Here is a 56,772-nt window from a genome sequence, read left to right as displayed (position 1 = left end):
AAACGCCGTACTCATCACAAAATGACGATTACTGGATTGAACGAATGTCCAAATTGTGGTGAAATGAAAAAAAGTCATCATGTATGCGCAAATTGTGGCTATTATGATGGTAAAGACGTTACCGCAAAAGAAGAAGCATAGATTCATTTAAATAGAAAATGAGCAAAAACCTTAGGCTGACCATGGTGCCTAAGGTTTTTTGTGCAATAAAGATATTTTAAAAAGTAGTATGGGGAAATAAAAATAAACGATTAACCTTAGGCTATTTTGCCGAACTTATTTTAAATAACGAAATGTTTTTCATAAGAGCAACTTACCATCTTGATTATTATAATTTTTACCTGTTAATGGTTTAATTGAACGATAATTCCCCTGAAAATAAATAAAAAATGATTTATATTTATTTTGTTCGTTTTGTTTTTTTATAAAAACATCAATGTTATTTTAAAGAATAAATTGTGGCTGTTTTATACAATCGTTTATTGTTTGTGTTCTGACATGTAGACATTTTATAAAAAAATGAGGTATAATAGGACAAATGAAGTGTTTGTTTTTATTTTATTTATTATGTTAGGGGGCTGTTTTATATGAAGAAAAGAAATGTTATTAAGTTGGTTATGTTGGCAAGTACATTAGCGTTGGCTGGTTGCGGTGGGAGTGACAATAACGCTGAGGAAGATAATTCCGAAGGTAAAACAGAGGATGCTACAGTTAAAATTAATCAAGGAGACTATGTTTTACAAGACGGCGAAACAGTTGAAGATGGAGAAGGTTATCTAGCTCTAAATGTGGGCATTAAGAATAATACCGAAGAGACCTTACAGGTATCAGCAAGCGAATTATCGCTTTATGATAGTGATGATAATCAGATTTCTAATGCTGATATCTATACAGATGATGATGACTTTGAAATGTTTCGAGGAACAAACTTATCTGGAGGAAAAAGTACTTCGGGTTATGTAGTATTTAAAGTAGATAAAGATAAAAAATATAATTTACAATATGCACCAACAGCTTCTCAAGACGAAGAAGCCGATGCAGAAGAAGTGGAAATTGCATTAGATCCATCAGATTATAATGATCCTTCAGAAGATGTTCAAGAAGTGATGGATCAGTATATTTCTCAAGTATTTTTGGCTGATGAAAATACAGAAGATTCAGACAGTGATACGCAAGTACAATTAGAAAATAATACTGAAGAAGAACATGCAGATTTTAACCAAAGTTTTATTGATGAATTAAAAAATGAATTTGATGCTTACTCTCCTTCAGATGGTGAGCTACAAAAAGCAGTTGAAGCATTTGAAAAGACGAATCAGGAAAAAGCAAATGTTGAATATACCATGGCCTCCTTGACGCCTACTCATGCATCTGTTTATGTAAAACCAGAAGTGATTGATTTTAATAAAATTGACTTTGAAGCTATTACGAATAAATTTGTTGACGAAAACAAAGGGAAATATGACGATTATGAAAAGGCGCAACAAGATGCCGAAAAATATATTTTGCAGGAGCTTCCAGAACAACTTAACGAGGAAGATGTAGAACAGCCGCAGTATATGTCTGCAGATGGTTATAAAATAAATTTAACGCAAGAAGATGGTACGTGGACAGTCGATACTTCAGATTCAAATGATAATTATGATTATAAAGGGTTAATATCTGGTTTTATGGGAGGATTAGGTGACCAATAAAATAAAAAAGATCATCTTAATATTTGCTGTGCTATTGAGCGTTGTTATCGTCATGTTAGGGTGGAACTACTGGAAAAACTCTACAAAACATCAGGTGAAAATACTGACAGAGGCGATTGAGAAAAAAGATTATGAACAGTTTAAAGAAGTTGTTCCAAGCTTTGCTGATGGAAAGAAAATAAATAAACGGACTTTTGCGATTTTTGCGGGTAATTTTTCGGGTGAGAGTAAAAAAAGAATATAGAGAAATATGTGACTAATTCGAAAATTTTTACTCCTAAAAATCAAGACGATTGGATGAAACCCACACAATTTTTGCCATACCCACGTTATGTAGACTTAGAAATAGCAGATACAACAACGGCGACATTATCAGTTGGAAGCCATTTAGTGGAAAATAAGAATGAAAAAGCGGGGCCATTAATTGGTGCTAATTATGAAATTTCTTATGGTATTAGCAGTTCAATCTATGGAAAATCAGAAGAAAAACATAAGGAAAACCTTATTAGTGAAAATCAAACCTTTGATTTTGATGAACAACAATCTTTTGTACAAAGTAAAGATTTTCAAGAACAATTACTAAAACAAGTGGTTTCTTATTATGTATCTATGAATCAGGGAATCCAAAATGATTTAAATTTTGAAAATCTTGACGCGGCTCACAAAGACACGCAGGCATTATTGCAATATACTTTTGACGAATTACGTTCTTACGCTGAAACGATTGAACAATCCTTTCAAGAGTTTATCATGAATACCGAATCGCTTAAAGTTGAAGGAAGTGATGAGCCCACCGTCACATTTGATCTATATACAGACAATACCTTGTCTGTTGATTTAAAAACAGAAGAAGATAAACAAGAAGAAACACTATCTAATTCTTCCCATAATGCCATTGTGACATTACAATTTGATGAAGATATGGAGGAATGGCTGGTCCAGTCAATTGATTTTGAGACTTATGCTCAAGAACCAAATGATTGGCAGCAGAATCGAAAGTTTCAACTTTCAGAGGTAAATAAAGTTACTTGGCAAGAAAAAAAGGGGAAACAGGCCGATCTTTAGAACTAGCTTATAAACAGTCACTTACTTAATAAAAGAAAGAATGTTTTAGTAAAAACTAAATAATAAATCATGAAATCTCGGTGGTTTTCTTTGAATAAGACTATTTTTACGCTATAATATAAATGGTTTATTAATTTAAGTAATCTTAGGAGGACTGTAAATGGCAAAACAAGAAGTCGGCGTCGTCGGTATGGCCGTGATGGGTAAAAACTTAGCCTTAAACATTGAAAGTCGCGGATATTCCGTTGCGTTATATAATCGCACTGGTTCAAAAACAGAAACAGTTGTTGAAGAAAATTCGGATAAAAATTTAAAAGCTACCTATAGTGTAGAAGAATTTGTTAATGCAATCGAAAAACCTCGACGTATTGTATTAATGGTTAAAGCTGGTAAAGGAACGGATGCAACGATTCAATCACTATTACCTCACTTAGACCAAGGCGATGTATTAATCGATGGCGGAAATACCTTTTTTGAAAATACGATGCGAAGAAATGCTGAATTAGCGGACTCTGGAATTAACTTTATCGGCACTGGTGTTTCCGGTGGTGAAGAAGGCGCCTTGAAAGGACCTTCGATCATGCCAGGTGGACAAAAAGAAGCTTACGATTTAGTAGCGCCAATTTTAGAAAAAATTGCTGCTAAAGCAGAAGATGGTACACCATGTGTTACTTATATCGGTCCTAATGGCGCAGGTCACTATGTGAAAATGGTCCATAACGGAATTGAGTATGGAGATATGCAGTTAATTGCTGAATCATACGACTTGATGAAAAATGTATTAGGATTATCTGTTGATGAAATGGCTGATATTTTCTCAGAATGGAATCAAGGGGAACTGGATAGTTACTTAATTGAAATTACTGCTGATATTTTGACACGTAAGGATGACCAAGGTTCAGACCAACCGATTGTTGATATGATTTTAGACTCAGCAGGAAATAAAGGTACTGGTAAATGGACAAGTCAAAGTTCATTGGACTTGGGTGTACCTCTGCCTTTGATTACAGAATCTGTTTTTGCTCGCTATATTTCAGCCTTTAAACAAGAACGTGTACAAGCAAGTGAAATCTTACAAAAAACACCTGAATATTCCTTTACAGGGGATAAAAAAGAATTGCTCGAAAAAATTCGCCAAGCGTTGTATTTCAGCAAAATTATGAGTTATGCACAAGGATTTGCTCAATTGCGTGCAGCATCTGATGAGTATGATTGGAATCTGCCATTTGGTGAAATTGCCAAAATTTGGCGTGCTGGTTGTATTATCCGTGCACAATTTCTACAAAAAATTACAGATGCTTATGATAAAGATCCAGATATCGATAATCTGTTGTTAGATGATTATTTTAAAGAAATTGCGGAAAAATATCAGCAAGCGGTGCGAGATGTTATAGGCGTGGCTGTGCAAGCTGGCGTGCCGGTACCAACATTCTCCTCAGCGATTGCTTATTTTGATTCTTATCGTGCGAAAAGATTACCTGCTAATTTAATTCAAGCACAACGGGATTTCTTTGGTGCTCATACTTACGAAAGAGTAGATAAAGAAGGTATTTTCCATTATTCTTGGTATGATGAAAAATAAGAAAAAATGACGATAAAAAAAGAAAGAGATGAGTCCGTTCTAATTTTTTTTCGGACGAATCTCTTTTTTATTTTGTATGGACATGATAAACTCTGTATAGTGTTTTATTGTTAATACAGTAAATGAAGCCAAAAAAAGGAGAATAAAATTTAATGAGCGGTATTCTAATAATTGAAGACGAGAAAAATTTAGCTCGGTTTGTTGAATTAGAATTAAAGCATGAAGGTTACGATACCGAGGTTCATTATAATGGAAGAACTGGTTTAGACGCAGCGTTAAATAACGACTGGGATGCAATTTTGCTTGATTTGATGTTACCCGAGTTAAACGGCTTAGAAATATGTCGTAGAGTTCGTCAAATAAAAAATACACCTATTATTATGATGACTGCTCGTGACTCGGTGATCGATCGAGTTTCTGGTTTAGATCATGGTGCAGATGACTATATTGTTAAACCTTTTGCCATTGAGGAACTTTTGGCACGGTTACGAGCTTTATTGCGTCGCATTGATATTGAAGGAGACAAAAATTCTGGCAAACAGACGACGCTTAATTATTGTGATTTAGTTATAGAAAAAGAAAATCGTGTCGTAAGACGTGGCTCAGAAGTTATTGAGCTAACAAAACGAGAATACGAACTTTTACTAACTTTAATGGAAAATGTAAATGTTGTTTTAGCAAGAGACGTGTTGCTAAAAAAAGTTTGGGGATATCAGACAGAAATCGAAACAAACGTTGTGGATGTTTATATTCGTTATTTGCGTAATAAGATAGATCTCCCGGATGAAGAAAGTTATATACAAACAGTACGAGGTACAGGGTATGTGATGTGCTCGTGAAAAGAAAAAATAGTAAGAAAAAAGAACTTAGAAAACCTTCTTTGACGTTAAAGTGGGCTTTTGCAAGTTCTTTCTTTATATTTGTAGTCATTACCGCTTTTGCCGTTATTACATATAAAACAGCGGTTAATCTTATGTTTGAAAGAGAGCAAGAAGATGCAGAACAGACCACTTATGAGGCCGTTTCTCATTTAGCTGATGCTAATAAGGAACTAGATAGACAGACTTCTTATGAAAATTTAATTGAATTCCCTGATATAAATAGTAATTTAGAAAAAGACACTCCAGAAAAGAGTAGTTATGTATCTGAATTTGGACAAGTTAATCTGAGCTTATATGTTTATGATCTACAAGAAAAACTAGTTTTTAGGACAAGTCAAGCTGCGCTAAACTTACAATCACAAAACGCTCAAGGGCCTACACTTGTAAGAAATAAAGGGCAAGCTGCTTTCTTATTGATACAGCCAGTTTACTCAAAAGATACGCGAGAAAAAATAGGTTATGCGCAGGCCTTTTATAATATTTCTTCGTTTTATGATATTCGAAATCACTTGCTTATCACCTTGATTATATTAGAAATTCTGTTCTTAGTTGTAAGTAGTATTCTGGGGTATTTATTATCTGCTCATTTTTTAAAACCATTGAAGACACTACGTAATACAATGGAAAATATTCAAAAAGACCCTCAAACAACAATTCATGCTCCTGAACCAAAAAGTAAAGATGAACTGGCGGACTTATCAGATATATTTAATGATATGCTAGATCGGATGCGTTCTTATACTGAACAACAGGAACAATTCGTTGAGGATGTTTCACATGAATTACGTACACCTGTTGCTGTTATTGAGGGACACTTAAAGATGTTGCAGCGATGGGGAAAAGAGGACCCAGAAGTGTTAGAAGAATCAATAGAAGCAAGTTTACAAGAAATTGCTAGGATGAAAACTTTAGTTCAAGAGATGCTGGATCTTTCGCGTGCGGAACAAGTCGATATCTATTATAAAAACGAAACTTCTTCAGCTAAAGAGATTGTCTACCAAGTCTTTAACAATTTTAAGATGTTATATCCAGAATTTATGTTTACAATTGATGATGATTTAAATGAAGAAGAAACAGTGAAAATCTATCGTGATCATTTCGAACAAATTTTAATCATTATCATGGATAATGCAATTAAGTATTCTACCCAACGCAAAGAAATCCACCTTTCCATTTCTCGTAACCAAACAGAATTAGAATTGGCTATACAAGATTTTGGTGAAGGTATTACGCAAGAAAATCTCAATAAAATTTTTGATCGTTTTTATCGAGTGGATAAAGCAAGAGCCAGGGATAAAGGTGGAAATGGTTTAGGTTTATCGATCGTTAAAAAATTATTAGATAATTATAAAGGTACAATTGTAGCGGAAAGTAGTTTAGGTCAAGGAACGGTTTTTAAAATAAGTCTTCCTTTGGCTTAAATAAAAGGGCGAATTATTTACTCGGTTTTTTCTGGAAATTTTAGAAAATAATAACAAATAAACGAACTTTGAAAATGAACTGAGCATAAAAGTTCGTTTTCAAAGTTTTTCTTCATTTCATTAATTTTTATCATTGATTTTTACTCAAAGAATTGCTATATTAATAGATGTGCTTAATAAGCCAATACATTTTTTTGAGATTTATTAATAAAAAAAGTTGTTGACGAGTTTAAGAACAAATGATATTATAACAAAGGCGTTAAATTAAACGTTATTGTGGTTTAAATGTTAACCACATGTTTGATTAAATATTTTGTCTCAAACTTGCAAAAAGATATTGACAAACACTTGTCGAATTGATAAGATATAAAAGTTGCTACGGCAACAAGCAGTAGACCTTTGAAAACTGAACAAAGCAAGCAAACGAACCAATGTGTCGGGCGCTTCTTTGAAAGAAGAAGCAACCAAGCAATAAACGCGAACAACACGCGAGCAAAAAGTTGAAGAGCTAAGTACGATCAACGGTGTTGATCGATCAAATTCAAGATGAGAGTTTGATCCTGGCTCAGGACGAACGCTGGCGGCGTGCCTAATACATGCAAGTCGAACGCTGCTTAAGAAGAAACTTCGGTTTTTTCTTAAGTGGAGTGGCGGACGGGTGAGTAACACGTGGGGAACCTATCCATCAGCGGGGGATAACACTTGGAAACAGGTGCTAATACCGCATACGGCTTTTTTTCACCTGAAAGAAAGCTCAAAGGCGCTTTACAGCGTCACTGATGGCTGGTCCCGCGGTGCATTAGCCAGTTGGTGAGGTAACGGCTCACCAAAGCAACGATGCATAGCCGACCTGAGAGGGTGATCGGCCACACTGGGACTGAGACACGGCCCAGACTCCTACGGGAGGCAGCAGTAGGGAATCTTCGGCAATGGACGCAAGTCTGACCGAGCAACGCCGCGTGAGTGAAGAAGGTTTTCGGATCGTAAAGCTCTGTTGTCAGCAAAGAACAGGAGAAAGAGGAAATGCTTTTTCCATGACGGTAGCTGACCAGAAAGCCACGGCTAACTACGTGCCAGCAGCCGCGGTAATACGTAGGTGGCAAGCGTTGTCCGGATTTATTGGGCGTAAAGCGAGCGCAGGCGGTGATTTAAGTCTGATGTGAAAGCCCCCAGCTCAACTGGGGAGGGTCATTGGAAACTGGATCACTTGAGTGCAGAAGAGGAGAGTGGAATTCCATGTGTAGCGGTGAAATGCGTAGATATATGGAGGAACACCAGTGGCGAAGGCGGCTCTCTGGTCTGTAACTGACGCTGAGGCTCGAAAGCGTGGGTAGCAAACAGGATTAGATACCCTGGTAGTCCACGCCGTAAACGATGAGTGCTAAGTGTTGGAGGGTTTCCGCCCTTCAGTGCTGCAGTTAACGCATTAAGCACTCCGCCTGGGGAGTACGACCGCAAGGTTGAAACTCAAAGGAATTGACGGGGGCCCGCACAAGCGGTGGAGCATGTGGTTTAATTCGAAGCAACGCGAAGAACCTTACCAGGTCTTGACATCCTTTGACCGCCCTAGAGATAGGGTTTCCCCTTCGGGGGCAAAGTGACAGGTGGTGCATGGTTGTCGTCAGCTCGTGTCGTGAGATGTTGGGTTAAGTCCCGTAACGAGCGCAACCCTTATTGTTAGTTGCCAGCATTGAGTTGGGCACTCTAGCAAGACTGCCGGTGACAAACCGGAGGAAGGCGGGGATGACGTCAAATCATCATGCCCCTTATGACCTGGGCTACACACGTGCTACAATGGGAAGTACAACGAGCAAGCCAAGCCGCAAGGCCTAGCGAATCTCTGAAAGCTTCTCTCAGTTCGGATTGCAGGCTGCAACTCGCCTGCATGAAGCCGGAATCGCTAGTAATCGCGGATCAGCATGCCGCGGTGAATCCGTTCCCGGGCCTTGTACACACCGCCCGTCACACCACGAGAGTTTGTAACACCCAAAGTCGGTGCGGCAACCCTTAGGGGAGCCAGCCGCCTAAGGTGGGACGAATGATTGGGGTGAAGTCGTAACAAGGTAGCCGTATCGGAAGGTGCGGCTGGATCACCTCCTTTCTAAGGAAAAATACGGAAGGTCGACACATCGTTTGCGCTTTGTTCAGTTTTGAGAGGTTTACTCTCAAAATTTGGTTCTTTGAAAACTGGATAGAAAAACAACAATCAACACCAACCGAGAATCCGCGTTGAACACGTTTTTTAACGAAGTTTACGCACATGTTCGAAGGGCTTTGATCGCTCAAAGCAAGAACCTTCGAGAAACCCTTGACCGCAAGGTCAAGTCAGGTTAAGTAAGAAAGGGCGCACGGCGGATGCCTTGGCACTAGGAGCCGATGAAGGACGGGACCAACACCGATATGCTCTGGGGAGCTGTAAGTAAGCTTGGATCCAGAGATTTCCGAATGGGGAAACCTCGCATTTTTAATAGAATGCGGCTTGATCTGTGAATACATAGCAGGCAAGCGGAAGACGCAGTGAACTGAAACATCTTAGTAGCTGCAGGAAGAAAAAGAAAAATCGATTCCCTGAGTAGCGGCGAGCGAAACGGGAACAGCCCAAACCAGAATGCTTGCATTCTGGGGTTGTAGGACGTTTATGAACGGATGGGAATGTTAGCCGAAGGCTTTGGGAAAAGCCGCCGGAGCGGGTAAGAGCCCCGTAGGCGAAAACAATCAAGTCCGTAAACGGATCCTGAGTACGACGGGACACGCGAAATGCCGTCGGAAACCGGGAGGACCATCTCCCAAGGCTAAATACTCCCTAGTGACCGATAGTGAACCAGTACCGTGAGGGAAAGGTGAAAAGCACCCCGGAAGGGGAGTGAAAGAGAACCTGAAACCGTGTGCTTACAAGGAGTTAGAGCCCGTTAATGGGTGATAGCGTGCCTTTTGCAGAATGAACCGGCGAGTTGCGCTGGCTGGCGAGGTTAAGTCTGAAAAGACGGAGCCGCAGCGAAAGCGAGTCTGAAATGGGCGTTGAGTCAGACGGCGCAGACCCGAAACCAGGTGATCTACCCATGTCCAGGTTGAAGGTGCGGTAAAACGCACTGGAGGACCGAACCCACGTACGTTGAAAAGTGCGGGGATGAGATGTGGGTAGCGGAGAAATTCCAAACGAACTTGGAGATAGCTGGTTCTCTCCGAAATAGCTTTAGGGCTAGCGTCAAGGAAGCAATGATGGAGGTAGAGCACTGTTTGGACGAGGGGCCCGTCTTGGGTTACCGAATCCAGATAAACTCCGAATGCCATTGATTGAGCCTTGGCAGTCAGACGGTGAGTGATAAGATCCATCGTCGAAAGGGAAACAGCCCAGACCACCAGCTAAGGCCCCTAAATGTATGTTAAGTGGAAAAGGAGGTGGGGTTGCTTAGACAACTAGGATGTTGGCTTAGAAGCAGCCATCATTGAAAGAGTGCGTAATAGCTCACTAGTCGAGTGACCCTGCGCCGAAAATGTACCGGGGCTAAACATACTGCCGAAGCTGTGGAAAACACCTTAGGTGTTTTGGTAGGAGAGCGTTCTAAGGGCGGTGAAGGTCGACTGAGAAGACGGCTGGAGCGCTTAGAAGTGAGAATGCCGGTATGAGTAGCGAAAGACAGGTGAGAATCCTGTCCACCGTAAGACGAAGGTTTCCTGGGGAAGGCTCGTCCGCCCAGGGTTAGTCGGGACCTAAGCTGAGGCCGAAAGGCGTAAGCGATGGCCAACAGGTTGATATTCCTGTACCTGTTATCTTCATTTGAGTGATGGAGGGACGCAGGAGGCAAAAGAAAGCAGACGAATGGAAAGGTCTGTCCAAGCAGTAAATCGGAGAAAGAGTCAAAGGCTTTTTCTTGTCAACGACAAGCTGTGACGGGGAGGGAAATTTAAGTACCGAAGTTCTGGCGTCACACTGCCAAGAAAAACTTCTAGCAAGAAGGTAATGGCCCGTACCGCAAACCGACACAGGTCGTCGAGGAGAGTATCCTCAGGTGAGCGAGCGAACTCTCGTTAAGGAACTCGGCAAAATGACCCCGTAACTTCGGGAGAAGGGGTGCTGCTCTAACGAGCAGCCGCAGTGAATAGGCCCAAGCGACTGTTTATCAAAAACACAGGTCTCTGCAAAATCGTAAGATGACGTATAGGGGCTGACGCCTGCCCGGTGCTGGAAGGTTAAGAGGAGTGCTTAGCGTAAGCGAAGGTACGAATTGAAGCCCCAGTAAACGGCGGCCGTAACTATAACGGTCCTAAGGTAGCGAAATTCCTTGTCGGGTAAGTTCCGACCCGCACGAAAGGCGCAACGATTTGGGCACTGTCTCAACGAGAGACTCGGTGAAATTTTAGTACCTGTGAAAATGCAGGTTACCCGCGACAGGACGGAAAGACCCCATGGAGCTTTACTGTAATTTGATATTGGGTGTCTGTGATGCATGTACAGCATAGGTAGGAGCCGTAGAATTCGGGACGCGAGTCTCGAAGGAGGCATCCGTGGGATACTACCCTTGCATTATGGCCACTCTAACCCGCGCCACTGATCGTGGCGGGAGACAGTGTCAGATGGGCAGTTTGACTGGGGCGGTCGCCTCCTAAAAAGTAACGGAGGCGCCCCAAGGTTCCCTCAGAATGGTTGGAAATCATTCAAAGAGTGTAAAGGCAGAAGGGAGCTTGACTGTGAGAGCAACAACTCGAGCAGGGACGAAAGTCGGGCTTAGTGATCCGGTGGTTCCGCATGGAAGGGCCATCGCTCAACGGATAAAAGCTACCCTGGGGATAACAGGCTTATCTCCCCCAAGAGTCCACATCGACGGGGAGGTTTGGCACCTCGATGTCGGCTCGTCGCATCCTGGGGCTGTAGTCGGTCCCAAGGGTTGGGCTGTTCGCCCATTAAAGCGGCACGCGAGCTGGGTTCAGAACGTCGTGAGACAGTTCGGTCCCTATCCGTCGCGGGCGTAGGAAATTTGCGAGGCGCTGTCCTTAGTACGAGAGGACCGGGATGGACCTACCGCTGGTGGACCAGTTGTCGTGCCAACGGCATCGCTGGGTAGCTAAGTAGGGCAGGAATAAACGCTGAAAGCATCTAAGCGTGAAGTCCCCCTCAAGATGAGATTTCCCCTTTCTAAAAGAAAGTAAGATCCCTGAGAGAAGATCAGGTAGATAGGTTCGAAGTGGAAGACCCGCGAGGGTTGGAGCGGACGAATACTAATCGATCGAGGACTTAACCACAAAGGTTTGTGGGTTTTCGGTTCATTGACGTTGTTTTTCATCCAGTTTTGAGGGAACCAAAAGGTTCACTCAACGTCAAGTTGTGTGGTGATGATGGCAAGAAGGAGACACCTGTTCCCATGCCGAACACAGTCGTTAAGCTTCTTAGCGCCAATTGTAGTGAGGGGCTTCCCCTTGTGAGAGTAGGACATCGCCACGCATTATTCCGGCATAGCTCAGTTGGTAGTAGCGCATGACTGTTAATCATGATGTCGTAGGTTCGAGTCCTACTGCCGGAGTTTTATAAAACAGTGAAAGTGGTCAAAGTACATAAATACTTTGACCACTTTTTTTAGGGAAAAATTATTTTAATTTATGACTTTTTTATTTATATATACCTTTTAGTAAAGGAATAATTTGTTTAACAAAGTCTTCTTTTGTATAAGTGTTGTCTGAAATATAAATTTCAATAAATTCAATAATACCACTGGCGAAAAAACGCAAAAAAAGCTGGAAATCTAGTTGCTGATCTTCAATAAGTTTTTGATCAATGTTTTCTTTAAGTTGGTTAATAACTAATTCTTTTAACTGTTTTTTATAGCTATTTGAATTTGGAATTTTGAATAAACGTTCAAAAAATAAACGATGTTCATTAAAGTAATCGAACCAAATTTCACTTCCCTTTTTAAGTCCTAACCCCTTTTTTCTTTCACAGATCACTTCTAATTCCGTAAATGCCTTTTTTACAATTGAATCAACTAAATCATATTTATCTAAATAGTGCAGATAAAATGTTTTCCGACCGATCTCGGCTTCTTCAGTAATACCTTTTACTGTGATCTGTTCGAAATTATAGTGATAAAATAACGTCATAAAACTTTCCTCAATGCTACGTTTGGTTTTTTTTACGCGTAAATCTTCTTTTTCCATTATTATCTCGTCCTTTTTACAACCCATTTTTCAAAGACTGTGTAATAAAACACATATCTGCTGAGATATGAATTGAAATCTATTGTTTAACTGTTATTATTTGATTATACACTTAAGAGTTATAAAACTCTAGAGTGAATTAAAAGAGTGAGGTTGATATTATGAATGAACAGAAGTTTACGTTTCCTATAAGAGAAGTAAAAACGACTGGAATCTTAAGAACACCTGATGATGTACAAGGGGCGCTTCCAACAATTGTGATAATGCATCCTATTAGCAGTGTAAAAGAACAAACTTCAAGTATTTATGCTAAACGTTTAACAGAAGATGGGTTTGCTACTTTTGTATTTGACGCAAGTCATCAAGGAGAATTACATGAAGCACCCGAATATATTGAAGTACCTTATTATCGTGTAAATGATGTAAAATGGGCGATTGACTTTTTGAATACTTTAGATGTTGTTGATAATGATCGTATTGGAATTGCTGGTATTTGTGGCGGCGGTGGCTATGCAGTTAATGCTGCATTGACCGAAAAACGTATTAAAGCCGTTGCTTCATTAACAGGAGCAAATTATGGCATGTTGACACGCGAAGGTGACATGTCTCCACAATCAGCGCTAGATAGTTTACACATGGTTGCAAAACAACGTGAAGCTGAAGCTATGGGAGCTGAAGCAGCATTTACGCAATACTCACCTAATTCCCATGAAGAACGGAAACATGCCGGCACGGAAGATATCGATATTATTCAAGCTGTCGATTATTATGAAGAACATGCTCCTCATCCAAACCGTACAAACAGATATCATGTAACAGATATCGGAGAAGTAGCAGGTTGGGATGCTACCCATTTGGCAGACGAGTTGTTGGATCAATCATTAATTATTTTTGCAGGTAAAATTCCAGGGACTTTTGGTGCTTACCGTACAGCTTATGAATTATACGATAAAGCTTTAACGACCGATAAACAACTAAAAATATTACCACAAACCACCCATTATGATATTTATGATAAGCCGGAAACCGTAGATACCATTATGAAAGACTTAACGCCTTTCTTTCAAGAAAAATTATAATATAAGTATATAAATTTTTGCTTCCCTTCAGTTTTTAAGATGAAGGGAATTTTTTTATTTGAATGATAAAAGTTCCGTAATTGAAAACATAAAATGATATGCTAAAATAAAAGATAACAAAAAGGAGTTGAAATACTTTTGAAAAAACAGAAAATTCTATTTGATCTAGATGGGACGATTATTGATTCAAGTCAAGGAATCTTTGCCTCGCTTAACTATGCAATGAAAGAGATGAATCGTAATCCTCTCGATTCAAAAACATTAAAATCATTTATTGGTCCACCTCTAGTTGAGTCTTTCATCAAAACTGGTATGACAGAAGAAGAAGCCAAAGAAGCGGTTGATCATTATCGTACTTTATATAAAAAAGAAGGAATGTATCAAGTTACGCTTTATGATGGTATACAGGAAGTTTTGACTCAATTAGCTGAGCGATACGATTTATTTCTCGCTACATCAAAACCAGAATTTTTTGCAGTGAAAATTATTCATCATTTAGAGCTTGCGGAATTTTTCGAAGGAATTTATGGAGCAGACCTAGACGGTATCCGTTCTGAAAAAAGAGCAGTTATCCATGACGCTTTAAAAGCAGAAAAAGTGGAAGAACTTTCTACTGTAGTGATGATTGGAGACCGAGCGCACGATATAATAGGAGCAAAAGAAAACAATATTGATAATATTGGCGTTCTTTATGGCTTTGGTGATAAAGAAGAGTTAGTGAATGCTGGGGCACAGAAGATAGTAGCGAAACCTAGAGACTTACTAGATGTTTTTCAATAGAGGTACAATTTTGTAGAAAAAAGATGGAATGTGGTTGACAAGTACAGTTCTTTTCGGTAAGCTGTATTTTGTGTTAAATAACTGCCGTCTTAGCTCAGCAGGTAGAGCACCACCATGGTAAGGTGGGGGTCGCCGGTTCGAGTCCGGCAGACGGCTTGGCTTGGGAACCTTGATATGTCAAGGTTCTTTTTTTACTTTCTTTGCCATTCATTCATTTCTCTATGGAAAAAAGTGACGAAAAAGGGACGACTTTTTATTTTTCAAAAAAATCCGAAAAACGTTGGGCAGATTTTTGATGAACTTGTGGGCGAACATGGGAGTAAATATCCAATGTTGTTTCCACTTTAACGTGACCGAGTCTTTGTTGTACGATTTTAGGATGCTCATTCATTTCAAGCATTAGTGTAGCCTGTGTATGACGTAGTTCATGAAAAGTTACGTTAGGAACTTCAGCACGTTTGCAAATTTGAATTCTTGCGCGCTTGATGTTACTTTTCATTAGAAAGCCACCTTTTTCATTAGAAGCAACTAATGTACTTTGAGGAAACTGATTTTGTTTGTAATCCTTTAAGAATTCGCTTTGCTGCTGTGAAAGAGGAATTGAACGCTCAGATGCTTTTGTTTTTAAGCGTCCTAATTCTTTTGTCTCTTCGTGATAGGCTTGTCTGATATAAAGGACATTATTTTTCAAATCAACATCTTCCCATTGCAAACCTAAAGCTTCTCCTAATCTTAAGCCAAACTGTAAAGCTAACCAAAAAGCCATATAACTTTGATAGTTTTTTGCAAACAATAAAAATTGGTGACATTGGTCTTTAGTTAATGTCATTTTAGGTTTATATTCTATCTTAGGTTTAGAAACACCCTGTAAAGGGTTAGCCTTTAATTCATTCCAACTAAGCATCATTTTATAAATCTGGTTTAACAAAGTATAAAATTTTATAACAGTGCCACCGGTTAAATTAAGTTCCTTTTTATTCAAAAATTTTTGTATTTCTAAGGGTCTCAATTCGTTTAATAAACGATGACCTAGTTCAGGTTGAATATGATTTTTATAATTTGATTTGGCGATTTTTAGAGCTTTAATGGACAAATTTTTTGGTGCTATTAAAGTAATATAATCATCAAACCCATCATCCAATGTTTTATTTGTTTCTTTTGAATATTCCCCAGTTAAAAATTCTTTTTTCTGATTTATCTCATCTAACTCAGCTTCTTTCTTTGTTTTTCTATGGACACCGAGATACCGTTTCCCTTTGAAATAAACTTTAGAACGGTAGGTGGCTTTAATATTTTTATGCTTTATTTTTTCAATTGCCATTTTCTTTCAAACCTTTCAAATGAATTGAAAGAGAACAGCTACATACACGCTTACCATACCAAACTGTCCTCTGTTTTTCAATTTTTATTCGTTCGGCTGTTCTAATATCCACTGCTTAAGAAAAGTATTTGTTTCTTGCACCGGGAAAACCCATTTGCGTCCAACTCTTCTTCTAATTTGTCTAAAACGTGGATCGTTGAAGAAAGTATTCATAATATGTCCTTTAGAAAAAGAAGTGATAGTGACTAAATCGTCAAGGTCGTAAAAAATTTTATTGTCATCAAACGCTTTTATTTTTAACTTAATTTGTTCGATTATTTGACTTTCCAAGGCTTCCTCATTGATTTGTATATTTAGAAAATCTATTTCAGACATTATGAATCCTCCATTTAAAAAATTTGAGTTGATTATGTATTTAGTTTTCAAAGAGCAGGTGAGTGAAAGATTAGCACTATACTTATTATTTACTGGTACTATAAGAACTACATAGCTTTAAATTTAGGAGAAAACCTCCTTTCATACTAAGTCCCGACTCGAAAGGGGATTTTGTTGCATTTTTTGGAAATTTTGTTAAACTTTTTTGTTTATTGAGAATGTTAACTTTATGAATTAGTAGAAAAGATCTCAAATAAATAGTTATTTAGCATATCTGACAAATGGAAAAAGCAGAAAAAACGTCTCTTCATTCTAAGTCCCAATTTAAAAAGTGGATTTGTTGCAACTTTGGATTTTTTTGTTTAATTATGGCGTTTTTTTATAATAAACTGTAAAGATATGAATTTGTAGGCTCTTTCGAATTGAATAACAAAATTTGTTGTGTTATTCTGCTTATATAAGGAAGAATAGTTAGCGGTTTATTTATTAAGTTTATATAAGGTGAATTTATGGAGATTCAGTCTATTGTTAATGATACTTTGTGCAACCTTTTAATAGCCAGTGATTATATTGAAAATTATCTATTAGAAGACCCGCATTTAGCTAATAACTTTGTACAAATAATAAAAAATTTAAAGAATAGATTTATCATAAAAAATAATAAGTTGTGTAACTCAGATGGCAGCGTAGCGAAGTTACCAATAGAACTATCATTAAAAAATAGAATGGGAGCTTTACAAAGATCAGAAATTGTTAAAGTTTTAAATAATCATTTTTATAGTTTTGAAATTAGAATGGATGATTCTTATGAGCATCAAAGAATTATCTTTTTTGTGTATGATAAAACTTTTCAGTCTATTATAATGACATATGGGTTTACAAAACAAAATGGAATAAAAATTACTGATACAACCAATTTTGCTGGTAACAAAACCGATTTTATTAGAAATGATGTTTATATAAATGATAATGAAGAACTTTGGAGGGGGGATGAGGAACATGCAATTAAATATACTGGATAAACTTCTACAAAAAAAACAGCCTCAGATATACGAAAAAGTTCATTCACCCCAATATGATCTTTCTACTGAGTTATTAAAATTACGTACTGAAAATAATTTATCCGTTGAAGAATTTTCAAGTATGATAGGAGTAACGGAAAAAGAATATTTAGATTTTGAATTTGGTGAGTTAAATAAAACAATCGATGAATATAATCAGCTTATAAATAGCGCTAAAAAAAAGATTGCTTTTAGGAACTATATTGGGTCTGAGCTAAAAGATTTTGTTTTAACTGGCGAAATAAGAACAAGTGCAGGTTATAAATGGCCTGAGGAGGAACAAAGTTGGGACAGAAAAGAGACTATGAATTCGAAAGGTTTAGCCTTGGTAAACTAGAATTCGCTCCGCATCCTTTTGAAAAAGGATTAACGTATGAAGCTTCATTAATTCCTGAGATAAACGAAGATAATGAAAATAGCGCTAGATTGACTATGAATTTTAAATTGTCAAATAGAGAAAATGGAAGTTGTATGTTTTATATAGAAGATACCGCTTATTTCACTATAAGTGATGAGTTCGGGGATTTTGATGTAAGAAATAAAAAAGTACAAGAAATGATAGATATAGTTACCAAAGACATTGTCAAATTGGTATATGATATATCAAGCAAAGCTTTTGACCAACCGATATCTCTTAATATTAACGCGCAAAGTTTTATTGAACAAATGGAGAACAATTGAGAATAGCCCCCCTGTCGGAATGACAAGGGGGGTTTAATAATGACTCTAACTTTTTAATAATACGCCAAATGTTTATTTATCTTCATAAAATGCTATAAAGAAGTCATCAGTGTGTACTCCTTTCCCTATTGTAAATACTTAGCAATTTCTTCGGATGTAAATGTATATTTTTTTCCGCATAAGGGACAATGCGCTTCTAGGACTTCATTGTTTGAAAATATTTCGTCCAGTTCTTCTCGTGATAAAGAAAAGATTAGTCCTAGAAACATATCTTTTGAACAGCTACAGCTATAATCAATGTCCACACTTTCTAAAAAAGTCCAATTGGAAAACAACGAAGATAATTGGTCAATAACATTTTCGAAAGTATCATGAGCCATAGCTGATTTTATTGACGATGTCGTATCCAATACATTCGTTATTACTTTCTGATTAGCAAAAGGTAAGGGTTGTATAAGTAGGACAATATTTTCTGGGTTCTTTCTACTTGATAAAGGAAAAACATAGGTGGGAAGCTGCTCGCTTTGTGTGTAATAATCTTCTATATTTTGATATAAATCATCAAAATATAACAGTGAGTGAGAAGTATGAGAAGTTCCCAGTTGTTCGTCACTCGAAGTCACACTTTGTAAGGTTCCTCCTTTGAGAGTATCGTTATTATCTAATATCTCTGCTGTTCCAGTAATATTATGATTAGAAAAAGATTCTGTAGAAAGTTTATTCATCCCTTGAGAGGACAGAAAAGTAAATGAAGTCCGCTGGTTACTCGTATCTAATGCATTTAATAGCGCTGTAATATTTAAAGCGTCGGTAAAGTATTCTTTTGAAAAATTATCTAAATTTAATTCGTTTACTTTTGTATAGATTTGGGTTCCTTTTAATAAATAGATACGTATTTGTTTATTTTCTATTACGTATTTCTTGACTTGATTTTTCATATATATCCTCCTCGTTTGTCATATTCTCATGCAATATGATAAGATTACTATAAGGTATAACGTAACGTGAGGGGCAAGAGATATGTTTAAAATAAAAAAATTTTCAGAGTTAACTGGACTGACAGTACGAACATTACAATATTACGATGAAATTGAATTGCTTACTCCAACGAGGGATAATAATGGGCACAGAATGTATTCTGCAGAAGACTTAATCAAAATAAATGAAATTATTCTTATGAAAAATATGGGATTATCTTTGGAAAATATAATAACGCAAGTGAATAATAAGGAAAATAAAAGCTTGGAGGACTCTCTTATTCGACAAGAGGCTCTTTTGAAAAGACAAATGGGTGATATACAGAATCAATTACATCAGGTTAGGGAACTCATCCAATCTTATGATGAACATAAAACAATTGAAGATGAAGCAATTCGACAAGTATTTATAGAAAAGAATCCGTTTAAAGATAAAATAAATGATATATGGAATTTAGATCTCTCTGAACCTCAAACATTGGATTATCTAAGGAATTATAGTAAGGAAATACATTTTGATGAATATTTCCAACAATTGGCAAAATTTCAAACAATGCCATACAAAGATAATAGAGTACAAAAGATAATAGAGTACAAAAGATAACAGCGAAATTTGCTCAATTATTATTTAAAAGTTACGGTAATTCATTGAACAACCAAGGGATTTCAGAAATTGCTTTGTTATATAGAAATAATCAGCAAGCCAAAGATTATTTATCAAAATATGGAGAGAAATTTAATGAATTTTTATCAGATGCTCTTAGGTATTTTGTTAAAAAGGAGAAACATTTAGAATAAATCTATTATTAATTGGACTTATGTGTGTAAAAATCTAATGGAAAATATACATATAAAGGATGTCAACTATTCGAAAAAAGTTGACATCCTTTGTTTTTTAATAAAGACTACTATACCAACGTTTATTGTACCTTATTTCCAGTTTTCCGTGTTTTTCTACCCCCCTGTTAGAGAGAGGGGGTAGATGATTGGCGCGGCTTACGCCACGCCAATCAAAGCTTGTCAGAATACGCGACTTTCACTTCGTACGTCGCGCATTCTGACAGCTTTTTTTGAAAAGACAGGCTAAATTGATTTCAATCTTAACGGTTAAACTAATTTCGTATATAAATGTATGGGAACAAAAACGGTTTTCTGTTTTAAATAAATTGTATGTAGCTATTCTCTTTTTTGGGACGAAAAAGGGACGATTTCGTGTCATTATATGTGTTTTATGTTTGTTTAAATTTTTAAAATACTGATTTAACAGCTCTTATGGTGCTAAATATCCCTTATATTTTTCAGGAATTTTCATGGTAAGGTGGGGGTCGCCGGTTCGAGTCCGGCAGACGGCTTCAATGGTAAGGGATAAACATTGGTTTGATAGTGTTTATCTCTTTTTTTGTGCCGAAAATGTGTCAAATGCTTTTTATTTCAAGTATTAGAGTAGTATTAGGTCTGACGTAGTTCATGAAAAGTTATTTTGAGGGCTACAACTTGTTTCTATGAAAGAACGCAGTTACTAAAAATCATTTTAACTTTATTAAATGAACTGTTCTTTCGAATTAAATTTGTTATGAAAAATGATAATTATATAGAACTTAATCTCGATCAAAAATGCAAACGTATTCATTTGTGCTATGATGGTTATATAAGTTAGAGGGAGTTGATTCTATGCCTATTACCACAGTGTGTGTGCCTGAAGAAGCATATAAAAAAGTGAAAGCTATGGCTGCTTTTGAAGGAATGAGTGTTTCTGAATTTATGCGCAAAACGATTTTAGAACAGGTTGAAGATTCGCAAAATTATGAAGTAGGTATTAACATTTTGAATGAGCATAATGAACGCGTTTCTCGCAAAGACGTGTTGAAAGAAGTATTTTCTAACTAATGTATATTTGAAGTTTTGACAAAAAAGCACTCGAAGAATTTAAGAATGATATGCATTTGTTTTGAGATAATTTTTTATATAATTAAATAAGCATATTGGAAGGATCCGAAACCCCATGAAAATGGATAAAGTAAAAGCTAGAAAGCAGGGCGACGTAGTTACAGTCACATTATCTAAAAAATTTAATATTGTTGAAGGACAAGAATTTTACATTACACAAGAAAAAGATGGAACAATCTCGCTTATTCCTAAAATTGGAGATTATTTTGCTGATGTGGGAGAAGAAGAATTTGTTGATGACGATGACGAATTATCCCAAAGATTTTTCACTACGGGAAGTGAATTAGATGAATGACCTCGAGTAAGAATCATTATAAAAAATGGTTATAAAACACGTTAAGAATTTGAAATATTAAAACTTTCAATTGACGTATGGTATTAAATACTTTGTAATTAATTACAGATTTGATGACTATTTTAATTATAGGAGAAGAAGAAAAGTAGCCTATGGAACAAACACCAATAAACGCTAATTAAGCGCGTAAAAAGTTTTATCGTTTATTAAAAGAAGTGAATGAGAATCATAAGGAAATTGAGATTGTAGATGAACAAAATAAAAATCATGCTGTTCTGATGAGTTTAGAAGATTGGCGCGCGATCCAAGAAACTTTGTATTTAGAAAAAACTGGAATTTTAGGTAGAATTCGAGAAAGAGAACAAGAGCCTAGTGAATTTATCGATGCCAACGATATCGACTGGAAGAAGCTTTGAGTCAGAAATAACCGCCAATATCGCACCATTTATCAATAACAGCAAAATAACCGATACCACCTTCTAACATAATAGTTGTATTACCAATAATGTATTAATCTAAAAAATTGCTTAATTAACTTTTTCTTGATATATTGGATATACCAGATATACGAAAGGTGGTAAAGCAAGTGGCAATTCGAGAAAGAAAATTGAGAAAAATCGGGAATTCAGTTGTAGTTACTTTATCCAAAGACTTATTAGAAAGCATTGGAGCAAAGGAAACTGATACAGTTTATGTTGATGAAGATAAATTAAAAGAAATTCTTGTTAAGAAAGAAGAAAAAGATGAACATCAAAAAAGATTAGAAATGGTTATGGCTAAATCTGTACAAAAGCATGATGAGTTATACAAGTCTCTGGTAACAAAATGAGCATCTATTATTTAACAGTGGAAGATATATCTAAAATGAATGCTTTTCAAATAACAAACTATTCTCCTGAAGAACAAATGGGCATCAAGGATTTGACTGCTTTAGAAATGGCTGTTCATCAACCTTCGCAGAATATATTTAATCAAGAATTATATCCTGCAATGGAAGAAAAAGCTGCTATTTTAATGATTAATATAGTCAAAAGGCATCCTTTTTTTAATGCAAATAAAAGAACGGCAATTATGGCGATCGATTCGTTTTTACAATTTAATGGATATGAAGTTCAATTTGAATTGGAGGAAGGCATACAATTAGTTATTGATATAGCTACTTATGAAACAGATGATTTTGAAAATTTAAAAGGGCATGTATCGAAGGTAATAAAATCGAAAATTATAAAATAAGGTCCAGCAGATGCTTTCAATTATAAGCGATAAACATTGATTTTTATGAGTGTTTATCGCTTTTTTGTGTCCAAAATGTGTCAAATTTATCTTTATGTGAAACTTAAGGAGAATTCTTTAGATTGTTGCGCAACCTTACTCTTACTTTCTTGTAACAGGATGATTGTCTTTAATTAACTATAGTGAGGCTATAGAGCTTGTAAAGGAAGTTCTTTGGTTGGTATTTACCGTTATGTCTTATACTAAGAGCTTAATTACTTTTGAAAATTATAAAGGAATTACTCAAATTTCCAGCTTTAAACGAGCGAAGAGAAAATAAATCGAGATATAGTACTGGGGATATAGATACTTTATTTGTTCTTTTCTTAACGGAAAAGCATAAACATTCGTTACTCTATTGTTTTAAAAGTCCTAAACTAGTTGAGTAAGTTTTCCATTTAGTTCTAGCCAATTTAATATCATGATTTTTCGTAAATTCTGAAAGAAGAAAATCGATAAAGAGTTCTTGTATGATGAGTTTTTCTTTTCGTGCTTCTTCTTTTGCGAATGCTAATATTTTCTTCGCTTCTTTTTCCTGATTATATTCCAGTAATTGAATGCCAAAATTTATGGATAAGTGTACTTTATATCTTTCTGAGATAGAAGGGCAATCTTCAGTACTTAGTTTTCTTAATACTTTGTTATAAAGTGTATAGTTTTCTGAATAATCGAATAAAAACAAAAAATTATTATAGAGCCTCAATTCATGGTTGAACCATTGCTCGCTTTCAAATAATAGGGGTTTTATATAATCCTTAATTTCTTTTAAACTAATCACGCAAGGTAACTGATATAAGATTAAAACATATTGCGAAAGCAAGTAAAGTTCATAATATTTAGGAGATTTTAGCTTAAAATAGGAAATTTGAGTATTAATATTGATTAATTCATCACGTGTTCCATAGTTTTCTGTTTTCACTAACTCTTGGTATAAAAACTGATATTGTATGTCGGTTTGTTTTGATAAAGAAAGATATTCTTCTACAGTGATGTTAAGTTTAGATAATAATAATATAACTTTATCAAAGGCAGGAATGTATTGTTCATTTTCAAAGTTGGACAAGTTAGAGCGAGACATAACACCTGTAGCAAGCTCATTTTGTGATATCCCTTTAGACTTTCTGACCAGTTGCATTACTTTGCCATACATCTAACCCTTCCCTTTTTGTCAGTATACTAACAAATTAAAACTATTTTGACAACGTTGTTTTAAAATTTATTTTATTAAAAACTATAGATGAAAGAACGTGAGTGTAATGAAAAATGTTTCAAATTCAGCAATTATTTTATTATTAGGGACTCTACTTACCAGAACAGCAATGTTCATGAGTATTCCTTTTTTAGCGATTTACCTTGATAATGTTGTGAAGCTCTCTTCGACACAAATCGGCTATGTAATAGGCATTCAGCCATTTGTAGGTGTAATTTTTTCTTTATTTGTCGGAAAAATTATTGATTACTGTCAAATAAAAAAAGTACTGATAATTGTCCCAATAATTTGGGGAATTGTATTTATTTTATTTGCTTATACTAATTTTTTTATTGGGTTTCTTATATTAAATGGTTTAAGCGGGTTAAGCTATGTCATTTATGAGCCAGCTTGTAAAAAAGCGTTAAGTCAGTACGCGGTTACACAATCAAAACTATTTATTTTTAACCTACGCTATGCTGCAATCAATGTTGGAGCAGTCATAGGCCCGCTGTTAAGTGTTTTTCTAGGGTTTAAATATACGATCAAACCCTATATTATTTTGGGGTTCATATATATTCTTGTTGGTTTAATGAATCTATTTTTAAGAAAATCTACGGTTATAACCAATGGTAAACAAAACGATTTATTGTTCCATCCATTATGAAAAAAAGTATTTTAACCAAAAAAAGAATTTCTTTCGTTTAATTTTGTTAATAGTAGGAGTATCATTTTCCTATTTTGGTTATTCTTTATTTAATTCAACAATCTCTCAATATTTATCTCGGTTAGGTGAAAATGGGGTGGAAACTTATAGTTCGCTATTGTCGCTTAGCGCGTTAGCCATTATTATTTTTCAATTTCCTATCATTCATTTGACACGAACGATCCAGTCCAACTGTATTTTGGCTGTTAGTAATCTTTTATTTTCCAGTTGCCTATTTATAGTTAACTTATTTCCTAACTACCTGGCATTGATAACTTTTACCCTATTTTACTCGTTTGGGGAACTGTTATTAGGTTCTCGATTGGATTATACAGTGGATCAACTAGCTAATGAAAATAATAAAGCCTTGTTTTTTAGCCTAGCTGAATTAACAAAAATAGGCTCGACCATGGGACCTATAATTGGAGGTGTATTGGTAAGTTATCTAGGATGGAATAATCATATAATTATTTTTTGTATGCTAGGAATCATTACACTATTAGGTTCACCTTTATTATATTTTTCTAGACAGAAAAAAGCAGAAAGTGTTCACCCTTCATTCTATGATTCAACTTGAATAGAGGAATGGTTTCACCTTTTAGTATTTTCATTAAATATATCTAGAAAGTACGCCAATAATTTGAATGTTCAAAACTTTTAATTGATGTATGTAATTAAGTATTTTATATTGAGTTATAGGTTTGAAGACTGTTTTAACTATAGGAGAAGAGAGAGTAATTCATGGTACACGCACCGATGAGTCATAGTTCAGCGCGTAAAAATTTTTATTGTTTATTAAAAGAAGTGAACAAAACGAAAATCATGCTGTTTTGATAATTTTAGAAGATTAGCGTGCGCTCCAAGAAACTTTATATTTGGAAGAAACTGGTGTTTTAGGTGAAATTAGAGAACGAGAACAAGAATCCAGTGAATTTATCGATGCTTTCTTTTAACATAATATACAAGGTGGTAAAACAAGTGACAATTCGAAAAAGGAAATTGAGAGAAATCGGGCATTCAGTTGTAGCTACTTTGCCCAGAGAATTATTAGAAAGTATTAAAGCAAAGAAAATTGATACAGTTTATGTTGATAAAGCTCAATTAAAAGAAATTCTTGTTAAGAAAGAAGAAAAAGATGAACAACAAAAAGGGTTAGAAATGATTATGGCTAAATCTGTACAAAAGCATGATGAGTTATACAAGTCTCTGGTAACAAAATGAGAAACTATTATTAAAAAAGAAAAGGTGCTACCATTTTAATTTATGGTAGCACCTTTTTAAATTAGCTTAGTTCAATTGATATTGTTTTATTTGTCCATATTCGTCTCCGTTATTTTTTTCTGCATTACGAATATCAATATCGTTTTGCAAGTTCAAAAAGTAACGATCAGAGATACCAAAAAACCTTCCTAATCTGACAGATGTATCCACAGTTATTTGTCGACGATCATGTAAAATATCTTGAATTCTTGATATAGGAACATTAATATGCTTAGCTAATGAATATGCTGAAAGATTCAATGGATCCATAAATTCTTCTCTTAAAATTTCACTAATTTTTGGTGTTGGAATTTCGTTCATAATTATTCCTCCTATCCACGATGATAATCCACAATTTCAACATGATTAAAATCGTTTTGATTTTCTATCGAAAAACATATTCGATATTGAGCATTAATTTTAATGCTATACTGTCCTTGTCGACGCCCTGTTAATTGCTCTAGATGGTTTGCTGGTGGAATTCTTAAATCATTAACACTTGTTGCATTATCAATCATCAACAATTTGCGCAAAGCCACTTTTTGTATAGATTGCGGTAATTTCTTTGAAAACTTTTGTTCATATACTTTTTCTGTTTCCTTATCTGCAAAACTCTTTATCATACTCTTTCCTCTAGTTAAGTTTAGTTTTATTATACCTGCAATGCATGTATAAGTCAATGATGTTATATACCCAATTTCTATTAAAGTTTCCTAAAACCTATGTGAATAATTTTTCCAAGAAAATTTTTATAAAAAAATGTTTCGAAGAAGTGTGATTCACTATATAAAGTTATTGTTGTTTACAACATGAAAGAAATGAATTAAATTTTATTGGACTAATCGGTACAATTGATGTATACTCGTTTATGATTAGGAGGAATTTATATGACACGCTCTGTTGTTTTTAATCAGGAAGAAATTCTAGATAAAGCTATGCTAGTGTTTTGGAAGCAAGGTTATGAAAAGACTAGTTTACAAGATTTATTACAAGCTACAGGTATTAGTCGCTCCAGTTTATACAATACTTTTAAAGATAAAGCGAATTTATTTACTGAATGTGTGGCGTATTATCGTCAAAAAACGGCTTTTCGTAAAGAGATTTTATTGAATGCAAGTAGTACAAAAGAGGGTTTGAGAGAGTACTTTCGACAACGGATTTCAGCTGCTTACGATTCGCCCTTAGGGTGTCTAATAACAAACACAGCTATGGAAGATATTTCATTGCCTGAGGATTTAGAGTCTGAAGTAGACGCTTTAGTTCAAGATCAGTTTACAGAACTAGAAAAATTATTTTTCGATTTATTAGAAAAAGGTAAACGAAAAGGAGAGATTACATCATCAGTGGATATAAAGGCACAAGCGTTTTTATTTTTAAATTTGAACCATAGTATTAATGTCATGGCAAAAGCTGATATGGCTCGATCTGACGTTGAACATATGGTTGAAAGCGTCATTTATAGTTTGTAATAACGTTCTGGTTTTATCAAACGTTATTTTTTTAATATCATTTTGCACTGATTGGTACAAAAAAGGAGGGCTAATGTGAAAAAAACAAATAAATTCCAGAAAACCTCAAGTAATTGGACTTTAATTGGGCTTTGTATCGGCTCAGCATTGGTTGTGCTTGATGCTAATGTATTAAATGTTGCCTTGCCTGAAATTAAGACCGCTTTTTCTGCTTTAGCTACCGATTTTTTGTGGATATTGAATGCATACACCTTAGTATTTGCGGTAGGTTTATTACCTGCTGGAATTTTTGCAAGTCGCTTTGGGGGGGGAATTTACTTTTTTATTAGGACTTGTCATCTTTGGTTTTTCTTCTTTAGCTTGTGCTTTAACAATGACAGCGAAATTTTTAATTTTTATGCGAATATTTCAAGGAATTGGCGCAAGTTTGTTAGCTGTGACTGGGTTATCTCTGATTAGTAGTCAATATCCAGATAGCAAACAGCGTGGGTATGCTTTAAGTATTTGGTCAGGCGTTTCGGGTGTTGGCTTTGCTGCGGGTCCTTTAGTTGGTGGTGGATTGATCAGTTTGTTTAACTGGCGAGCGGTATTTTATATCAACATTCCCATTTGCCTATTAGTAGGAATCATTTCCTTTTATTTTGTTATTGAACAACAGATTTCTAGGAGTAAAAAAAGCTATTCGATGCTTTCACAAATTGCTGCAATATTGGGACTAGCCACTTTTATTTATACAACAATCCAAATTAGTAATACTGGCATCACACAAAATTCTATTTGGGGCTATCTTACAGCTGCCGTTATTTTAGTCTTATTACTACTTTCTGAAAGAAAAGTTGCTCATTCTACAAATAAAACAAATTTATTTCCACCCAAGCTTTTAGCTAATAATGTAGTAGATAACGGCCTTTTTGCTAGTTTTGTTTATAATTTTGGTCTATATGGAATGCTTTTTGTCTTTACACTTGTTTTCCAGCAAACATTAAAAAATTCAGCGTTAGAGACCGGACTACTGTTACTCCCTCTTACTTTGGTCGGTGCATTTACGTCCTACTCGATTGCTGGCAAGCTATTGCTAAAATATACACCGCAAAATGTCTTGTATAAAGGAATGTTTTTCTCATTTATTGGTAGCGTAATCTTACTCTATTATACAGTAAATATCCATTACGTTATTGCGGTTCTGGGCTTTATTTTCTTGAGTTTTGGTACGGGGCTGTCGGCGCCATCAATGACAGCTTTAGTTTTAAATAATGCTCCGGTAAATTATCAAAATGTATCAAGCAGTTTAGTGAATGTAGCTAGACAAACAGGGGGTGTTGTCGGGACTTCCTTATTAGGCGTGATTGTTGCTAAAGCAGCTATTGCTCCTTACACGACAATAGCTATGGCCGTTATTGCGGTTATCTTTTTATTGTGCACACTAGTTAGCAAAAATACAGATAAGATCGAAAAAGGAAAAAATCAATAAAAAATTTTACGAGAAGAGATATCAAATGAAAAAAATTTACACTTCATCTGAATTACTAACAGCAGTTAAACAAAATCAATCATCTACTTTAGAATTACAAAACTCTATGACTTTTGATAGTTCAATCATACTTCCAGAAGGAATGCAATTGATAGGCACCTCCGAAGCTACTATCTTTCTGAGTTTTACTCATAGTGATGGTTTTGCTTTAACAGGAAATAACACTTTATCCAATCTGATCATACAAACTGTTCCAACCAACCGTGCAATTTTTATCCAATCTATTCAAAAGGATTTAGGAGAAATTACGTTAAATCGTTTAACTGTTACAGGGCAAATCCAACTAATCACTCGAGAAAATACTTTAAAAGCAAAAATAATAGCTGAAAATGTTGATATTGTTGCTAGTGATAGTCGTAAATTTTCTGAGCAACCACATAAATATGGTGCTAATGTTTATCAGGGTGCTCTAACTATCTATAATTATAATAGTCATCCGGATAGTAAAATTGAAGCAAACTTAGAAGATATTTCGGTTGGAAGAGCAGGGGCGCCGGTTATTGGTTCTGGTATTTTTATCGCTGGATTTAATGAAGAAGGTGGTAGTGTACTGGTTAACAGATTGACAACTAAAGCAGTCTATACAAATGGGATGATCCCTCAAGGACAACCTAATTTAATCACAGGTGCTATTTTTATATTAACAGGTGCAAAAGCTAAACAGATTGTTAGTCAAGAAAATATTGTCACTTACGGAACGAATGATATGGTATTAGATGTGTGGGGTGTAGTTATTGATTGGTTAGTTAAAGCACCTATTCTTTCTTATGGTCCAAACGGCATTGGTTTTGTCAATTTCGGTATTGTCCATAATTTTAAAGCCAAAGATAAAATTGAAACATTTGGTCTTGGCGCACGTGGCTTCAATCAATATGATGGGACAATTGAAAATGCAACCTTTCATTCAATTATGACTCACGGGAATGGTTCAATCGGGATTCAAATTAGTAGAGCTATTGGGAAAATAACCGTTGAAAATAGCGTTGAGACATATGGTACACTTGGAGAAACTCTAGTTAAGGGTGTTCTTGTCGATCTAGCCGCGGATGGTATTAATATACAAGAGGGTGGTAGAATTAAACAACTCCATGTGGATAACAACATAGTAACAAACGGGGATACGGTAAGTAGCTATCATATAGACGGCGACATGGTTGAAACTTTTACAATAGACGGTGAAATTGTCGCCAATGGTAAAGACTCTACGCCAATGATTGTGGAAAATAATGGGTACTCGCCTACAAAAGATATTTAACTTGTATAAAATTAATGACGAAAAAGGGTAAAAGAACTATCCCCCCTTTTTTCGTTGTCCATAGTATAAGTTATTTTACCTTAAATAGTTTTTAATAAAGTGTTATAGTATATTCAAATAGAAACATATCACAATAAGGGGAGATGCTTGTGAAAAAGCTATTCACTAATTCATTTACTCTTGCAGTTATTTTATTAATAGCTTTTCGTATTTGTTTGTATTTTATTGACTGGAAGGAAGATGGAAATTTCTTGATCCTAGTCGTACTTCCTCTACTAGTTATCTGGGGAATCATTCAGGTAATTAAAAACATTTATAGGCATAAAAAATCTTCATGATTTGGTAGCTGTTACAAATAAAGTTAGAAACGTTTATTAGAAGCGTTTCTAGCTTGTTTTTTTATGTTTCAAGATAACAAAACTCAATACTAATAAAATTATACTATAAAGAATGAAGCCAAAATAAGAAAAATTTAGGCTGACATTTGTCAAAATGGGGAAAATGAAGCTTGTCATAGGAGGCGTTAAAACTAAGAGAGAATTTACAGTAGTAACGATGCCACCTAAGTGTTCTGTGGGATATTTATTTATAATTTTAGCAGAAAATCTGGGGGAAACGATACCTAATAAGAAAGAAACAACGCCTGCACTGACAAAAACTAGATAGAAATTATTTAAAAGCAAGGCAATTCCTCCTAAACTAATAAATGAACTAGCAATATTATTTAATTTTCCTATTGAAACATTGAGAAATAATTTAGTGTTTAAAGCATTGCCAAATACCATAGCAACAGTAATTAAAGCTGATAACAAAGAAATTTTTATCGGACTGGGAATAAACATTAAAGATTGATTTGTCTGGATAAAAAGAACGAAAATTGGAGTCAAACCCCCGAAAAAACCATTTAGTAAAGAAAGTTGGAAAAGATTATTTAAAATGGACTTGTTATGAAGTAATAATTTGAAATTTTTTTTGATTGTAGGTAATGTATTTTCATTATTGTTCACAGTTATCTTTTTTTCTACAGCACTCAACTCAGGATATATGAAAAAATATCCTATTCCTACGATAAAGAAAACCGAAGCATTAATATATGCTAAGGTACTTCTATAAAAAAATGATAAAAGCGTTGCACCTGCAAAAGTTGCGAGTACATTAATTAATTGTGTAGTCATACTGATTATTCCTTGTGCTTGTTCCATATCTTCAGCTTTAACTAAATTTTTGGTAAATGGAGTAACCAAAGCTGAGGAGTAGTTTCCTGCTAGGTCAGAGATAAAGTTGAAAGAAGCCATTAAAAAAAGCAAAAATAATGTATGTGGATAGTTGAATAACAAACCAATAGATAGATACATCACCGTTCGGACGAAAGAATTTTGAATAAGAAGATGGATTTTTCTTTTCTTTTTGTCAGCTAGTGTACCCAGAAAAAAACTCAACAAGATGGGTAAAGTTTCTGAAATAGAGACCATCATGACAGCTGTGTTTCCATTAGGTAACGAAGCAGCAGTCGTTAGCATTGCCGTATAAAATAAACGATCTCCTACTTTTGAAAATAGGCTAATACCGGCAATTTTTGAAAATATAGGGTTATTTTTTAAAAAAGTAAGCATAATTTTCCTCCTTTGTAGGGAAATTATGAAGGAAAGTAGTGTATAATGATCGAAAAGTAAACTTTAGTTTACTAAAGAGAGGAAGTAAGCTTTTTGTACGGGGAGACAATAAAAACTATTCGTTTAAACAAGGGGCTACCATTAAAATCAGTGTATATCGACGTTTGTTCAAAGACCAATGCGATTAAATTTGAAAATGGCGAGCGTATTTTAGCTGTCGATAAATTTAACCAAGTGCTTTCTAATCTTATGATCACAATGGATGAATTCCAATGGATAAGAAATGGCTATAAGCCACAAAAAGATGATTATTATAGCTATCGGATCAGTAAAGCTTGGAATGCAAATAATCTAGTAGAATTTGAAGAAAATGTACAGCATGCTGAAGACGACGCCATTGGAATTGAAAGAATACAATTAGCCAGTTACCGTCTTTTAAGAAGTTATAACAATCAATTAGAACCCAATAAGGAAGAATTGGAAAGTGTAGTGAACTATTTCTCTAATTTATCTTCATGGACATTAAGTGATATAAGATTTTTTGCGAATAATTGTTATGTGTTGCCTTATTCCTTAATGATTATTTTATTGCAAGAAGTATTAAAAGCGCAGAATAGGTACACATTTTATCGTAATAGCGATTTTATTTTTGCTATGGCATTAAGTAATTGTATTGATCGTATGATTATAGAAGGGGATGTAACTAACGCAATCAAAAATCTAAGGTTATTGAATAACTTAACTATCGAAATTACGATGGACGGTTTTCGACTTCTAGCAAAATACTATGAAGCAAAGGTTACTTTTTTATATCTAGATGAGATAAAGGGAGAAGAAGAGCTTTTGAATGTATTAACTACAGCTCAATTTCTTGGTAATGGACAATTGGTAGATGAGATAAAAGGACTTATAGATTAAAAAAGAGACTTTGCCAAAGTGTCTAGCTGCTTGGTTAACTATTAGTAGCTTTATTCTACGAGCTTTCAAGCAAATTATTTTATATTTTCTCAAAAAATAAAAAACTAGCATTGGTGCCCAAGAAATGGTTTCTTGCGACCAGTGCTAGAAATGATAAAGCATAAAATGAATTTTCATTTTTCAAGTTTATTTTTTACGATAAATTGTGATTATCTTCTTCTTCACTGATAGAAAAGGAAGGTTCGTTTTGTTTTTTTAACAGCGAATCAGAGAATGTTTACACAAGTGAATTTTCTATGCTGGGTCATTATTTGGCGCATGGCCAAGTTCAGCTTGAATCATCCATATATTTTTTTCGATATCTCTTTTGTAAGCAATAAAGATATCTTGTGTGGAATCATCGCCTTCTTCGCCAGAAATTTCAATTCCCTTTTGATAAAGGTCTGCTAAATAGCGATAGCCAGATACCAAAGTTTCTAATCGTTCGCTCATCGAACGATCCCAAGTACCAACTTCATCTTTGATGCCAGTGTGATCCGCAAATTCTTGTAGGGTGGAATAAGGCGAGCCATCTAAGGCAACCAAACGTTCTGCAATTTCATCTAATTGATCGTTAATTTCATCCATATAATCATCCATCATTGGATGTAATGTTAAGAATTCTGGTCCACGCATGTACCAGTGGGTTTGATGGATAACAGCCGCGAACTGACTTAAATCTGCTACTAATTGGTTTAATGTTTCTTTTGTCTTTTCAAATTTCATTGAAAATGCCTCCTCTTTTTTGTAAATTAAACACACCATCTAATTGATAATAGTTATCAACTATTCTTTACGACTTCCGCCTAACCTGCGATCTATAAATCAAAGAAATATTTCCTAGAATCACGCTCCTTTAATAAAGATAAGAAAGACAGATTATAATTATTATAATCTAATAAATATTTTAAACGATTTTATATAAAATTACAATCCTTTTTTGAAGAATTCATTGACTTATTTATTTAAAAAAATAGCTTTTTCCTCTGTACTTAAAAGCATGTTCATCCTAGTTCATGCGTTAAATTTCTTCTAAACCTTCGTAATCAAGAAGCTGAATGGTTTGTTTTTCTCTTTTAATCAATTGTGCGCGTTCCAAGGATTTTAATTTGCGCGATAATGTTTCCGGGGTGGTTCCAAGAAAAGCAGCCAATTCTTTCATCTTCATAGGAATTTTTACTTGAGAACTTTCTTCAGCTTTCGCTAAATCTAAGAGATAGGTAGCCAGCCGTTCTTCAATTTTTTCCATCGTGAGAAATTGAGTCTGCTCTTCAACTTTGGCATTTTTTTGGGCATTAATGGTTAAAAGTTTTAAACTTAATTGCGGATAATCTGTTAAAAGCGCTTGGAAGTCACTTTGTTTTAATAGACAGACTTCTGTATTTTGCAAAGCTTCACCAAAAAGATTGCTATTCTCAACGCCAAATATGGCATTTTCTCCTTCATAGCCACCAGGTTCCACTACTCGTAGCAATTGTTCTTTGCCGCTGGGGGAAAGCTGATAAACTTTTAAGAGACCTCGGGCGACAATTACAAGCTGTGGATCGTCATAAGGAGAAAGAATGGTTTCTCCTTTTTTAAAGGGAATATGTCGAACAAGCTGGTGAATCTTTTTTTGATCTTCCCAATCCAAATGATTAAATAAGGGAACTAAGGTGACACATAAATGTTCTTTTTGACTCATAATCAACCTCTTTTATTCGTCGTCATCTTCGTCTTCTTCCAAACCTTCAGTGACTTCATGCCCTAAATAACTTTGGATGACAAAGATTTGATGTTTTATCCAAGTATTTAACTTTTTCAAGAAATCTGCGATCCCCCATTTATTTTCATTTTCTGCTAGGGTAATTCCTCGAGTAATGAACAACAGCTGCGTAGCAAAGTCTTGAACAGTTTCCATCAATCGATCATTGACTGGTTCATATTTTAGACGGCCGCTTTCTTCCAACATACTATATTGAGTAAATTCTTCGGTCGTTGTGGGGATCACTTCTCCCTCATCTAACATCAAATGGTTCAATTCGTCAAATAATTGACTTTCCTGGTCGATGATTGTAGAGAATACTTCTTGCACAAAAGTTTGTTCACTGCCTTTTACATAGTAAAGCAGCTGTCTTAACTTGTTTTGTTGGATGACAAGATTGGATAGGATGTGACCGACCAAAGCACCGGCAGTTGGTGTATGATGATCGATTTCACTTTGTTTTAATTCTTCTTGATATTTTTCTTTTGGACTCATTAAGAAAGCTCCTTTGTTTTTGTGTTTTCTACTTTATAGCCGACTTTTTCGATGGTCTTTTTGAGCGCTTCGGCATTTGTGAGAGCTGGATTGATCTCCACTTTGACCTTACTTGCATTGAATAATACCTTCACTTTTTCTACACCGTTTTCCTTTTTCACTGCTTGTTCTATTTTTTGCATACATGAAGGACAAGTTAATGTTCCTAATTGAAGAATGACTTTTTCCATAATAAAATTCCTCCTTTTTTATTTCTATTGCTAGTTTAAAATAGATTGTCAGAGAAAAAATTGATAGCTATCAATTTTTATGCTTTTTTCTTCGTACCGAGTAAGAGCCTCATCCCATTAAAAATGACAATCAAAATACTTAGTTCGTGAACAAACATCCCACTTGCCATATAAATATAGCCGAAAATTAAACCAATAAGCAGCAATAAGACAGTGGCAAGTGCAATCATAATATTTTCTTGCATGTTAAGGGCGATTTTTTTCGTAAGATGGTAAGCTTTGGCGATTCTTTCGAAATTTGATTGTATCAAAACAACATCAGAGGTCTCAATTGCAACTTCTGTTCCGCCGCCCATGGCTATTCCCACATCACTTAAAGCAAGGGAGGGACTATCATTTACGCCATCACCGACAAAAGCAACTTGATGCCCCTCTTTTTGTAACTGACGAATATAATCCGCCTTGTTTTCTGGCAGTAGGTTGCCGTAGACTTTGGTGATCCCTAGCTCTTGGGCAATATTTTCTGCAGTCTCTTGGTTGTCGCCGGTTAACATGATGAGCTCTTTGACGCCCGTTTGTTTTAAATGGGCAAGAGTTTCTTTTGCACCGGGCCGAATTTGATCTTTAATGCCTATTAATAAGGATAGTCGACCATTCATTGCAACCATCACTAAAGAATGTCCCGTAGATTGCAGTTGATGAATGTCTTTTTTGATAGATTTGGAGAGGGGGACATGGTGATCTACCATTAATGACTGGTTTCCAATCAACACCTTCTTATCGGATAAAGTTGCTATAATACCTTGACCTTTAACCACGTTGGTTTGCTCAACAGAAACATAACTAGAAACGTTCGCATAATCGACAATTGCCTGACCTAATGGATGATCGGACTCTCTTTCAATGCTAGCAGTGATTTTTAAGCTTTCAGTGAAATTATCAGTATAATTTTTGACGGCAGCCACACTGGGTTTCCCCATGGTTAAAGTCCCTGTTTTGTCAAAGACAAAAGTATCTACTTTGCTAAATTTGTCGATCACTTCGCCCCCTTTGATTAAAATGCCGCTTTTGGCACCACTTCCAATTCCTGCGACATTTGAAACAGGAACACCGATCACTAAAGCGCCTGGACAACCTAAAACTAAAATGGTGATGGCTAAGCGAACATCTTGAGAAAAAATCCCGACAATAAAAGCTAAGAGTAGGACCGCTGGTGTGTAATATTTGGCAAATTTATCGATAAAACGTTCTGCATTCGATTTACTATCTTGTGCTTCTTCCACTAATTCGATAATCTTTCCAAAAGTAGTATCTTCGCCAACTCTTTTTGTGACAATTTTTAAGGTGCCATTATCTAAAAAAGTTCCAGCAAAAACATCGTCGCCTTTTTCTTTTTTTCTTTGCTGCGATTCACCGGTTACACTGGCTTCATTTAAATAACCCTCGCCTTCATCAATAACACCGTCCACAGGAACTTGAGCGTCTGTTTTTACTAACAAATGATCTCCTTTATCAATATCATCAATGTCAACCGATTCTGTGCGACCATTGTCTGTGATCTTTAGCGCACTTTTAGGGGCCATTTGAGTTAAAGAGTGAATGGCTGTCCGTGTTTTCTCTAGCGTTTTTTGTTCTAAAAAACTACCAAACAAAAACAAAAAGGCGACAATAGCTGACTCATTATATTCACCAATCAATAGTGCGCCTAAAATGGCGACACTCACTAATAAATCGATACTGATAACTTTTACCCTTAATGCTTGATAAGCTTGTAGAAAAATTGGTAGCATACCAATCACAGAAGCAATCAGCATGGCAAGCTGATAACCGAATATCCATGTGAATAAAAATTTTGAAACACCAGCCAAAAGAATCAATAGACCATTAATCAATGTCAAATGATTCTTATGCTGCATAATCCACTGTTGTAGCTTCATTTTTACATCTCCTTTCTTTGAACAACTACAGTGTAGCTAAAAAAAACGAAAAAGAAATTGATGGTTATCAAGAAATGAAACTTTAACACGTATAACAAAAATAATTGCTACAGTCCACTAAGCTGGATATTTATTGCGATCGAGGGAAGGCTTTTGAAAAGCTTACTCACTAATTTATTTATTCTTGCAGTTGTTGTATTAAGCGTTTGTAACTATAAAAACTTTCTTAAAAGTGTGAGATTCACTAGAGTTACACTTTAAATAATTTAAAAAATGAGCATAAGTTGGTCATTTATTCTTTTAATGGTAAACTATTCACATAAAGGAACGGAGGCGATTGTTTAATGAAACAAGCCATAGTATTTTTATTAGATGAATATGCTGATTGGGAACCCTCATATATTGCTAGTATACTTAACAGTGATACAACTTGGAATGTTAAGACGGCTTCAATCAAACCTAAAGTTACTTCCATTGGTGGATTTCAAGTAGATGTAGACTACTTAATAGAAAATATTCCGCAAAACATTGATCTTTTGGTTTTAATAGGTGGTAATTCATGGGAAATTACAAATTCAAGCATAGTAAAACTGGTTACTTATCATTTAAAACAAGGAAATATTGTTAGTGCTATATGCGGGGCAGTAGATTTTCTAGCACAAAATGGCCTTTTAGAGGGATACAAACATACAGGCAACACTCAATTTTTATGGACAGATTTTGAAAGTTATACGAATGCGGCTGATTTTTGTGAAGAGCAAGCGGTAAGGGACCGCAACTTGATCACAGCTAATGGTACTGCGCCGTTAGAATTTAGCCAACTGTGTTTAGAAGCGGTTCGTTTTGATGAACCAAAAGAAATCACGAAGACAATTGATTTATATAAAATGGGCTATTATGGGTATGTTGAAAAATATGGAGATCCGTTCTCGTAGCTTTGCGGTCTGATTAAGACCGTTTTTCTTTATCTTCAGACCTAATTAAACTCATATAGTTCACAAAATAATAAGCGCCCTTTACAAGGATTAGTTATGTTAGAATAATGTTTTTTCCTCCTATGTTATTTACAATCAGAGTGGTCAAATAAACAGGTGCAAAATTTGTGATTGAAAGGAAAAGAAGAATTAGGTATCACAGATATTAAATTGAATTCAGCGTTTCTTGAACTTTTAGTGATGAAAGATGAGTTTCTACCGGCCTATCTTATGGATAAAAAGTATTGGGTTACAATTTTACTGAGTGAAGTAAGTGTTGGTGAACTATTCGCATTAATTGAAGATAGTTTTTATATGATAAAAGTTTAATGAATAGTAAAAGGAAGTTGAACATGTCAAAACAGTCCTAACTTCACTTTTTTGTTGTACATTCCTTTTATTCTTGGTATTCGGGATAAATTTATTTTAAAAGCTTTTGCGAGAAGCTCTTCCTTACTTATTTTTTGGCTCTTTTAATAAACAAATGGGTAAAAAGAGTGATGAATAATAAGCTAGTAGTTAACCCCCATCCGATCGTCAGATTTGTCCTTAATGAAAATGGCAGAATCAAAATGCCTGAGCCCACGGTGGTGCTTATGGCGATTCCGATATTTTGAATCATCCGTTGTAAAGAACCGGCCTCACTTTGCATTTTTTGCGAAGATGACTGCATGATAAGCGCAATATTGGCTGGTTGAAAGAATCCAGCGCCTGCACCATATATAAATAACAAAGAAGTGACTAAAATAGGCGTCCATAACTTTGAAGTGAGTGCTAACAATATAAAAGAAATAAACATTGTCCATAAGCCAATTCTGACAAATTGCTGATGTTTTGTTCCATCATTTAGATTTCCGCTGATTTTAGAAAATACAACCAATCCGATAGGCGCTCCTAATACATACAAGCCGGTCTTTCCTGAACTAATGTGTAAAAGTTGTTCGAGTAAAAAAGGTGGTAACAAAAATATCATTGAAGTCGCAAACCCTAGAAGCGCTGTTTCCAGTAAGTCTAAAGCGATTTTACTTTTCCGATAATCTTGTAAATGAAAAAGCGGATTTTCTTGCTTTTGTTCCACTTTAATCAGCATAATGAAAACAATCATTGCACCCAGAATAAAGATTGTTCCTAAGGCTAGTTGACTTGGTTCAACGATGAAATTTAATCCGCTAAGCAACAAAACAATGGCAGTTAAGCATAAACTGGTTCCTTTATAATCGAAAGAATTGATTTTAACTGGGGAGCTTTTTATTTGTTTTAATAAAAAGAGATTAACAAATAAAGTTACTAAAACTAAAGGAATATTGATCCAAAAAATCCATTGCCAGGCACCTAAGGATAGAAACATTCCGCCGATAGATGGACCTAAAACAGGACCTAACCCAATGGCAATGCCCAACGTACCTAAGGCTTTATTAAGTTGTTCTTTTTTTACATAAGAAGTAATCAAAGCAGAGGAAGTCGCTTGTAAGGCAGCAGCTCCAATGCCTTGAAAAACTCTAAAAATAATTAGAAATAGGATATTGGGTGCTAAACCGCATAACAGTGAACTTATGCCAAATAACAAAAAGCCGAAAAATGAAATTTTCAATTTGCCTATTCGATCGCTTAGACTGCCTAAAGGCATAATAACGGCGGCTAAGCTGACTGTGTAACCTACAACACTCATTGCGGCAATATTCTCATGCGTGTTAAAAAATTGGGTGAAAAAGGGCAGTGCTACGTTCATAATCCCTGTATCTAAGGTGGATAAAAACATTCCCATACAAGCAACAAAAGTCAGGGCGTGACTGAGTTGTGGCTTTTTGCCATTCGTAATTTTCTCATTCATAAAAACATCTCCTTTGCTATTATTTGACTATAACAAAGATATATTTCGTCCTCCGCCGAATGATATAAATGCTATACTTAAAAAAAGGCAAGGAGGGAGAGTATGTCTATTTATAAGAACTTTTATAGCACTAGTGCTCTATTTGGCCATCCGACGCGTATGGCGATACTCGTGGCTTTAAGCGATGGCAAAGCCTTACCTGCAGGTGAAATTGCTAAGATGGTCAAAGTATCTCCCCAAACAACAAGTGAGCACCTAGCAAAATTAATGAAGGCGGGGTTTCTTAACCAACAGAAATCAGGGAAGTATCGTTATTATTATATTGCTAATCCAAAAGTCGCAGAAGTAGTGGAAGGAATGCTTGCGCTTTCCCCTGAGATTGAAGTTTGTTCGATGAGAGATTCTTTAGATAAAAGGGCGCTCTCTTATGCACGAACTTGCTATGGTCATCTAGCAGGAAATCTGGGAATTCAGTTAACCAAGGCGATGAACAATTTAGGTTATATTAAAGATTTAGGAAATTCCGCTTTATTAACGCAGAAGGGGTATGTGTGGACCCAAGAATTTGGTCTAACATCTACAAAAAAGTTTTTAACACAAACGATTCCTTATCATGTTGACTGGACTGAACGCAAGTTTCATATTGCGGGGCCCTTTGCTTTACAGTTAACGAAAAAATTACTTACTTTGCAGTGGTTGGAAGAAGGGACGATTCATCGTTCTGTGAGGGTTACGCCTCAAGGATATCAGGGCTTTGTCGCTGAGTTTGGATTTAAGCCTGCAGAAAAAGAATAGGAAAAAATTTGAGCCAATTCTCAGAAGCTAGACTTAAAATCTAACTTTGGAGGTTGGCTCAAATCAACTCGTGTGTTTTTTATTGTTTTTCTTCCAATCGTTCTTTTATAAATTGTTCTTTTTTATTTGTCCAATAGATAGGGTTGAGTTCATCAGTTATTTCTCCATTAAGAATTTGGTCAAATTGTGTCAGTTTTTCATTTAGAAAATTCAAGCGCGTTTCTGCGTCAGATATTTGTTGCTTTGTTTTTTCTCGTAAGCTTGTGATAATTTTATATCGTTCTGTGATCGTCGGATTTCCCTTTAGGCATAATGAAATATAATGACGAATCTGACGGATGGTCATCTGACATTGGCGTAAATAGTAGATAATAATCAACCAATTGATAGATTCTTCATTAAATTTTCGATAGCCGTGTGAGTCTCTTTTGAGATTAGGAATCAATTCTTGGTTCGTATAATAACGAATGGTGTGAACATTCATATTTAGGATATCCGCAACTTCTTGCACACTATAGAGCACTAATCATCACCCTCCAAAATATTTTTTATAAACGCTTGCTTTAGAGTTACTCTAAAGCATTACACTAAAATTGTAAATCATCAATTTTAGAAGGGAAGATGGATTATGGAATATATTCGATTAAATAATGGGGTAAAAATGCCTATGTTAGGTTACGGTGTCTATCAAATTGAAGAAAAAGAATGCGAACAATGTGTATCTAAGGCTTTAGAGGTTGGTTATCGGTTAATCGATACAGCACAAGCGTATTTAAATGAACAAGCCGTCGGGCAAGCTATTGCACAAAGCGCAGTTGCAAGAGAAGATATTTTTCTGACAACCAAAGTTTGGGTGTCTAATGCGGGTTATGAAAAAACGAAATTGTCGCTTGAAAAATCTTTAGAAAATTTGCAGACGGATTACCTTGACTTAGTATTGATTCATCAAGCATTAAATGATTATTATGGGACCTATCAGGCACTGACTGAATACTATCAACAAGGCAAAATAAGAGTGATCGGTGTAAGTAATTTTTATAGTGATCGACTTGTGGATTTAGCGGAATTTTCTACAGTTACACCTGCGATTAATCAAGTGAAACTACATCCTTTTTACCAACAAAAAGAACTTAGAAAAATAATGACAGAATATGATATTACACCCGAAGCGTGGAGCCCCTTAGCCGAAGGGAAGAATGATTTATTTAACCATAAGCTTCTGTCAACTATCGGACAGAAATATCATAAAACAGCAGCTCAGGTAACCCTTCGCTACTTGACTCAGTTAGGTGTTGTGGTTATTCCTAAAACAGTACATCCAGAACGAATGGTAGAGAATTTTTCGATTTTTGATTTTCAATTAACAGAAATAGAACTAGAGCAATTAGCTCAACTAGATAATCATCAAACGCTATTTATGGACCATCATAATCCTGAGGTAGTAAAAGAATTGACAAAACTTGGTAAAGTAGAAACTATGGATAAATAGCAAGTTAAGGGAGACTTCCCAAAATAATTGATACTTCTTTTTCATATTTATTGTAATTGTCAATATCATTCAAGAAAAAAAGCAGTAGCTATGATAATTTAAAAGCGAGGTAGCAAAATCACATGAGTAAAGACTTTCGAGAAATTTATTTTGACAAGCAGTTAAAGCTAGAAGGGTATTATTTTGAAGGTGTCTCTCAAAGTTTTCCGAATCATTTTCATGACTATTATGTCATTGGTTTTGTCGAAAAAGGAAAACGAAATTTAACATGCAATACGTTGGAATATGAGGTAAATCCAGGAGACTTTCTGTTGTTTAATCCTTTTGATAGCCATGGATGTACACAAGTTGAGGCGTTGGATTTAACTTATCGACTAAAACTTGAAACCTATTTTTCGATACGTATCCCTTGGTATACCAAGCATCTTATGCACAAAAGTTAACTTCAACCTGCTTGCTTGAGCTGTTTTTGCATGGAGAAAGGTAGTTTTTCAAGGAACTGTTCGATAATGTTATTTAATACGGCTTCATCCAAAACATATTCATCCGCAAAAGCTTCTTGGAATAAAACGAGTAATTGCAAAATGGCTTCCGATACAGAAAGCTCGGAAAGCTCATCAATGAGAAGATAAAATAACTCGCCAAGCGTTCGGTCGTCTTTACTTTCACGTTCTTGCACCGCTAGGATCATATAACCGATAGCTACCAGTGTCGTATGCGCAAAGATCCCGTCATAAGAAATCCCTTGGTACTTGGCTAATTTTAAGTATTGTTTGCACATCTTGAAGTAGACTTCCACCGACCAGCGTCTAGCATAGAGCTGGATGATTTCGTCTTCGGTTAGATCGATATCGGTCGAAGCTAAGACCAAATAGTCGTTTCGTTTATTGCGATTGCGAATATATACCAACTTAATAGGAAAAACTTCCCCTTCTACGACAGCTTCTACTTGGACACTCAAAAGATAGCGAGAACGACCGCGGCGCTTTTTATTTCGTTTGAAGATTTCTTTGACATCCATCTTTTGGCCTTGATAACGATAGTAGATCTTTTGACTACGTTTAACCATCGCTACGCAGTGGCATTTCAGGTCACGGACCTGTTGGAACATTTTGGGACTGGAAAACCAGGTGTCAAATAAAACATAATCTGCAGAGATCCCTTGGTTCAAAGCCGATCGAAGCAGTTCCAGTGTCACTTCCGTGCCTTTACGAAGCGCTTGAGCTTTACGTTTCCCCCTATTCGTGCGTTGATCCCCGATATCAAGATCAGATTGGAGCTTTCTTTTCCCGGAGAGCAACGAAAAAGCAACAGGGACAAAGCTATTGCCATCACTCCAGCCTAATTGTAAATAACGAAATCCTTTGAAATATTTTTTCTTGGCATGGTCGTATTGTAAAGCGGCACACGCCACTTTTTTCGCATTCGAGCGGGTATACATGGAGTCATCCACGATAAACGTGGTCTTTCGGGCATCATCCGTCAATGGACGTAGGAAAGTAATGACGGATTTAGCCACTAAGATCAGTAATTTTTGCCAATGAATGTGCGGATCATTCAAGACATTGCGAAAGGTCTTATCCGAAAAAGGCAACTGTTCCTTCTGCTTTTGGTAAAACCGATAGGTAGAACCGTTGGTAAAGATCGAGGCCAATAAAAACGAAAAAATAACAGGAACCGAAAAACCCCTTTTATGGACTGCGTTTGCCTTTTTCAACGCAGAAGCCACATGGAATCGATGAAAAAAATCACTCACAGAGTTGGAAATTTTTTCTGAATTTGACGTTTTTTGTGTTATAATTGACATGGCATGAACACTCCTTGGTTAGTGGTTTTTTGGTAATTCTATTATACCAAGTTTTGAGTCGTTCATGCTATTTTTGTATCAAAAAACGTTTATTTATCAAGGGATGAACTGTATTTTTGAACTTTCAAGTTTTAGTTATCGAGCAATAAATATTTCAATTGAACGTATGAGAGAAATCATCACAACGATAACAGGCAAAGAGGAACTTGTTAAATTTACCAAGCCTATTTTGAAATTACCTAAAATCGATGAACTCTTTTTGATCTTACACCAATTGATATTGGAAAATAAAGATGGTTTGAATAGAGAAGAACTTCTTTATTTTTTTATCGACGCTTTGATCGCCCATGCCGCCGATATTAAAATAGAGGAAATTGCTTTTAGTGAAGCTTCAAAAGAAAATTTGCTTCTTGCTAAAAGCTATTTAGAAAAAAATTTCGCTTCTACTGTGTCATTAGAAGAGTTAAGTAGGCGATGTCATCTTAATAAATACACGCTTATTCGCTATTTTACTAAATATTTTGGTGTTGCCCCTTATCAGTATTTACAGACAATTCGAATAAAGGAAGCTAAAGAATTGTTATCTAACGATAAAGAGTTACTTTCTATTAGTTTAAAAGTGGGATTTTCTGACCAGAGTCACTTTACTCGTGTATTTAAATCACTCATTGGTATCACTCCGAAACAATACCAAGGTATTTTTAAACAATAGGGAGGAAAGATATGTCAACTGAAAATAAATGTGTTATTTTGATTGATGATGCTTTAAGTTTAGGGCTAGTTGCGAATACTGCAGCCATTTTAGGAATGAGTTTAGGAAAAAAACATCCAGAATTAATAGGTCCTGACACTCTTGATGGCGACCAGTTTTTACACTCAGGGATTATCTACATTCCTGTTCCAATTTTAAAATCAAATAGAGAAAGCCTTTTTGACTTACGTAATAGACTTTATCAAAAAGATTATAAAAATATTGAAACGGTAGACTTCACTAATCTTGCTCAATCTTGTAAAACCTATGAGGAATATATGGATAGGTTTCAACAAGTGAAAGCTACGGATTTACAATACATGGGCATTGGCTTGTATGGGCCTAAAAAAATAATCAATAAATTAACAGGGAGCTTACCACTGCTGAAATGAGTAGCTATAACACGTAACTTGTTTGACATAATATAAGCGTCAATTAATAAATGTTGTATGAACTATTTTTAAAAGAAGTATGCTTTACGAATATTAAATGCCCCAATGACCTAGTTAATAAAATATAGCAACCAAAGCTTTTTCTATTTAAGTTAGTGGAAATCTAAAGGGATAGCTAAAAATAGTAGAGTAACACCTACTGTGATCGAGCTAGAGAATTGTTTATTTGGATAGGATAGAAAAATATATTTTAAATCACTAGTGGTGCATGAAACATTTTAAATTCACTCATTATGTTTCACACTATTTCCATCCATAAAAAAATCCTTTATACTGGTCTTGGATGACTTATCCAAGACCAATACAAAGGACAAACACATGGATAAGTATAAAACAATTTCAGCTTTTAATAAATGGTTTTCGAATATTATTTTAAAAAAATTACCTTTTTCTATTCGTGAGAAAATTTCTCAAGCCGACAAGTATCATAAAAAGTTTGATTTTGAACACTTTTTGAAAGTGTTTCTCTATGGCATCGACAATGAGTGCGAAAGTTTACGTGAAATAGATACAGCGTTTGTTTCGCCTGATCTACAACAGACCATGACGTTAGATGCCATTAGTCATTCGCAGCTTTCCCGTGAGCTCGCCCAGATGGATGACGAAATTTTGTGGGCGATTTTCGCGCAGTTACTGGAAAAAACACGGTCAAAAATACCGGTGACCAAACGAAACGCACTCTATCTCGTGGATTCTTCCACTTTTTCGTTAAATACCACTCGGTACCCTTGGGCAGACTTTCGCTCAACCAAAGCAGGGATCAAACTGCACTTAAAACTCTGTTTTATGGATAAAGAACACTTGTATCCGGATCAGTTTGAAGTCACGAATGCGGTTGAACATGATGACAATCACTTAGAAGTTTTTGTCAATCAACCGGAAGCGACCTATATCTTTGATCGTGGCTATATTGATTACGAGCGACTGGACGAGATGGAAGCTGACGGCTACTTTTTCGTCACAAGAGTGAAGAAAAATGCCAAAGTTCATGTCCTAGAAACTTATGAACCTTCTCAGAGTAAAAACATTTTGCGTGACCAAATGGTAGTGTTAGGCACTCAGGTTTATTTCACTTCCCGTTTCGCTTGGTCACGATTCAGGATGAAAAAGGAAAACAATTACGCTTTGTCACCAACCGTTTTGATGTGACCGCCCAAGAAGTGGCCGACATGTACAAAGCGAGATGGCAAATTGAACTATTTTTTAAGCATATCAAGCAACATATGACGATTAAAAAGCTATTTTCATACAGTGAAAAAGGGGTAAGCAATCAAATCATTCTCGCCATGATTGCCAGTCTATTGACGTATTTACTCAAAGTAGAGACAGGAAGTAAGAAATCCCCGTTCCAAATCAAGCGCCTATTAAAACATCTGCTTTTTCAACCTTTTGAAGAATTGTGGGTATTACTCGTTCCTACGTGACGAAATAGCATTTGTCGTCGTTGCAACAGTATTCAGATAAATAATGAAAAAATTTTTTCTGGAAAAGTCATCCCTTGCGTAAGCATTTGATTTTTTGTCATTTTTTAGAAAAAGTTAAAATCTGAATATTCTGATTATATTAATGCACCACTAGTGATATAAACTGTATTTTATACTTTTTAATCAATCAGAGCAAACGCTTTTTGGGTCTTTAACAGATTCAAACGTACTCGGATTTTTTATGAACTTCTATTTATTTTTTAAGGGAATAGATTGACAAAGCGATAAATTAAAGTTACTCTTTAGAAAAGAATCTAATTAGATATTTTTCTAAATAGTTGATTGGAGCTAAACAAATGAGTTTTGAAGCTAGTTTTAAGGCGCTTTCGGATCCTGTGAGAAGAGAAATTCTACAAATGTTAAAAGATGGGCGTTTATCGGCTGGAGAGATCTCCCGTCATTTTGATATGACAGCTGCTACTGTTTCTTATCACTCAAGTTTCGCACACCAAATTCGGTAGATAAGCCTTGATATAATTGGGCAGCGTATCGATCCAGAGCTGCAGTTGACTTTCAATGAAGTCTTGTAGTTTATGACTCGCTTTTTCACTGACTGCTTGCAAAATGTCCATTAGTTCTAATAAAGCCACCGACCAGTCAAGTTCTTTTATTTGGTCAGCAAGTTCATAAAATAAGCCGCCTAAGGTCCGCTCGTCATTGGCACAGCGTTGTTGCCAACTTAATAAGATGTAGCGCGTGAACACAATGGTGGTATGACAAATCAAGGCTTGATAATTGCGCGTTTGGGTTTCTTGTGACAAATGAAGGAGAGATTTGGAAACTTTAAAGAACGTTTCTATGTCCCAGCGAACCGAGTACGTCTTCACGATTTCTTGGGATGACAAAGTCAGGTCATCTGTCATAAGGGCTAACCAAGCACTTTGGTTATTCCGATTTTTGACAAAAACGATTTTGACGGGGGTCTTCCCGCTGCTTGGCTGAACAATAATAGAGGAAATGATGGCTTCTTGACAGTATTCCTTTATTGACTTTTGGTAGAGTTCGCTTAATTTATATAAACGTCTTTGATAAAAATATTGGGTCTTGCCATTTTTTGCCATACCTAGGGTATGGATGCCTAAATCATGCAAACGATCGATCATTTTAGGAGAGGTAAACCATTTATCCATTAACACATGACTGGCGTAAACGCCTTGATCAAGGGCTCTTTGCACCATCTCAATGGCCACATCAGGCATAGATCGTTGGGCTTCTTTGAAGCGTTTTGCCCCACTCGTTCTTTGATCACTTTCCGCTTGTTTTTGATTGACTTGGTTTTTGCCTGAAAGCAATCCAAAATCAATAGGAATAAAAGAGTACCCATCAGAAAAGCCTAAAGTTAGCATGCGATAGCCTTTATAACCTTTTTGTAAAGCATGATCCCAAAGGCGCGCCAAACCAGGCACTTTCTGACTTCGATTTCGATAGAACGTTGAGTCATCCAAAACAAGCGTACGTAGATGGGTACTTGGATCTGTTAATCGATGGATCTTTTCGATCACAGAAGCACTAAAACGAAGCAGAAAGCTACGCCAATTATTGTGCGGATCGTTCATCAAACGGTAAACGGTATCTTTCTTCATATATTGATCTGCTTCACGTCCGCTGAGGACTTGGTTCAAGGTCTTGCCCTTAAACACTAAACTGAAAAGAAAAGTAAAAATAATGGCGGGAGAATAGCCTTTTTGCTTACAAATAGAGGTTTGTCGTAAACATTTCAGGACGTTCAGTTCAGAAAAAATTGCGTTCATTTCATTTGGTAATTGATTTTTGATGTTTTTTAAGTGTATCATAAGAGCAAGAACTCCTTGTTTTTAGATTTGTCGTTAAATCCATTATAAAACAAAAGGAGTTCTTTTTGTATCCTTTGAACAAAAGTCAAGCGAACCATTATTTTACTATCAGCGTTGTTCTATCAAAGGGACATCATCATTTTGGGTATGCGAAACTTGAGTATATAAGTATACACTTGCAGAACAAGAATACAAATTTTAAAGGTGGAGTGTTTTTAATGTTAGAAAAGAAAACGTATGATAAGCTTTTAGGTCATGCTTTTGATATTCCAGTAAAGGTAGAGTACTGGGACGGAACAAGCGAAGTTTATGGCGAAGGCACGCCTGAGACTGTGATCCAATTAAAAAAGGCGATCCCTATTAAAGAGCTAACTTCACTTCCTACATTAACTTTAGGTGAAGCGTACATGAACGGTGATATTGAGGTGAAGGGTGACCTACAAGAACTCGTTGCTTCTGCTTATCGAAGTGTAAACAGCTTTGTAACAGATAACAGTGGATTTTTGAAGTTCTTACCTAAAATTTCTCATTCAGAAAAAAATTCCAAAGAAGATGTGCAAAGTCATTATGATATCGGTAATGATTTTTATCGTCTGTGGTTAGATAAAACGATGACTTATTCTTGTGCTTACTTTAAAGATGAAAATGATACGCTTGAACAAGCGCAAAAAAATAAAGTACGTCATGTTTTAACAAAATTAAACCCGGAACGCGGAAAAACTTTAGTAGATATTGGTTGTGGCTGGGGCTCTGTACTTTTTATGGCAGCTGAAGAATTTGGACTTAAAGCTACTGGGATTACCTTAAGTCAAGAACAATATGACCAAGTTAAAGAAGAAATTAAAACTAGAGGCCTAGAAGGTCAAGTGGACGTTTATTTAGAAGATTATCGTGAAGTTGAAGAAAAATTTGACTACGCAACATCTATTGGTATGTTTGAACACGTAGGCAAAGAAAACTTACCTAAGTACTTTGAACAAGTGCAAAAACTACTTGTTCCTAATGGCCGTGCGTTGATTCATGGTATTACTGGTCAGCATGAGGGCGTAGGTAGTGATCCATTTCTTTCTAAATATATCTTTCCAGGTGGATATATCCCAAATGTTGCCGAAAACTTGACAAATATTATGAACGCAGGTTTACAATTGACAGATCTTGAACCATTAAGACGTCATTATCAAAAAACACTTGAAATTTGGTATCAAAATTATTTAGAACATATTGATACGGTTGTCGATCGATATGGCGAACCGTTCTCACGTATGTGGTCATTGTATCTACAAGCTTGTGCAGCTTCTTTTGAAGCAGGTAATATTGATGTTATGCAATATCTATTGGTCAACGGCACAAGTGGTTACGGTCTACCAATGACTAGAGAATATATGTACAAAAATTCGTAAGATAGATGTGGTATTAAAATCTAAACAAATAAAAAATTAGCCAGACAGCATGTTGTCTGGCTAATTTTTTATCTATAAATCAAGTTGCATATAAATAGAATTTCCTATTGGATTATCATTATAACTTTCTATTTCATAAAAGCCATGCTTTTTATAATTAACAATTGCTGCTTTTAAGTGAGGCAAAGTATCCAACAATATATGTTGATAACCAATTTGGCGACTTTCTTCAATAATTGTATCCATTAAATGTGTGCCGATATGTTTCCTTCTAAATGCGGGACGAACATAGAATCGTTTTATTTCACAATAGTGGTTGTCCAACTTTTTCAAACCAATACAACCAGCTAGTTTGCTGTTATAGTAAGCTAAGTATAAGCGACCATCAGGCAAACCATATTTCTTTTCTAAATTTTCTAGTTCATCACTATAATTTTGCATTGCTAAATAGTTATTTATTTGTTTATCTTGCGTGATTAACATATTCGTATATTCGTTAAATAATTTTTTTATTTCATAGGGATAATCATAGGCAGATATGATTTTAATTGCCATTTTCGCCACCTCCACTATCTATCGTAAACACTATTCGTTAAATGCATCTAAATAACAAATTGTCCCTTGTACATTTTTTAAGCTGGCCGGATATAATTCTTTAACAAAGTAGGCATCATCAGGAACAGGAAAAGGCGCTTGTATATTAAAATGACTGGCTAATTGATAACCAAATTTTGAATAATATGCTGGATGACCTAAGATACTGATAAAAGGATAATTTTCTTTTTTAGCTCGTATTTCTAGTTCTTCTAACAACATAGCACCGATTCCTTGTTTTTGCATTTCTGGTAGAACAGCAAGTGGCGCTAGGCAGAGTCCTGTGCTAAGAAGATTACTATCTTCATAAACATCTACTTCACTTAAAAGTCCATGACCGACAATAGTATTATCTTTTAAAGCAACTATTTCGAGATAATTTTGGTAAGTGGCATCTTTTCGTAAATTAGCGGCTAGTTCTGCTTCATTTCCGTAACCTTCTTCAGTATTTGTAAATGCTTTGCGAATTAAACTGTCTACCGTTTGGTAATCTGAGTGTTCAATTGTTTTTAATGTAACCATTATTTACTCCTTTATCTAACAACTTTTTGTTCATTTTACTTATTCATTCTACTAATTTTCGGTAAAAAAATAAAGCTACACAACGGTATTTTGCTTATATTTAGTCTTTGTGTTAAGTTGAATAGTATGTGAATGCGAAAATGGCGCATTATTGTGGCACTGCAAATTTGAAACTTTCAAAACTTTTGAAATTATACTAAGTAATATAAAAGATTTATATTACTTACTAAAACTTGAAACCTACTTTTCGATACGTATCCCTTGGTATACTAAGCATCTTATGCACAAAATTAACTTCAACCTGCTTGCTTGAGCTGTTTTTGTATAGAGGAAGGTAGTTTTTCAAGGAACTGTTCGATAATGTTATTTAATACGGCTTCATCCAAAACATATTCATCCGCAAAAGCTTCTTGGAATAAAACGAGTAATTGCAGAATGGCTTCCGATACAGAAAGCTCGGAAAGCTCATCAATGAGAAGATAAAATAACTCGCCAAGCGTTCGGTCGTCTTTACTTTCACGTTCTTGCACCGCTAGGATCATATAACCGATAGCTACCAGTGTCGTATGCGCAAAGATCCCGTCATAAGAAATCCCTTGGTACTTGGCTAATTTTAAGTATTGTTTGCACATCTTGAAGTAGACTTCCACCGACCAGCGTCTAGCATAGAGCTGAATGATCTCGTCTTCGGTCAGATCGATATCGGTCGAAGCTAAGACCAAATAGTCGTTTCGTTTATTGCGATTGCGAATATATACCAACTTAATGGAAGGATTTTCCCTTCTACGACAGCTTCTACTTGGACACTCAAAAGATAGCGAGAACGACCGCGGCGTTTCTTGTTTCGTTTGAAGATTTCTTTGACATCCATCTTTTGGCCTTGATAACGGTAGTAGATCTTTTGACTACGTTTAACCATCGCTACGCAGTGGCATTTCAGGTCACGGATCTGTTGGAACATTTTGGGACTGGAAAACCAAGTATCGAATAAGACATAATCCGCATGGATCCCTTGGTTCAAAGCCGATCGAAGCAGTTCCAGTGTCACTTCCGTACCTTTACGAAGCGCTTGAGCTTTACGTTTCCCCCTATTCGTGCGTTGATCCCCGATATCAAGATCAGATTGGAGCTTTCTTTTCCCGGAGAGCAACGAAAAAGCAACAGGGACAAAGCTATTGCCATCACTCCAGCCTAATTGTAAATAACGAAATCCTTTGAAATATTTTTTCTTGGCATGGTCGTATTGTAAAGCGGCACATTCCACTTTTTTCGCATTCAAGCGAGAATACATGGAGTCATCCACGATAAACGTGGTCTTTCGGGCATCATCCGTCAATGGACGTAGGAAAGTAATGACGGATTTAGCCACTAAGATCAGTAATTTTTGCCAATGAATGTGCGGATCATTCAAAACGTTGCGAAATGTTTTATCTGAAAATGATAGCTGTTCCTTTTGCTTTTGGTAAAACCGATAGGTAGAACCGTTGGTAAAGATCGAAGCTAATAGGAACGAAAAAATAACAGAAACGGAGAAACCCTTCCTGTGCACGGCATTCGATTTTTTAAGAGCAGAAGCTACATGGAACTGATGAAAAAAATCAGACACAGAGGTAGAAATTTTTTCTGAGTTTGGCGTTGTTTGTGTTATAATTGACATGGCATGAACACTCCTTGGTTAGTGGTTTTTCGTTGATTCTATTATACCAGGATTTGAGTGGTTCATGCTATTTTTGTATAAAAAAACGTTTATTTATCAAGGGATGAACTGTATTTTTGAACTTTCAAGTTTTAGTTACTTAGTTGATGGGGGTGGTGAAAGCAAAAAGTTCGGATCCACTAAAATTAAAAATGGCTTCAGTAAGACAATTGTTTTTGAAAGTTTTGTTATCGCTAACACAAGGGGTTATGATGCTAAACCCGATGGATCTGATGATAAAGAAGTCCTAAAAATGTAATATTTTGTTTAAAAAAATAGTAACAAATAACAATCGGAAAGGTGTTGTGTTTTGTGAATAAATTAAAAAAATCATTGATTTTTGGGCTATCGCCTATTTTTTTACTAGCTGCTTGTGATAATGGAGAGACAGAAAATGCTACTGAGGCTCAAGGTGATGTTAATTATAGTGAGGAAGTGGATTATACAATTACAGGGATTGAGCCTGGGGCAGGTATTACGGAAGTTTCTTACGATACAATCGATAGCTAATCTTGCTGGATGGAATCTTGAAGAAAGCTCAACTGATGGAGATAATGGTGAAATTTACGTAGATGTCTACAATAAAGTTAAGACTCTCTCTCGTAAGATCTAGTTTTTTTGTTTTAAATAAATAATCAGAAGTAAAACAGGAAGAATGAAAGAGGTAATTTAATTCGAAACTGTTTTACTCCTGTTTCTTGTTTTTGTTAAAGATGTTTAGACTTCTATCATTCCGGCATAGCTCAGTTGGTAGTAGCGCATGACTGTTAATCATGATGTCGTAGGTTCGAGTCCTACTGCCGGAGTATTTAACAAACAGCGCCTAGGATTTTGGACGCTGTTTTTTTAGTTTTATTTAATTTATCGTTAAAATTTTTGATGTTTTTTCATAAAAATGCAACTGAATTGCAATAATCTTCAGGTATAATAACAAATAGTTTGTAGAGAAGTTGGTGATTGAGTTATATGGCAGAGAAAAAACGGGATCCTTATTTTGACAATGCCAAATTTTTATTAATGATCTTAGTGGTTTTTGGGCATATGATGCAACCGTTTATTGAAAATGAACAATGGAATCATGATTTATATTATACGATTTTTGCTTTTCATATGCCGGCTTTTATTTTCATTTCAGGTTTTTTTGCAAAATCGTTTGATCCACAAAAAAAGCGCCTGTTGCAACGAATTTTCAAAGTTTATTGTACCTTATATATTCTTTCAATGGTTATATTCGCTTTTTAATCGTTTATCAGGAGCAGAGGAGCACTTTACTTTTCAACTTGACGTTCCCAATTGGTCACTGTGGTTTTTGATCAGTTCTTTTTTTTGGCAAATTTCTTTATATTTTTTCAGAAGAATACGTCCAACGGCTGGTATCACAATCAGCATATTAATTAGTTTACTTGTCGGCTATACGCCATTTATTGGTCGTGAGTTGACTTTACAGCGTACGGCTGTTTTCTTGCCGTTTTTTATTATTGGTTATTATCTTCCCAAAGGTTTTTTCGATTGGTTTAAAAACTTTAAATATAAAAAACTATTTGCAGTTGGTTTTGTCATTATTTATGCTTTAGTGAATTACTTGAATGAAGTAAATAAATATATGTTCTTTGGTTCAAAGCCTTATGATGATTTCTTAAATTTCCCAGAATGGGCTTTTTAGTGCGTATTGTTACCTTTATGTTAGCCATTATTGGCATGTTGGCTTTCTTTTCTTTGGTACCGACTAGAGAAACTAGTTACACTAAAGAAGGAAATATACACTAATTGCTTATCTCTTACATGGTTTCTTTATCAGAGGAATGCGCGCTTTTGATTTAGAAAATATCCATTTAGGTTTTCCTGGTTTTATCGTATTAGCCCTAGCCAGTATTTTACTGACTACTGTACTTGCAAGTGAACCTGTAGGAAAAGTTTATAATAAAATTGAACGTTACTTTTTGGGAAATAAGAACAAGACTAAACCAACCTACAACGGATAGTAGTTGTCTTTACTAAAGGGAAAGAGTAGAATAAATAAGTAAGTTTTAAAAGGAGATGAAAGAATGGCTGAAATAACAAATGAATTAACAGCAAAATTTGCTGCAGAATTTAAAGAAAATGATAAGCAACAAGTAGCACAAAATGCTGTAGTTAAAAATGGTATTACCAATTCAGCGGAAAATATCGTGGCTCAAAGCATAATGTACCTGTATTTTCAATTGATTTAAAAACAGGAAATGTATCTAATCAAAAACAATCAGGTCGTTGCTGGATGTTTGCAGCGCTTAATACTTTTCGTCATAAGATTTTAGATAATTTTGATTTAAAGACTTTGAATTATCCCAAAATTATACGAATTTTTGGATAAGTATGAAAAGTCCAATTATTTTATGAAAACATTTTAGCGACAGCAGACCAAGAAGTAACAAGTCGTAGGGTAGCCTTTTGTTAGAACACCTCAACAAGATGGTGGACAGTGGATATGATGTTTCACTTTTTAATAAGTATGGTGTTGTCCTAAAGCAGCGATGCCTGAAAGTAGTAATTCTTCGAACTCTCGTGACTTGAATAATTATTGAACAAAAACTTCGCAAAGATGCAGCAACTTTACGTCAATTAGTAGCTGATGTGCTTCTGCAATGATATTCAAGCTAGCAGAGAGATATGCTACAAGAAGTGTATAATATTTTTAGCTATCTCATTGGCACACCGCCGACTACTTTTGCTTTTGAATATCGTGATGAAAATAGGAATACCATATTGATCGTGATTAACACCGAAGTCTTTTTATGATAAATACGTAGGAGTAGATTTAAATAACTATGTTCCTATTATCAACGCACCGACAGATGACAAACCTTATAATCAATCTTACACAGTAGAAATGCTAGGTAATGTCGTAGGTGGCAAACAAGTGAAGTATTTAAATCTTGATATGGATACCTTTAAAAATTAGCGATGCACAATTAGAACAAGGTGAATCTGTTTGTTTGGTTGTGATGTAGGTCAATCTTCGAATAGACAAAACGGTATCATGTCACTTGATACTTATGACATGAACGAGTTATTGATGTTGACTTTACGACTACAAAAGCACAGCGTTTAGACTATGGTGAAAGTTTAATGACCCATGCAATGGTATTAACCGGCGTAGATATTGTCGATGACAAATCTACGAAATGAAAGTTGAAAACAGCTGGGGCGATAAAGTCGGCGATAAAGGTTTCTTTGTAGCAAGCGATGCTTGGATGGACGAATACACTTATCAAATCGTTGTCAGAAAAGATCTATTGACTGCTGAACAATTAAAAGCTTACGAAAAAGAGCCAACTGTTTTAGCACCGTGGGATCCTATGGGCGCATTGGCGTAAAAACTGATTTAGAATAAAAATTAAAAGCCAAGCGTTTCTTCAGTTGCTGAAAGAAACGCTTGGTTTTTTAACTTTATGAATAGCACAAAGAAAGCAAAAACTAATGTTAAACCTATTCTGATCACTCAAAGGAAGCAGAAAACGCTGTTGAATCTGCTCCAATAAAGCTCACTGATCTTGCTTTTTAAAAACAACAAAGTGGAAAATCATCGCTAATAATTGAAAAGATAGAGCGGTCAAAGTGACGCCAACCCAACCAGCTTGTCCCCACATTGTTGTTCCTAGGAAAGAACCAAGTGCGCCTCCTATAAAATAAGAAAACATGAACACAGTGTTGTTACGATTGCTGACTTGTTCTCCTAAATTCTGTACTCGAGTTTGGTTAGCTACTTGACCAAATTGATTGCCGATATCTAATAAAATAATAGATAGAATTAACGGAAGAATATGCGCAGCAAAAAAGTGTAGAATAATAAAGCTAACTGTCTGCATGATAATTCCCATCCACACGATCGTTCGTTGTGCGTATTGATCGGATAGTTTTCCGACAAGTGGTGCTGCTACAGCTCCGGCTAAACCAAAAATAGCAAGTATTCCTGCTTCAAAAGTTCCCCAATTGTAAATAGGACTACTAATATAAAAAATTAGCGTAGACCAAAGATTGAAAAAGTTCCGAACATAAAAAATCCGGAAACAGCTGCTTCACAAAGGACTCTTTGTTTTTTATTAATAAAGGGATACTTTTCAATGAATCCATATAAGAAAGTGTGGCATTTTTAACTGGATCTTTTGGCATTTTAAATGTAAGTAAAACGGTCAACAGGATAATCAATAGTGGTGCAATGAGGTAAATAGAACGCCAAG

At 35.5% G+C, this 56,772-nt stretch carries 60 protein-coding genes, 3 tRNA genes, 3 rRNA genes and 6 pseudogenes (1 of these 72 only partly in view); 50 read left to right on the top strand and 22 right to left on the bottom strand.

Annotated features, from left to right (window positions below):
• The 11 genes from rpmF to C7K42_RS09915 form a co-directional block, all read left to right on the top strand.
• Window positions 1-141: the 3' portion of a 50S ribosomal protein L32 gene (gene rpmF / locus C7K42_RS09965; RefSeq protein ID WP_014124290.1), read on the top strand. Its footprint begins 42 nt before the window's first position; 141 of the gene's 183 nt are visible here — the last part of the coding sequence; its start codon lies off the left edge, out of view; it ends in the stop codon at window positions 139-141.
• A gap of 446 nt (window positions 142-587) precedes the next feature.
• The gene (locus tag C7K42_RS09960) at window positions 588-1,694 is read left to right on the top strand and encodes a DUF4352 domain-containing protein (RefSeq protein WP_014124291.1); all 1,107 of its coding nucleotides are present in this window, start codon (window positions 588-590) and stop codon (window positions 1,692-1,694) included.
• A complete protein-coding gene (locus tag C7K42_RS09955) occupies window positions 1,684-1,938 on the top strand; it encodes a hypothetical protein (RefSeq protein ID WP_014124292.1) in 255 nt (84 codons plus the stop codon). Before C7K42_RS09960 ends, C7K42_RS09955 begins: the two co-directional genes overlap by 11 nt.
• Window positions 1,939-1,946: 8 nt before the next feature.
• Entirely contained in the window at window positions 1,947-2,759 is an 813-nt protein-coding gene (locus C7K42_RS09950; protein WP_014124293.1) for a hypothetical protein, read from the top strand.
• Between the two features lie 160 nt (window positions 2,760-2,919).
• Window positions 2,920-4,341: an NADP-dependent phosphogluconate dehydrogenase gene (gene gndA, locus C7K42_RS09945; RefSeq protein ID WP_014124294.1), complete on the top strand. Its 1,422-nt coding sequence runs from the start codon at window positions 2,920-2,922 to the stop codon at window positions 4,339-4,341.
• A gap of 152 nt (window positions 4,342-4,493) precedes the next feature.
• Window positions 4,494-5,180, top strand: a complete 687-nt coding sequence (locus tag C7K42_RS09940; protein ID WP_124175427.1) for a response regulator transcription factor — start codon at window positions 4,494-4,496, stop codon at window positions 5,178-5,180.
• On the top strand, window positions 5,171-6,643 hold the full coding sequence (locus C7K42_RS09935) for a HAMP domain-containing sensor histidine kinase (RefSeq protein WP_124175426.1): 1,473 nt from the start codon (window positions 5,171-5,173) through the stop codon (window positions 6,641-6,643). Before C7K42_RS09940 ends, C7K42_RS09935 begins: the two co-directional genes overlap by 10 nt.
• A 542-nt stretch (window positions 6,644-7,185) precedes the next feature.
• Window positions 7,186-8,744: ribosomal RNA gene (locus C7K42_RS09930) — 16S ribosomal RNA — on the top strand.
• A gap of 227 nt (window positions 8,745-8,971) precedes the next feature.
• A 23S ribosomal RNA gene (locus tag C7K42_RS09925) occupies window positions 8,972-11,884 on the top strand.
• 83 nt (window positions 11,885-11,967) lie between these two features.
• Window positions 11,968-12,083 (top strand): 5S ribosomal RNA (gene rrf, locus C7K42_RS09920).
• Together the 16S, 23S and 5S rRNA genes with 1 tRNA gene alongside form the textbook arrangement of a ribosomal RNA operon.
• Before the next feature lie 5 nt (window positions 12,084-12,088).
• Window positions 12,089-12,162 (top strand) — tRNA-Asn (locus C7K42_RS09915).
• Window positions 12,163-12,247: 85 nt separating this feature from the next.
• Here C7K42_RS09915 and C7K42_RS09910 read toward each other — a convergent pair.
• The gene (locus C7K42_RS09910; protein ID WP_014124297.1) at window positions 12,248-12,793 is read right to left on the bottom strand and encodes a TetR/AcrR family transcriptional regulator C-terminal domain-containing protein; all 546 of its coding nucleotides are present in this window, start codon (window positions 12,791-12,793) and stop codon (window positions 12,248-12,250) included.
• A 161-nt stretch (window positions 12,794-12,954) separates the two neighbouring features.
• Here C7K42_RS09910 and C7K42_RS09905 point away from each other — a divergent pair, with 161 nt between their 5' ends.
• The 3 genes from C7K42_RS09905 to C7K42_RS09895 all read left to right on the top strand — a co-directional run bounded on the left by C7K42_RS09905 (window position 12,955) and on the right by C7K42_RS09895 (window position 14,808).
• On the top strand, window positions 12,955-13,872 hold the full coding sequence (locus C7K42_RS09905; RefSeq protein WP_014124298.1) for an alpha/beta hydrolase: 918 nt from the start codon (window positions 12,955-12,957) through the stop codon (window positions 13,870-13,872).
• A gap of 138 nt (window positions 13,873-14,010) precedes the next feature.
• The gene (locus C7K42_RS09900; protein WP_014124299.1) at window positions 14,011-14,652 is read left to right on the top strand and encodes an HAD hydrolase-like protein; all 642 of its coding nucleotides are present in this window, start codon (window positions 14,011-14,013) and stop codon (window positions 14,650-14,652) included.
• Between the two features lie 83 nt (window positions 14,653-14,735).
• Window positions 14,736-14,808 (top strand) — tRNA-Thr (locus tag C7K42_RS09895).
• 97 nt (window positions 14,809-14,905) lie between these two features.
• Here the strand turns inward: C7K42_RS09895 and C7K42_RS09890 are convergent.
• Complete coding sequence (locus tag C7K42_RS09890) at window positions 14,906-15,973, bottom strand: tyrosine-type recombinase/integrase (protein ID WP_014124300.1); 1,068 nt, start codon at window positions 15,971-15,973, stop codon at window positions 14,906-14,908.
• Between the two features lie 84 nt (window positions 15,974-16,057).
• Window positions 16,058-16,348, bottom strand: a complete 291-nt coding sequence (locus C7K42_RS09885; RefSeq protein WP_014124301.1) for a hypothetical protein — start codon at window positions 16,346-16,348, stop codon at window positions 16,058-16,060.
• Window positions 16,349-16,857: 509 nt separating this feature from the next.
• On the opposite strand from C7K42_RS09885, the gene C7K42_RS09880 reads away from it, so the two are divergent.
• From C7K42_RS09880 to C7K42_RS09870, 3 genes are read left to right on the top strand one after another with little or no spacing between them, the layout of a single operon-like run.
• Window positions 16,858-17,370: a hypothetical protein gene (locus C7K42_RS09880; protein ID WP_014124302.1), complete on the top strand. Its 513-nt coding sequence runs from the start codon at window positions 16,858-16,860 to the stop codon at window positions 17,368-17,370.
• Entirely contained in the window at window positions 17,348-17,746 is a 399-nt protein-coding gene (locus tag C7K42_RS09875; RefSeq protein ID WP_103083542.1) for a helix-turn-helix domain-containing protein, read from the top strand. Before C7K42_RS09880 ends, C7K42_RS09875 begins: the two co-directional genes overlap by 23 nt.
• Window positions 17,695-18,090 carry a hypothetical protein gene (locus C7K42_RS09870; protein WP_041591781.1) on the top strand — a complete coding sequence of 132 codons (396 nt, stop codon included), beginning with the start codon at window positions 17,695-17,697 and terminating at the stop codon, window positions 18,088-18,090. Before C7K42_RS09875 ends, C7K42_RS09870 begins: the two co-directional genes overlap by 52 nt.
• Window positions 18,091-18,215: 125 nt before the next feature.
• Here the strand turns inward: C7K42_RS09870 and C7K42_RS09865 are convergent, their stop codons facing one another.
• On the bottom strand, window positions 18,216-19,028 hold the full coding sequence (locus C7K42_RS09865) for an Hsp33 family molecular chaperone HslO (RefSeq protein WP_014124305.1): 813 nt from the start codon (window positions 19,026-19,028) through the stop codon (window positions 18,216-18,218).
• 82 nt (window positions 19,029-19,110) lie between these two features.
• Here C7K42_RS09865 and C7K42_RS09860 point away from each other — a divergent pair, with 82 nt between their 5' ends.
• The 6 genes and pseudogenes from C7K42_RS09860 (at window position 19,111) to C7K42_RS09835 (ending at window position 22,542) form a co-directional block, all read left to right on the top strand.
• Window positions 19,111-19,671, top strand: coding sequence for a MerR family transcriptional regulator (locus C7K42_RS09860; RefSeq protein WP_014124306.1), 561 nt, complete (start codon window positions 19,111-19,113; stop codon window positions 19,669-19,671).
• A 1,067-nt stretch (window positions 19,672-20,738) separates the two neighbouring features.
• A complete protein-coding gene (gene relB / locus C7K42_RS09855) occupies window positions 20,739-20,954 on the top strand; it encodes a type II toxin-antitoxin system RelB family antitoxin (protein ID WP_014124308.1) in 216 nt (71 codons plus the stop codon).
• Between the two features lie 115 nt (window positions 20,955-21,069).
• Complete coding sequence (gene mazE, locus C7K42_RS09850) at window positions 21,070-21,309, top strand: type II toxin-antitoxin system PemI/MazE family antitoxin (RefSeq protein WP_231834363.1); 240 nt, start codon at window positions 21,070-21,072, stop codon at window positions 21,307-21,309.
• Window positions 21,310-21,491: 182 nt separating this feature from the next.
• Window positions 21,492-21,725, top strand: a pseudogene (locus C7K42_RS09845) (type II toxin-antitoxin system Phd/YefM family antitoxin); the annotation flags it as partial.
• A 170-nt stretch (window positions 21,726-21,895) separates the two neighbouring features.
• Window positions 21,896-22,138, top strand: coding sequence for an AbrB/MazE/SpoVT family DNA-binding domain-containing protein (locus C7K42_RS09840; RefSeq protein ID WP_014124311.1), 243 nt, complete (start codon window positions 21,896-21,898; stop codon window positions 22,136-22,138).
• Window positions 22,135-22,542: a type II toxin-antitoxin system death-on-curing family toxin gene (locus C7K42_RS09835; RefSeq protein ID WP_014124312.1), complete on the top strand. Its 408-nt coding sequence runs from the start codon at window positions 22,135-22,137 to the stop codon at window positions 22,540-22,542. The genes C7K42_RS09840 and C7K42_RS09835 overlap by 4 nt, the downstream gene beginning before the upstream one ends.
• A gap of 394 nt (window positions 22,543-22,936) precedes the next feature.
• On the opposite strand, the gene C7K42_RS09830 is transcribed toward C7K42_RS09835, so the two are convergent.
• On the bottom strand, window positions 22,937-23,731 hold the full coding sequence (locus tag C7K42_RS09830) for a helix-turn-helix domain-containing protein (RefSeq protein WP_014124314.1): 795 nt from the start codon (window positions 23,729-23,731) through the stop codon (window positions 22,937-22,939).
• A 106-nt stretch (window positions 23,732-23,837) separates the two neighbouring features.
• Here C7K42_RS09830 and C7K42_RS09825 point away from each other — a divergent pair, with 106 nt between their 5' ends.
• The 3 genes from C7K42_RS09825 (at window position 23,838) to C7K42_RS09810 (ending at window position 25,697) form a co-directional block, all read left to right on the top strand.
• The gene (locus C7K42_RS09825; RefSeq protein WP_103097415.1) at window positions 23,838-24,437 is read left to right on the top strand and encodes an MFS transporter; all 600 of its coding nucleotides are present in this window, start codon (window positions 23,838-23,840) and stop codon (window positions 24,435-24,437) included.
• Window positions 24,400-25,053, top strand: a complete 654-nt coding sequence (locus C7K42_RS09820; RefSeq protein ID WP_103097413.1) for an MFS transporter — start codon at window positions 24,400-24,402, stop codon at window positions 25,051-25,053. Before C7K42_RS09825 ends, C7K42_RS09820 begins: the two co-directional genes overlap by 38 nt.
• Window positions 25,054-25,454: 401 nt before the next feature.
• Entirely contained in the window at window positions 25,455-25,697 is a 243-nt protein-coding gene (locus tag C7K42_RS09810) for an AbrB/MazE/SpoVT family DNA-binding domain-containing protein (protein WP_014124316.1), read from the top strand.
• Window positions 25,698-25,763: 66 nt separating this feature from the next.
• Here the strand turns inward: C7K42_RS09810 and C7K42_RS09805 are convergent, their stop codons facing one another.
• Together C7K42_RS09805 and C7K42_RS09800 are read right to left on the bottom strand one after the other, a co-directional pair.
• Entirely contained in the window at window positions 25,764-26,057 is a 294-nt protein-coding gene (locus C7K42_RS09805) for a HigA family addiction module antitoxin (protein WP_103083543.1), read from the bottom strand.
• A gap of 11 nt (window positions 26,058-26,068) precedes the next feature.
• Window positions 26,069-26,359, bottom strand: a complete 291-nt coding sequence (locus C7K42_RS09800; protein WP_103083544.1) for a type II toxin-antitoxin system RelE/ParE family toxin — start codon at window positions 26,357-26,359, stop codon at window positions 26,069-26,071.
• Between the two features lie 264 nt (window positions 26,360-26,623).
• Between C7K42_RS09800 and C7K42_RS09795 the strand changes: the two genes are divergently transcribed.
• The 3 genes from C7K42_RS09795 (at window position 26,624) to C7K42_RS09785 (ending at window position 29,991) form a co-directional block, all read left to right on the top strand.
• Window positions 26,624-27,205, top strand: coding sequence for a TetR/AcrR family transcriptional regulator (locus C7K42_RS09795; RefSeq protein WP_103083545.1), 582 nt, complete (start codon window positions 26,624-26,626; stop codon window positions 27,203-27,205).
• A 289-nt stretch (window positions 27,206-27,494) separates the two neighbouring features.
• Complete coding sequence (locus C7K42_RS09790) at window positions 27,495-28,676, top strand: MFS transporter (protein ID WP_159459081.1); 1,182 nt, start codon at window positions 27,495-27,497, stop codon at window positions 28,674-28,676.
• Between the two features lie 25 nt (window positions 28,677-28,701).
• A complete protein-coding gene (locus C7K42_RS09785) occupies window positions 28,702-29,991 on the top strand; it encodes a hypothetical protein (RefSeq protein WP_103083547.1) in 1,290 nt (429 codons plus the stop codon).
• Window positions 29,992-30,377: 386 nt separating this feature from the next.
• Here the strand turns inward: C7K42_RS09785 and C7K42_RS09780 are convergent, their stop codons facing one another.
• Entirely contained in the window at window positions 30,378-31,604 is a 1,227-nt protein-coding gene (locus C7K42_RS09780; RefSeq protein ID WP_061840853.1) for an MFS transporter, read from the bottom strand.
• 93 nt (window positions 31,605-31,697) lie between these two features.
• Between C7K42_RS09780 and C7K42_RS09775 the strand changes: the two genes are divergently transcribed.
• Entirely contained in the window at window positions 31,698-32,522 is an 825-nt protein-coding gene (locus C7K42_RS09775) for an Rgg family transcriptional regulator (protein WP_061840854.1), read from the top strand.
• A 294-nt stretch (window positions 32,523-32,816) separates the two neighbouring features.
• On the opposite strand, the gene C7K42_RS09770 is transcribed toward C7K42_RS09775, so the two are convergent.
• The 5 genes from C7K42_RS09770 to C7K42_RS09750 form a co-directional block, all read right to left on the bottom strand.
• Complete coding sequence (locus tag C7K42_RS09770; RefSeq protein WP_061840855.1) at window positions 32,817-33,287, bottom strand: Dps family protein; 471 nt, start codon at window positions 33,285-33,287, stop codon at window positions 32,817-32,819.
• A 295-nt stretch (window positions 33,288-33,582) separates the two neighbouring features.
• Window positions 33,583-34,245 (bottom strand): Crp/Fnr family transcriptional regulator, encoded by a 663-nt coding sequence (locus C7K42_RS09765; protein WP_061840856.1) that lies wholly within the window; start codon window positions 34,243-34,245, stop codon window positions 33,583-33,585.
• Window positions 34,246-34,257: 12 nt separating this feature from the next.
• Entirely contained in the window at window positions 34,258-34,800 is a 543-nt protein-coding gene (locus tag C7K42_RS09760) for a ferritin-like domain-containing protein (protein ID WP_061840857.1), read from the bottom strand.
• Window positions 34,800-35,030, bottom strand: a complete 231-nt coding sequence (locus tag C7K42_RS09755; protein ID WP_061840858.1) for a heavy-metal-associated domain-containing protein — start codon at window positions 35,028-35,030, stop codon at window positions 34,800-34,802. Before C7K42_RS09755 ends, C7K42_RS09760 begins: the two co-directional genes overlap by 1 nt.
• Window positions 35,031-35,107: 77 nt before the next feature.
• Complete coding sequence (locus tag C7K42_RS09750) at window positions 35,108-36,967, bottom strand: heavy metal translocating P-type ATPase (RefSeq protein ID WP_061840859.1); 1,860 nt, start codon at window positions 36,965-36,967, stop codon at window positions 35,108-35,110.
• Window positions 36,968-37,311: 344 nt separating this feature from the next.
• Here C7K42_RS09750 and C7K42_RS09745 point away from each other — a divergent pair, with 344 nt between their 5' ends.
• Complete coding sequence (locus C7K42_RS09745) at window positions 37,312-37,902, top strand: type 1 glutamine amidotransferase family protein (RefSeq protein WP_061840860.1); 591 nt, start codon at window positions 37,312-37,314, stop codon at window positions 37,900-37,902.
• A 171-nt stretch (window positions 37,903-38,073) separates the two neighbouring features.
• On the top strand, window positions 38,074-38,271 hold the full coding sequence (locus C7K42_RS09740; protein WP_103083551.1) for an MmcQ/YjbR family DNA-binding protein: 198 nt from the start codon (window positions 38,074-38,076) through the stop codon (window positions 38,269-38,271).
• A gap of 127 nt (window positions 38,272-38,398) precedes the next feature.
• On the opposite strand, the gene C7K42_RS09735 is transcribed toward C7K42_RS09740, so the two are convergent.
• Window positions 38,399-39,772, bottom strand: a complete 1,374-nt coding sequence (locus tag C7K42_RS09735; protein ID WP_103083552.1) for an MFS transporter — start codon at window positions 39,770-39,772, stop codon at window positions 38,399-38,401.
• A gap of 102 nt (window positions 39,773-39,874) precedes the next feature.
• On the opposite strand from C7K42_RS09735, the gene C7K42_RS09730 reads away from it, so the two are divergent.
• Entirely contained in the window at window positions 39,875-40,567 is a 693-nt protein-coding gene (locus tag C7K42_RS09730; protein ID WP_103083553.1) for an ArsR/SmtB family transcription factor, read from the top strand.
• Window positions 40,568-40,646: 79 nt separating this feature from the next.
• On the opposite strand, the gene C7K42_RS09725 is transcribed toward C7K42_RS09730, so the two are convergent.
• Window positions 40,647-41,090: a MerR family transcriptional regulator gene (locus C7K42_RS09725; protein ID WP_103083554.1), complete on the bottom strand. Its 444-nt coding sequence runs from the start codon at window positions 41,088-41,090 to the stop codon at window positions 40,647-40,649.
• 105 nt (window positions 41,091-41,195) lie between these two features.
• On the opposite strand from C7K42_RS09725, the gene C7K42_RS09720 reads away from it, so the two are divergent.
• A complete protein-coding gene (locus tag C7K42_RS09720) occupies window positions 41,196-42,056 on the top strand; it encodes an aldo/keto reductase (protein WP_014124318.1) in 861 nt (286 codons plus the stop codon).
• Window positions 42,057-42,178: 122 nt separating this feature from the next.
• Window positions 42,179-42,499: an AraC family ligand binding domain-containing protein gene (locus tag C7K42_RS09715; RefSeq protein ID WP_014124319.1), complete on the top strand. Its 321-nt coding sequence runs from the start codon at window positions 42,179-42,181 to the stop codon at window positions 42,497-42,499.
• A gap of 2 nt (window positions 42,500-42,501) precedes the next feature.
• On the opposite strand, the gene C7K42_RS09710 is transcribed toward C7K42_RS09715, so the two are convergent.
• A complete protein-coding gene (locus tag C7K42_RS09710; RefSeq protein WP_124175425.1) occupies window positions 42,502-43,863 on the bottom strand; it encodes an IS4 family transposase in 1,362 nt (453 codons plus the stop codon).
• Between the two features lie 64 nt (window positions 43,864-43,927).
• On the opposite strand from C7K42_RS09710, the gene C7K42_RS09705 reads away from it, so the two are divergent.
• The 4 genes and pseudogenes from C7K42_RS09705 to C7K42_RS09690 all read left to right on the top strand — a co-directional run.
• Entirely contained in the window at window positions 43,928-44,575 is a 648-nt protein-coding gene (locus tag C7K42_RS09705; protein ID WP_014124321.1) for a helix-turn-helix domain-containing protein, read from the top strand.
• A gap of 11 nt (window positions 44,576-44,586) precedes the next feature.
• The gene (locus tag C7K42_RS09700) at window positions 44,587-45,006 is read left to right on the top strand and encodes a DUF2000 domain-containing protein (protein ID WP_014124322.1); all 420 of its coding nucleotides are present in this window, start codon (window positions 44,587-44,589) and stop codon (window positions 45,004-45,006) included.
• A 378-nt stretch (window positions 45,007-45,384) separates the two neighbouring features.
• Window positions 45,385-46,490: pseudogene (locus C7K42_RS09695) on the top strand (IS4 family transposase).
• Between the two features lie 356 nt (window positions 46,491-46,846).
• Window positions 46,847-46,984: pseudogene (locus tag C7K42_RS09690) on the top strand (helix-turn-helix domain-containing protein); the annotation flags it as partial.
• Here C7K42_RS09690 and C7K42_RS09685 read toward each other — a convergent pair.
• The gene (locus C7K42_RS09685; RefSeq protein ID WP_124175371.1) at window positions 46,985-48,343 is read right to left on the bottom strand and encodes an IS4 family transposase; all 1,359 of its coding nucleotides are present in this window, start codon (window positions 48,341-48,343) and stop codon (window positions 46,985-46,987) included.
• A 218-nt stretch (window positions 48,344-48,561) separates the two neighbouring features.
• Here C7K42_RS09685 and C7K42_RS09680 point away from each other — a divergent pair, with 218 nt between their 5' ends.
• On the top strand, window positions 48,562-49,743 hold the full coding sequence (locus C7K42_RS09680; protein WP_014124328.1) for an SAM-dependent methyltransferase: 1,182 nt from the start codon (window positions 48,562-48,564) through the stop codon (window positions 49,741-49,743).
• Between the two features lie 72 nt (window positions 49,744-49,815).
• Here the strand turns inward: C7K42_RS09680 and C7K42_RS09675 are convergent, their stop codons facing one another.
• The 4 genes and pseudogenes from C7K42_RS09675 to C7K42_RS09660 form a co-directional block, all read right to left on the bottom strand.
• The gene (locus C7K42_RS09675; RefSeq protein WP_014124329.1) at window positions 49,816-50,298 is read right to left on the bottom strand and encodes a GNAT family N-acetyltransferase; all 483 of its coding nucleotides are present in this window, start codon (window positions 50,296-50,298) and stop codon (window positions 49,816-49,818) included.
• A gap of 30 nt (window positions 50,299-50,328) precedes the next feature.
• Window positions 50,329-50,859 (bottom strand): GNAT family N-acetyltransferase, encoded by a 531-nt coding sequence (locus C7K42_RS09670; RefSeq protein ID WP_014124330.1) that lies wholly within the window; start codon window positions 50,857-50,859, stop codon window positions 50,329-50,331.
• 296 nt (window positions 50,860-51,155) lie between these two features.
• Window positions 51,156-51,653, bottom strand: a pseudogene (locus C7K42_RS13405) (transposase); the annotation flags it as partial.
• Complete coding sequence (locus tag C7K42_RS09660) at window positions 51,572-52,516, bottom strand: IS4 family transposase (protein ID WP_124175423.1); 945 nt, start codon at window positions 52,514-52,516, stop codon at window positions 51,572-51,574. The pseudogene C7K42_RS13405 and the gene C7K42_RS09660, both read right to left, overlap by 82 nt.
• A gap of 64 nt (window positions 52,517-52,580) precedes the next feature.
• Here C7K42_RS09660 and C7K42_RS09655 point away from each other — a divergent pair, with 64 nt between their 5' ends.
• The 10 genes and pseudogenes from C7K42_RS09655 (at window position 52,581) to C7K42_RS13490 (ending at window position 55,908) form a co-directional block, all read left to right on the top strand.
• Window positions 52,581-52,814: a hypothetical protein gene (locus C7K42_RS09655; protein ID WP_124175422.1), complete on the top strand. Its 234-nt coding sequence runs from the start codon at window positions 52,581-52,583 to the stop codon at window positions 52,812-52,814.
• Window positions 52,815-52,867: 53 nt separating this feature from the next.
• Window positions 52,868-53,065 carry a hypothetical protein gene (locus C7K42_RS09650; protein WP_041591783.1) on the top strand — a complete coding sequence of 66 codons (198 nt, stop codon included), beginning with the start codon at window positions 52,868-52,870 and terminating at the stop codon, window positions 53,063-53,065.
• A gap of 222 nt (window positions 53,066-53,287) precedes the next feature.
• Window positions 53,288-53,361 (top strand) — tRNA-Asn (locus tag C7K42_RS09645).
• 160 nt (window positions 53,362-53,521) lie between these two features.
• Entirely contained in the window at window positions 53,522-53,797 is a 276-nt protein-coding gene (locus C7K42_RS13220; RefSeq protein ID WP_249038034.1) for an acyltransferase family protein, read from the top strand.
• A gap of 67 nt (window positions 53,798-53,864) precedes the next feature.
• Window positions 53,865-54,218: a hypothetical protein gene (locus C7K42_RS13215; RefSeq protein ID WP_249038033.1), complete on the top strand. Its 354-nt coding sequence runs from the start codon at window positions 53,865-53,867 to the stop codon at window positions 54,216-54,218.
• Window positions 54,219-54,357: 139 nt separating this feature from the next.
• The gene (locus tag C7K42_RS13210) at window positions 54,358-54,537 is read left to right on the top strand and encodes a hypothetical protein (RefSeq protein ID WP_249038032.1); all 180 of its coding nucleotides are present in this window, start codon (window positions 54,358-54,360) and stop codon (window positions 54,535-54,537) included.
• A gap of 63 nt (window positions 54,538-54,600) precedes the next feature.
• Window positions 54,601-54,765 (top strand): hypothetical protein, encoded by a 165-nt coding sequence (locus C7K42_RS13505; RefSeq protein ID WP_428843389.1) that lies wholly within the window; start codon window positions 54,601-54,603, stop codon window positions 54,763-54,765.
• Window positions 54,756-54,905, top strand: a complete 150-nt coding sequence (locus tag C7K42_RS13500) for a C1 family peptidase (protein ID WP_428843391.1) — start codon at window positions 54,756-54,758, stop codon at window positions 54,903-54,905. Before C7K42_RS13505 ends, C7K42_RS13500 begins: the two co-directional genes overlap by 10 nt.
• Before the next feature lie 296 nt (window positions 54,906-55,201).
• On the top strand, window positions 55,202-55,330 hold the full coding sequence (locus C7K42_RS13495; RefSeq protein ID WP_428843388.1) for a C1 family peptidase: 129 nt from the start codon (window positions 55,202-55,204) through the stop codon (window positions 55,328-55,330).
• Between the two features lie 37 nt (window positions 55,331-55,367).
• Window positions 55,368-55,908: pseudogene (locus C7K42_RS13490) on the top strand (C1 family peptidase).
• Between the two features lie 168 nt (window positions 55,909-56,076).
• Here the strand turns inward: C7K42_RS13490 and C7K42_RS09630 are convergent.
• Window positions 56,077-56,772, bottom strand: a pseudogene (locus C7K42_RS09630) (MFS transporter); the annotation flags it as partial.

The organism is Tetragenococcus halophilus subsp. halophilus DSM 20339 (assembly GCF_003841405.1).
Lineage (GTDB): Bacteria > Bacillota > Bacilli > Lactobacillales > Enterococcaceae > Tetragenococcus > Tetragenococcus halophilus.
Note: the sequence above shows the minus strand (reverse complement) of the source record. Positions and strands in the feature narration are given on the sequence as shown.

What these genes read in the sequence shown, in the direction of transcription:
- C7K42_RS09655 (WP_124175422.1), top strand. Translation starts at nt 52,581, where the DNA reads ATGCTATTTTTGTATAAAAAAACGTTTATTTATCAAGGGATGAACTGT.
- C7K42_RS09890 (WP_014124300.1), bottom strand. Translation starts at nt 15,973, where the DNA reads ATGGCAATTGAAAAAATAAAGCATAAAAATATTAAAGCCACCTACCGT.
- C7K42_RS09800 (WP_103083544.1), bottom strand. Translation starts at nt 26,359, where the DNA reads ATGATAAAGAGTTTTGCAGATAAGGAAACAGAAAAAGTATATGAACAA.
- C7K42_RS09780 (WP_061840853.1), bottom strand. Translation starts at nt 31,604, where the DNA reads ATGCTTACTTTTTTAAAAAATAACCCTATATTTTCAAAAATTGCCGGT.
- C7K42_RS09760 (WP_061840857.1), bottom strand. Translation starts at nt 34,800, where the DNA reads ATGAGTCCAAAAGAAAAATATCAAGAAGAATTAAAACAAAGTGAAATC.
- C7K42_RS09770 (WP_061840855.1), bottom strand. Translation starts at nt 33,287, where the DNA reads ATGAAATTTGAAAAGACAAAAGAAACATTAAACCAATTAGTAGCAGAT.
- C7K42_RS09670 (WP_014124330.1), bottom strand. Translation starts at nt 50,859, where the DNA reads ATGGTTACATTAAAAACAATTGAACACTCAGATTACCAAACGGTAGAC.
- C7K42_RS09720 (WP_014124318.1), top strand. Translation starts at nt 41,196, where the DNA reads ATGGAATATATTCGATTAAATAATGGGGTAAAAATGCCTATGTTAGGT.
- C7K42_RS09910 (WP_014124297.1), bottom strand. Translation starts at nt 12,793, where the DNA reads ATGGAAAAAGAAGATTTACGCGTAAAAAAAACCAAACGTAGCATTGAG.
- C7K42_RS09765 (WP_061840856.1), bottom strand. Translation starts at nt 34,245, where the DNA reads ATGAGTCAAAAAGAACATTTATGTGTCACCTTAGTTCCCTTATTTAAT.
- gndA (WP_014124294.1), top strand. Translation starts at nt 2,920, where the DNA reads ATGGCAAAACAAGAAGTCGGCGTCGTCGGTATGGCCGTGATGGGTAAA.
- C7K42_RS09755 (WP_061840858.1), bottom strand. Translation starts at nt 35,030, where the DNA reads ATGGAAAAAGTCATTCTTCAATTAGGAACATTAACTTGTCCTTCATGT.
- C7K42_RS09960 (WP_014124291.1), top strand. Translation starts at nt 588, where the DNA reads ATGAAGAAAAGAAATGTTATTAAGTTGGTTATGTTGGCAAGTACATTA.
- C7K42_RS09750 (WP_061840859.1), bottom strand. Translation starts at nt 36,967, where the DNA reads ATGAAGCTACAACAGTGGATTATGCAGCATAAGAATCATTTGACATTG.
- C7K42_RS13210 (WP_249038032.1), top strand. Translation starts at nt 54,358, where the DNA reads ATGCGCGCTTTTGATTTAGAAAATATCCATTTAGGTTTTCCTGGTTTT.
- C7K42_RS09835 (WP_014124312.1), top strand. Translation starts at nt 22,135, where the DNA reads ATGAGCATCTATTATTTAACAGTGGAAGATATATCTAAAATGAATGCT.
- C7K42_RS09685 (WP_124175371.1), bottom strand. Translation starts at nt 48,343, where the DNA reads ATGATACACTTAAAAAACATCAAAAATCAATTACCAAATGAAATGAAC.
- C7K42_RS09875 (WP_103083542.1), top strand. Translation starts at nt 17,348, where the DNA reads ATGCAATTAAATATACTGGATAAACTTCTACAAAAAAAACAGCCTCAG.
- C7K42_RS09805 (WP_103083543.1), bottom strand. Translation starts at nt 26,057, where the DNA reads ATGAACGAAATTCCAACACCAAAAATTAGTGAAATTTTAAGAGAAGAA.
- C7K42_RS13220 (WP_249038034.1), top strand. Translation starts at nt 53,522, where the DNA reads ATGGCAGAGAAAAAACGGGATCCTTATTTTGACAATGCCAAATTTTTA.
- C7K42_RS09745 (WP_061840860.1), top strand. Translation starts at nt 37,312, where the DNA reads ATGAAACAAGCCATAGTATTTTTATTAGATGAATATGCTGATTGGGAA.
- C7K42_RS09785 (WP_103083547.1), top strand. Translation starts at nt 28,702, where the DNA reads ATGAAAAAAATTTACACTTCATCTGAATTACTAACAGCAGTTAAACAA.
- C7K42_RS09730 (WP_103083553.1), top strand. Translation starts at nt 39,875, where the DNA reads ATGTCTATTTATAAGAACTTTTATAGCACTAGTGCTCTATTTGGCCAT.
- C7K42_RS09865 (WP_014124305.1), bottom strand. Translation starts at nt 19,028, where the DNA reads ATGAAAAATCAAGTCAAGAAATACGTAATAGAAAATAAACAAATACGT.
- C7K42_RS09715 (WP_014124319.1), top strand. Translation starts at nt 42,179, where the DNA reads ATGAGTAAAGACTTTCGAGAAATTTATTTTGACAAGCAGTTAAAGCTA.
- C7K42_RS09905 (WP_014124298.1), top strand. Translation starts at nt 12,955, where the DNA reads ATGAATGAACAGAAGTTTACGTTTCCTATAAGAGAAGTAAAAACGACT.
- C7K42_RS09860 (WP_014124306.1), top strand. Translation starts at nt 19,111, where the DNA reads ATGTTTAAAATAAAAAAATTTTCAGAGTTAACTGGACTGACAGTACGA.
- C7K42_RS09795 (WP_103083545.1), top strand. Translation starts at nt 26,624, where the DNA reads ATGACACGCTCTGTTGTTTTTAATCAGGAAGAAATTCTAGATAAAGCT.
- C7K42_RS09705 (WP_014124321.1), top strand. Translation starts at nt 43,928, where the DNA reads ATGCTATTTTTGTATCAAAAAACGTTTATTTATCAAGGGATGAACTGT.
- C7K42_RS09940 (WP_124175427.1), top strand. Translation starts at nt 4,494, where the DNA reads ATGAGCGGTATTCTAATAATTGAAGACGAGAAAAATTTAGCTCGGTTT.
- relB (WP_014124308.1), top strand. Translation starts at nt 20,739, where the DNA reads ATGCCTATTACCACAGTGTGTGTGCCTGAAGAAGCATATAAAAAAGTG.
- C7K42_RS09735 (WP_103083552.1), bottom strand. Translation starts at nt 39,772, where the DNA reads ATGAATGAGAAAATTACGAATGGCAAAAAGCCACAACTCAGTCACGCC.
- C7K42_RS09885 (WP_014124301.1), bottom strand. Translation starts at nt 16,348, where the DNA reads ATGTCTGAAATAGATTTTCTAAATATACAAATCAATGAGGAAGCCTTG.
- C7K42_RS09825 (WP_103097415.1), top strand. Translation starts at nt 23,838, where the DNA reads ATGAAAAATGTTTCAAATTCAGCAATTATTTTATTATTAGGGACTCTA.
- C7K42_RS09660 (WP_124175423.1), bottom strand. Translation starts at nt 52,516, where the DNA reads ATGTCAATTATAACACAAACAACGCCAAACTCAGAAAAAATTTCTACC.
- C7K42_RS09680 (WP_014124328.1), top strand. Translation starts at nt 48,562, where the DNA reads ATGTTAGAAAAGAAAACGTATGATAAGCTTTTAGGTCATGCTTTTGAT.
- C7K42_RS09880 (WP_014124302.1), top strand. Translation starts at nt 16,858, where the DNA reads ATGGAGATTCAGTCTATTGTTAATGATACTTTGTGCAACCTTTTAATA.
- C7K42_RS09675 (WP_014124329.1), bottom strand. Translation starts at nt 50,298, where the DNA reads ATGGCAATTAAAATCATATCTGCCTATGATTATCCCTATGAAATAAAA.
- C7K42_RS09830 (WP_014124314.1), bottom strand. Translation starts at nt 23,731, where the DNA reads ATGTATGGCAAAGTAATGCAACTGGTCAGAAAGTCTAAAGGGATATCA.
- C7K42_RS13505 (WP_428843389.1), top strand. Translation starts at nt 54,601, where the DNA reads ATGGCTGAAATAACAAATGAATTAACAGCAAAATTTGCTGCAGAATTT.
- C7K42_RS09700 (WP_014124322.1), top strand. Translation starts at nt 44,587, where the DNA reads ATGTCAACTGAAAATAAATGTGTTATTTTGATTGATGATGCTTTAAGT.
- mazE (WP_231834363.1), top strand. Translation starts at nt 21,070, where the DNA reads ATGAAAATGGATAAAGTAAAAGCTAGAAAGCAGGGCGACGTAGTTACA.
- C7K42_RS09820 (WP_103097413.1), top strand. Translation starts at nt 24,400, where the DNA reads ATGGTAAACAAAACGATTTATTGTTCCATCCATTATGAAAAAAAGTAT.
- C7K42_RS09710 (WP_124175425.1), bottom strand. Translation starts at nt 43,863, where the DNA reads ATGTCAATTATAACACAAAAAACGTCAAATTCAGAAAAAATTTCCAAC.
- C7K42_RS13495 (WP_428843388.1), top strand. Translation starts at nt 55,202, where the DNA reads ATGCTACAAGAAGTGTATAATATTTTTAGCTATCTCATTGGCACACCG.